This is a genomic window from Aeromonas sp. BIGb0405, from assembly GCF_024807335.1.
Lineage (GTDB): Bacteria > Pseudomonadota > Gammaproteobacteria > Enterobacterales > Aeromonadaceae > Aeromonas > Aeromonas rivuli.
This window is the reverse complement of sequence record NZ_JANUEP010000014.1, coordinates 1-57,671: the sequence shown is the minus strand read 5'-3', so window position 1 is coordinate 57,671 and position 57,671 is coordinate 1. Positions and strand designations below refer to the sequence as shown.

The following is a 57,671-nucleotide window of genomic DNA, read 5'->3' as shown; positions in this document are numbered from 1 at the left end:
TCTTCGTAATCCCCGGAATAGGCACGCAGCCCCGCCTCATAGGCCTTGAGAAACGGGGTGTCGGTCAGCCTGTCATTCCAGATGAGGGCGACCCGGCCACCTGGCTTCAACACTCGGCGACACTCGGCCTTGAAGGCGGCTCGGTCAAACCAGTGGAAGGCCTGAGCGACCGTCACCAGATCCAGACTGGCATCGGCCAGACCGGTTGCCTCCGCGCTCCCCGCCTGCCAGCGGATATTGCTGGCCCCGGCCAGCAGCGCCTCGGCGGCGGCGCGCATCTCCGCATTGGGTTCCAGGGCCCAGACCCGGCTCACCCGAGGCGCGAGCTGCGCCGTCAATATGCCGGTACCCGCCCCGATATCGGCCACCACGGCATCTGGCCCCATGGCAAGCTCCTGGATGAGAAAATCCAGCATGGCCGCCGGGTAGCCGGGGCGGTATTTCACATAGGCCTCAACCCGGACCGAAAATCGTTGGGTACTGTCCATTGCATGCTCCTCTTGGGGGATGGCCTCTGGATAAGGGCGATAACGCGGCATTGGCCGCCGTAACAAGATGATCCCGTGGGTTTGAGCCTATCATGCCCAGTCCCATTCCTGGCATCATGCCCGGCAAGAGAGCCACCCTGCGTAACGCTGTCACTCGGTCAACCAATCGATGGCCGCAGCTTCATCATCGAACGCCTTCACCTCCCCCGAGAGAAACCAGTTGCCGACCCTGGCAGCGAGGGTCTGCCAACCCTGCTGACCATAGAGGGCTATCTTGCCAAACTCGCTGCCATGCTTGAGCCCGAGGGTGAGATCGTCCCAAGCGGCGCGCAGCTCCCAGCCTTCCAGCTCGCGGGCATCGAGCAGCACCCTCACCCCCCGGCCCTCGACCCGGCTCAGCGCCGCCTCCAGCATGGGAGTGATGGCCAGATAGTCCTCATGGCTGAGCTTGCCGACCGCCTTGATTGAAATAAAAGAGACATCATTCACCCGGGCCAGCCCCAGGGTCAGGCCATGTTGTTGCATCGTCATCTCGCGTCTCCTGTGACGGCTGAATGCCAGCTCATTCTGGCGTCCTATCAATTGAGTCTATCCCTGACAGGGAGAGGCAGCCCCCCGGCCTGATCCTCAAGCCAAGGGATCTAAAAAGGCGTGGGAAATGTGACTACCTATATCAGCCCTGCCCCTCAACCAGCATGGGCAACAGCAAGGCCATGGCTATCACATCTTGCCTGAATGCCAAGTAGCCAACCCGACACTCACCATGGTTGGTATTGAAGGGGTGCAAACCGCAAGTAGCCCGTATTCTTCTGCCGTTTCCGTTCGCGCTATGGCATCACCGTCAGACAGATCAACAAAAAAGGCCTTGCGCGATGCAAGGCCTTCTCACTTTTCAACTTAGCTACCCGAGCTCATCTTGCTGAGCACTGTGCCCCGCTTGATGGCACCGATCATGTGCCTCACTCCCCGATGTAATCCTCGGTCGGGATGCAGGAGCAGAACAGGTTGCGATCGCCGTAGACGTCATCGATGCGGTTGACCGAGGGCCACAGCTTGGCGGCGCGCACCGCGCTGGACGGGAATACCGCCTCGGCGCGGGTATAAGCCCGCTCCCAGCGCTCGTCCATGACATCATCCTGGGTGTGGGGGGCATTGACCAATGGGTTGTCGGTCAGGCTCCAGTGGCCATCCTTCACCTTCTCCATCTCGGCGCGAATGGCGGTCATGGCTTCGATGAAGCGATCCAGCTCGGCCTTGGACTCGGATTCGGTCGGTTCGACCATCAGGGTTCCCGCCACCGGGAAGCTCATGGTCGGCGCGTGGAAACCGTAGTCCATCAGACGCTTGGCCACATCCATCTCGCTGATGCCACAGGCCTCCTTGAGGGGACGAATATCCAGGATGCACTCGTGGGCGACGCGGTTGTTGCGGCCGGTGTAGAGCACAGGGAAGGCTTCCCCCAGTTTCTTGGCCAGGTAGTTGGCGTTGAGGATGGCGACCTGAGTCGATTTCTTCAGCCCCTCGTCACCCAGCATGGCGATATACATCCAGCTGATGGGCAGGATGCTGGCCGAGCCAAAGGGCGCGGCAGAGACGGCGCCATTGTCGCGGCTACTCTTGTCGGTCTTGATGACGGCGTGGCCGGCCACGAAGGGGGCCAGGTGCTGCTTGACGCCGATGGGGCCCATGCCTGGACCGCCACCGCCATGGGGAATGGCAAAGGTCTTGTGCAAGTTGAGGTGGGACACATCGGCACCGATAAAGCCTGGCGCCGTCACGCCGACCTGGGCGTTCATGTTGGCGCCATCCAGGTAGACCTGACCACCGTACTGGTGAACGATGTCGCACACCTCCTTGATGGTCTCCTCATACACCCCGTGGGTGGAGGGATAGGTGACCATCAGGCAGGAGAGTCTGTCTCCCACTTCCGCGGCCTTGGCGCGCAAGTCGTCAAGATCGACGTTACCGGACTTGTCACAGGCGGTGACGATCACCTTGAGGCTCGCCATCTGGGCGGAGGCCGGGTTGGTGCCGTGGGCCGACGCCGGAATGAGGCAGACATCGCGATGCCCTTCGCCGCGGGACTCGTGGTACTTCTTGATGGCCAACAGACCGGCGTATTCGCCCTGAGCGCCGGAGTTGGGCTGCATGCAGACCGCATCATAGCCGGTGATCTTGACCAGCCACTCTTCGAGGTCTGCCAGCAGCAGCTGGTAACCTTTAGCCTGCGCCAGCGGGGCGAAGGGGTGCAGCTTGCCAAACTCGGGCCAGGTCACCGGGATCATCTCGGCGGTGGCGTTGAGCTTCATGGTGCAGGAGCCGAGCGAAATCATGGCGTAGTTCAGGGCCAGATCCTTGGCTTCGAGACGGTGGATATAGCGCAGCATCTCGGTTTCGGAGTGGTACTTGTTGAACACCTCGTGGGTCAGCACGGCATCGCTGCGCAGCAGCTCGGCGGGGATGGCCTGATGAGCCTGCGCCTTGGCATCCAGGGTCTCGATATCCAGACCGTGACCCTGGCCGAGGAAGAGCTCGAACAGCTCGGCCACGTCTTCGCGGGTGCTGGTCTCGGACAGGGAGACACCGACCGCGCCATCCAGGTCGGCACGCAGGTTGATGTTCATGGCATCGCCACGGGCTACCAGGGCGGCCTTGTCGGCGGTCAGGACTGTGATGGTGTCGAACCAGCTGTCGTGCTTGAGGGTCAGCCCCTTGGCGGTGAGTCCCAATGCCAGGATGCTGGTCAGACGGTGCACGCGGTTGGCGATGGTTTTGAGGCCAACCGGGCCGTGATAGACGGCATAGAAGCTCGCCATGTTGGCCAGCAGCACCTGGGCGGTACAGATGTTGGAGTTGGCCTTCTCGCGGCGGATATGTTGCTCGCGGGTCTGCATGGCCATGCGCAGGGCAGACTTGCCACGGCTGTCTTTGGAGACGCCAATGATGCGGCCCGGCATGGAGCGCTTGTAGGCATCACGGGTGGCGAAAAATGCCGCGTGAGGACCACCGTAGCCCATGGGCACACCGAAGCGCTGGGCGCTGCCCAGCACCACGTCGGCACCCAGTTCGCCCGGAGACTTGAGCAGCAGCAGGGAGAGCATGTCGGCACTGACACAAGCCAGACCCTTCTGGGCCTGTACGGCCTTGATCAGCGCCCCTAGATCGGTCACTTCACCCGTGGTCGAGGGGTACTGGAACAGGGCACCAAACACCTCCTCGTTCACCGCGTCGGCGGCCGGGGCCACCACCAGCTCGAAGCCGAAATGGACGGCACGCTCGCGCACCACGTCGATCACCTGGGGGTGAACGTCATCGGCGACGAAGAAGAGGTTGGACTTGGATTTGGCCATGCGCTTGGCCAGGGCCATGGCCTCGGCGGCGGCAGTTGCTTCATCGAGCAGAGAGGCGCTCGCCAGATCCATGCCGGTCAAATCCAGGGTCAGCTGCTGGAAGTTGAGCAGGGCTTCAAGGCGGCCCTGGGCCAGCTCGGGCTGATAAGGGGTATAGGCGGTGTACCAACCCGGATTTTCCAGCACGTTGCGCAAGATGACGTGGGGCACATGGGTGTCGTGATAACCCATGCCGATGTAGCTCTTGGCGATACGGTTCTGAGCGGCGTAGCCCTTGAGCTTGGCCAGGGCCTCTACTTCCGTCATGGGCGCGCCTATGCCAAGCGGCGCCTCGCGACGAATGGCGGCGGGCACGGTCTGGCTGATGAGGTCATCCAGACTCTCGGCACCGACAGTGGCCAGCAGGGCGCGCAGTTCGCTCTCGCCCGGGCCTATGTGGCGACGCAGAAAATTGGTTTTTTGCTCGAGTTCAAACAGTGACTGGGTCATTTCCCTATTTCCTAGTAGATATGCCTGATAGAAGATCTTGCCAAGGGATGAGATCTCGCTCGGCGGCTCGCGGGCACTTGCCCACGGCGGATAAAACAGGCGCCCGCACAGGATAATCCCGCGGTGCGGGCCTGGGATGCGCGCCAGTTGGCAAGGTGCACTCCCATGGCAAAGCCCGCGTTGTGCAGGGGCTCATAGCAAAAGGCCCTGCACGCGTGCAGGGCCTGGGCGACATTACTCTTCGTCGACGACGTTCTGGTAGCCGTCGGCATCCAGCAGATTTGCCAGCTCTTCGGCGTCGTCCAGCTTGATACGGAACAACCAGCCAGCGCCGTAAGGATCGGAGTTGACCAGCTCGGGACTCCCTTCCAGCTCTTCGTTGACGGCGATGATTTCACCGCTCACCGGGCTGTAAATGTCGGAGGCCGCCTTGACGGACTCGGCCACGGCGCAGTCGTCACCGGCACCAACCTGCTTGCCCACTTCCGGCAAGTCAACGAACACCATGTCACCCAGCAGCTCCTGGGCGTGCTCGGAGATACCGACCACGGCCTCACCGTTGGCTTCGACACGGATCCACTCGTGGGAAGTGGCATATTTCAGTTCGCTCGGGATATGGCTCATGTGTGCTTCCTTTATTCACTTGCATCATTGAACAGGGGTGACCCGGGGTGGACCCCGAGCCTGAAACGATAAACGTTATACCAATTTCTGGCCGTTGCGTACAAAGGCGGGCTTGGTCACCTTCACGGTCACCAGCTTCTTGCGAAGCTCGACTTCGGCCACGTCACCGATGTCGCGAGGCACCCGGGCCAGGGCAATGGAGAGTCCCAGGGTCGGCGAGAAGGAGCCTGAGGTGATCACCCCGGTGCGTGACTCGCCCTGGGCATTGGTGAAGCTGACCGGCATGCCGGTGCGCAGCACCCCTTTCTCTTCCATCAACAGCCCGACCAGCTTGGGCTGATCCCCGGCGGCCTTCTGGGCTTCCAGGGCAGCGCGGCCGATGAAGTCACGGCTGCTCGGCTCCCAGGCGATGGTCCAGGCCATGTTGGCGGCCAGGGGGCTGATGCTCTCGTCCATGTCCTGGCCGTAGAGGTTCATGCCCGCCTCAAGACGCAGAGTGTCCCGGGCGCCCAGACCGCAGGGCGCCACGCCCGCGTCGAGCAGGGCTTGCCACAGGTCGCAGGCCTGATGCTCCGGCACCACGATTTCGTAACCCTCTTCGCCGGTATAGCCGGTGGTGGCGATGAACAGATCCCCGGCTTGTACCCCGAAGAAGGGCTTCATGCCCGCGACGGCGGCGTTCTGCTCGGCATTGAATACCTTGGCGGCCAGCGCCTTGGCCTCTGGCCCCTGCACGGCGATCATCGCCAGGGAGGGTTGTTCGGTGACGGTCACCGCGAAGGCGGCGGCGTGCTGGCGGATCCAGGCCAGATCCTTGTCGCGGGTGGCGGAGTTGACCACCATGCGATAGAAGCTGTCGTCCAGATAATAGGTAATGAGGTCATCGATGACCCCACCCTCAGGGGTCAGCATGCCGCTGTAGAGCGCCTTGCCCGGGGTGGTGAGTTTGGCCACGTCATTGGCCAGCAGATGTTGCAGGAAGGCTTTCACCCGCTCGCCGGTCAAGTCGACGATGGTCATGTGAGAGACATCGAACATGCCCGCCTGGGTGCGCACCACATGGTGCTCTTCCAGTTGAGAGCCGTAGTTGATGGGCATCTCCCAGCCGTGAAAATCGACCATCTTGGCGCCGGCTTCCAGGTGCTTGGGGTGCAATACGGTAGTCTGGGTCATCGCTGTTTTTCCTTAAAACCTGGGCCTGCCTCATCCCGGTTCCCGGGTGGAGCAGGAGGCCACAGGGCCTGGGCTCGCTCCCGACATCGCCATGGGCGCTGCGGGACTGGTTCCTTCAATGGCGCGGATTATAAGACAAGCGGGATGGAGCACCGCTTAAAAAAAACTAATCCACAACATGCTGATAGCGGCCAAACACTATGATAAAAACAGAGGAAAAAACAGTATTGACCGGTAGTTTTTAGGGTTAAATTTTGATTTTTACCGTCTCGTCACAATTTATAGGAAAACGTTTCGCCAGCTTTCCATATTAAAGGCTGATGCCATAAACGAGCACATCAGCCTCTCGGATTACTTTTATTGTAAAAAATGGCGCCTGGGATTAGTTTTTTTCACCCGGCATACCCCAAAATGCCTCGCCACGCTGCTCGGTGCGGGCCAGGAGGGGCAGCTCCCCCTCCAGTCCCATGGCGCTGCGGATCAGGCGCTGCTTGACAGGGATCATGGCATCGACGGCGCTTAAGCCCACGCCTCGCACCAGCTTTTTAAGGGGATGAGCGCCACCAAACAGCCGCTTCAACCCCTCCATGGCGGCCAACATCCGGCTCGCCTCCGTCTTGCGCCAGCGCTCATAACTGCGCAGCCCGGCCAGGGCACCGATGTCCCGTCCCTTGGCGACATGGGTCAGCAGCGTCTGCGCCAGGGCGGCGGCATCCATCAGCCCCAGATTGACCCCCTGCCCCGCCAGCGGATGTATGGTGTGAGCCGCATCGCCGACCAGCACCAGCCGCTCCCGGGCAAAGTCGCGGGCGTAACGGGCGGTGAGCGGTATGGCACTGCGGGCTCCCTCCACCCGGCACAGGCCGAGACGCGCATCGAAGGCGGCGGTGAGCGCGCGGTTGAAGTGCTCTTCATCGCACCCTTGCAGCCGCAGCGCCTCATCGGCGGGCAGCGACCAGACGATGGAGCTGAGAGTGGGCTGCCAGAGCGGCAGGAAGGCGAGCGGTCCGGCGGGGCTGAAGATCTGGCGGGCCACGGCCCCATGCTCCTCGGTGGTACGCACTGTGGCGACCAGGGCATGGTGGCCATAATCCCAGCTGGTCAGGGGAATATCGGCCTGTTTTCGCACCCAGGAGTGAGCGCCATCGGCGGCCACCACCAGCTTGGCCGACAGCACTCGGCCATCTTCCAGCGTCAGCAGGGCATGCTCTTGCCCCTGTTGCAGGCTTGTGGCCCGGGCCGGCGCCAGCAGGTCGATATGAGCAGCCCCCGAGATGGCCTCTTGCAGTGCCAATTGAACAACCCTGTTCTCGACGATGTGACCAAGCCAGGGCAACCCCAGGCTGGCGGCATCGAACTCGATGCGGGCGAAGCTGTCGCGCTCCCACACCTGCATCTGCTGGTAACCTTGCAAACGGCGTGCGGTGATGCCCTGCCAGGCGCCGACCCCACGCAGGATCTGCTGACTGGCGAGGCTCAGGGCGCTGACCCTGTTATCCGGCGTCGCCGCCAGCGCGGGATCCGGCAATTGCCCCTCGATGATGGCTATCTTGAGTGCGCTCTGTTTGAGCGCCGCGGCGAGCGCCAGACCCACCATGCCGCCCCCCACGATGACCAGATCGTATTGCGCCATGCTCGGTTGCACCCTGTTCCGTTGCACCATGTCATGCTGCTCCATGGCTTACTCCTTAGTGACTGGGCTGATAAAGCCCAGGGTCTGGCGAGCCAGAGGGCCCTTGAGGCAGCTGGCGCGCGCCATCAGAGAGAGCGCCAGATTACGACCGGCCACCAGGGGGCCATGGTCGTTGGAAAAGAGCTGGGCCAGGGCCGAGGTGAGCCAGATGGTGGCCTCTTGATCTCCCTTTCGCCCTTGCCAGTAACGGCTCAGCACCGGGTAACCGCCAATGTCCTCCCCCTGTGCCAGGGCGCTGGCCACGATGGCGCAGAGGGCATCGAGATCGCGCATGCCGAGGTTGAACCCCTGCCCCGCGATAGGGTGCAACAGATGGGCGGCGTTGCCCACCAGCACGGTCCTTTGCCCCAGAGGGTAATCGGCTGCCGTGAGTGCCAGCGGGTAGCAGTGACGTACCCCGGTGCGCAGGAAGCGGCCAAGCCGCCAGCCAAATGCCTGCTGCAATTGGGCCAGGAAGGCCTCGTCATTCAGGGCCATGATGCTGTCAGCCTCCTCCCCCGGCATGCTCCAGACCAGAGAGCTGAGCCCTTGCTGCATCGGCAGCAGCGCCAGGGGGCCGCCGTCGGTGAAGCGTTCGAAGGCGCGCCCGGCCGGATGCTCGGCGGTTTGCACCGTGGCTATCACGGCGCTCTGACCGTAGTCATGGCGGCGTACCGGGATATTGAGGGCCTGGCGCACGAAAGAGTGGCCGCCATCGGCCGCGACCAGCAAGGAGGTGATGATCTGCTCCCCCGTGGCCAGAGCCAGCTCGACGGTGTGTTCCCTTGGGGTGACCCCCGTCAACTGCACCGGGCAGAGCATGCGAATATTGGCCGTCTGCGCGATGGCTTCTTGCAGGACCTGACCGGCGGCGCCGAGCTCAATCACCTGACCCAGGGCGGGCAAATCATATTCAGCGGCCGTCATGCGGGTCTGGCCGAGATAGCCTCGGTCCGAGACATGGATGTGGGTGATGGGGGTGGCATGGGGGGCCAGCCCCGCCCAGAGGCCATGGCGGGCCAGCGCCTCGCAGGTACCGGCGGCCAGCGCAATGGCGCGCGCATCGAAGCCGGGATGCGCGCCCTGTGCGAGGGCCGCCTCCAGCAGCACTATCTGCAAGGGCCTGCCATCCGGGCGGCGCAGTGCGGCGAGGGAGAGGGCCAGCACGGCGCCACTCATGCCGCCGCCAACCAGGGTGATATCGGCCTGCAGGACAGGTGAATGGGCGGGTGCGGTCGGATCAGTGTGAGTCATGGGATGAAGAGAATCCGATAAAACGTGGGGCCATGCTATCACAGTTGCCCCTGCTGGGATGGGAGGTGGCGGGCAAAAATGGTGCCCGCCCCGCAAACCCGCAAACCCGCAAACAGACGAGGCAGCCATGGCTGCCTCGTCGAGTGGGTGCTGTCTACCCCGGATCAATGCAGCGTCGGCGGCGCATCCGGCGTGTCGGGACGCTTGCCGAACTCTTCGAAGGTCATCATGACCCCCAGTTTGACATGCTCATAGAGCACCAGGAAGGCGACCTCGTTCTCCTCGTCCTCCTGATCGAACTCCTCCGAGACCTGGGTGATGTTGGCGATGTCCTGGATCATCTCCTGCAGCTCCTCGGACGCCTTGGAGAGCTCTTGCTGCACCACGCCAAAGCCTGCCAGGAAGGCCTGGGACCAATCCACCAGCCCATCGATACGCTCATCCAGGGGGGCATCATCACTGGGCAGCAACAGCTCTACCCCTTTCTGGGCCATCAGCCCCTCGATGGCGTCCTGGTAGAGCTCCGTCATCACCTGGCGCACCTGGGCCGGCAGACCGAAACCGTCGTTCACCAGATCGTTGAAAGGGGCTAACCAGCTCTTGTCATCAAGAGGAACGCCACCGCAGATCAGGCCACAGATAACGCCGTGGGCCTCCACTGCCGTGGCCATCAGCTCGTGCTGGTCCATGAGGTCGGCCAGGGCCGCATAATTGGGGGGGGTTGTCTTGCTCATCGGGGATCCGCTCAAAGTTCAGTCAAATAGCCGGAATTGATGGTCAAGATCCTAGCATTCTCACCCGCCCAGAGCCAGCAAGGCCTTGAAACTTCTGCATCTGCGCTATATAGTCCCGCCCAGTTGTCCACATGGATAAAGGCGGAAATCACCCCCGCCGTATTGAGGAAGGCATGAGCACAGAGGCCGTAGAAATCGTCGTTTTGGGACGTCCCTACAAGGTATCCTGTCCCCCAGGACAGCAGGATGCCCTGCGCCAGGCCGCCGATCAGTTATCCAGCAAGCTTGTCGAGCTGCGTCAACGCTCCAAGGTCTCCAGCAATGAACAGCTGGCCATCATGGCGGCGCTCAATTTCTGTCATGAGCTCTGCCTTGAAAAAGAGAAGAACCACCAATACTCTGAGACCATGGACAAGCGGATCAAGATGCTGCAACGCACCATAGAAGCAGCCCTGATCGAGCATGGACAGTATGGTGACAATGGCGAAGAGGCCAAAAAGCCTTAACGCGCGACCCGTTTTAAAATTCCCTGGAGTGTTTGTCAGCCGGTTCAAGTCCCCGAGCCGATAATCAAACCAAACAGGGGATCGGCCTTCTGGCTATTGTGCATGCTCGGCTCGACCGAGAAGCCTGCGGTCAGACTCGATCTCCGCCTTGAACCTACGGTTCAAGGGCCCAAACCGGCAACGGCATCTCCGGGGTACCAACAGCAAAAGGCCCGTCATCTTGATGACGGGCCTTTTCTTTTGTCTCTTTTGCGCAGCCTGTCGCTGCGAACACGCCCCTCCAGATCAGCGGGCCCCATTGAGGGGCTTGTCACCTGTCGGCACCCGGAGGGGGCCGTCTCGCCCCCCTGCCTCCATCACCATCCAATCCGAGCTGGCGGTGCGGGCACACCATGCCCAGCGGCTCGCTTTGGCGATAACGCCGCACAGGCATGGCAGGCTTAGGTGAGCCGAAGCAGATTCTCCGCTTGCTGGGAGGGGGTCACCAGCACGGGAATGGATTTGGAAGTGGGCGTAAAGGAGCCCTCCCCCACGCTGTCGATGGGCACCAGCGGGTTGGTTTCCGGGTAGTAAGCGGCAATGTTGCCCTGGGGAATGTCATAGAGCGCCACGCTAAAACCCGTGACGATGCGCTCCCGGCCATCGTTGCAGATGGCGGCCATATCCACCCTGCTGCCCTCCTCCAGACCGAGGCGATGGGCATCCGTCTGGTTCATGAACACCACCTTGCGCTGGCCCTTGATGCCGCGATAGCGATCATCCATGCCGTAGATGGTGGTGTTGTACTGATCGTGGGAGCGCAGGCTCTGCAGCAGCAACACAGGTTGATCCGTCATCTGCTCGGCATGGCGAGTGCATTCGGGCAGCACAGAGCGTGGCAAACGGCTTGCCCGAAACTCGGCGCTGCCGCTGCTGGTTTTCCACAGCAACTGGGCCGCCGAGTTATCCAGATGGAAGCCACAAGGCTGCTGGATGCGGGCATTGAAGTCACTGAAGCCGGCAATGGTCTGCTCGATGAGGCAGCGAATGCGGCCGTAGTCATCCCGCAGCGCCAACCAGTCGACGCGCTCACTCCCCAAAGTGGCATGGGCCATGCGCGCTACGATGTCGGTCTCCGACAGGCAGAGCGCGGACAGGGGTTCCGCGGCCCCGGTCGAGGCGTGCACCATGCTGAAGGTATCCTCCACCGTGATTTTCTGGTTGCCGGTGCACTGAATATCGAGCTCGGTGCGGCCGAGGCAGGGCAGGATCAACGCCTCTTTTCCCACCTGCAAGTGACTGCGATTGAGTTTGGTGCTGATCTGCACATTGAGTTCGGTGGCCCCCATGGCGGCATAGGTGAACGCCGTATCGGGCGCGGCCGCCGCCAGGTTGCCCCCCAGGCAGATGAGCACCTTGCTCCTGCCCTCGTGCAGCGCCTTGAGCGCCTCATAGACATTGTGGCCAGGGGCCCTGGGCAGACTCACCTGCAGATGGCGTTCGATGCGCTCGATGAAGGCTGCTGTCGGTTTCTCATTGATGCCCATGGTGCGGTTGCCCTGCACGTTGCTGTGGCCACGCACCGGACAGAGCCCCGCCCCCGGCTTGCCCAACTGGCCGCGCAGCAGGTGCAGGTTGACGATCTCACGTATGGTATCGACCGAATGCAGGTGCTGGGTGATCCCCATGGCCCAGCAGCTGATGACGCTGCTGCTGGCGGCAAAGACCCGGGCGGCCTGTACTATCTCGGCCTGGGTCAATCCGGACTGCTGTACTATCTCGGCCCAGTCGGTGGCGCGCACCTGCTGTTCATACTCGTCGAAATGCCGGGTATGGCGGGTGATAAAGTCGCGATCCACCGCCTCTGGCAGCTCTTCCAGGATGTACTTGGCCATGCCACGCATGGCCGCCATGTCACCGCCCAACCTGGGGGTCAGATACTGGTGGCTGATGGTGGTGGCCGCCGGGGTCAGCAGTTCGAGCGGGCTCTGGGGGCTGGCGAATCGCTCCAGGGCCACCTCTTTGAGATTGTTGAAGCTGACAATCTTGCACCCCTGGCGCGCCGCCTGGCGCAGGGCATTCATCATGCGCGGGTGGTTGGTGCCCGGGTTCTGGCCATAGACGAAGATGGCGCCGGCGCGGTCAAAGTCATCCAGCACCACTGTCCCCTTGCCAATGCCCACCGCCTGAGTCAGCGCCACCCCGCTCGCCTCGTGACACATGTTGGAGCAGTCGGGGAAGTTGTTGGTGCCAAACAGGCGGCCAAACAGCTGATAGAGGTAGGAGGCTTCGTTGCTGGCACGGCCCGAGGTATAGAACTCGACCCGATCCGGGCTATCCAGGCCTGTCAGTTTCTCGGCAATCAATGCAAACGCATCATCCCAACTGACCGGCTCGTAGTGATCGGTTGCGGGGTTGTAGCGCATCGGCTCGGTCAGACGCCCCTGATACTCCAGCCAGTAGTCGCTCTGATTGGCGAGCTGGCGCACCGAATGGCTGGCAAAAAAGTCCGCGCCCACCGTCTTGCCCGTCGACTCCCAGGCCACCGCCTTGGCGCCGTTCTCGCAGAACTGGAAGGCACCATGGTCGTTGTCCCCCCAGGCGCAGCCCGGGCAGTCGAAGCCATCGGTCTGGTTGACCCGCAGCAGATTCTTGATGTTCTGCTTGGTTTTCTGGCTGCGTAACACCTGCTTCATGGTGGATTGCAGGGACGAAAATCCGCCGGCTTTGGCAGGCTTTTCAATATGGCTCATGAGACTCTCCGATGGGACTCGACGGGTGATGGCTGGAATAGCACACAGGCGCATCGAACTTGGGAATATGGACGACATTGAGGTTGTATTTGAGGGCCAGCCTCACCGCCAGTTGACTGGGGGACGCGAGGCAGACGAGATGGCGAGCGCCAAACAGCACGGCTTTTTGAATAAGCTCGCTGCCACAGCGACTGGTCACCACCAGGGTGTCGCAGGCAAGCTGCTGGCGCAGCAACAGGCCGATCAGCTTGTCGAGGGCATTGTGCCGACCGATATCCTCCCGGCAATGGAGGATCTGGCCCTGCTCGTCCAGCGCCAGGGCCGCATGGATGGCCCCATACTGCTGCGCCTTGAGCTGCCACTGGGCAATCTGTGGTCTCAACCCGGCCAATAATCCCGCATCAAGGGGAGGCGTGAGTGGCAAGGGGCGCAGCTCGGGGAATGCCTGCTCGACCGCCTCCACCCCGCAGATGCCACAGCCGGTTGCCCCGGTCAGCCTGCGCCGACGCTGCTGCAGCCGCGCCAGGCAACGATTGGCGATGGTCACATCCAGCACGAAGCCCAGCTCAGCAGGGGTCACCCGGATATCATGCACATCGTGGTTGTGCGCGATGATCGACTCGCAGAACAGGAAACCAATGGCGAAATCGTCGAGATCGTCCGGGGTCGCCATCATGACCGCATGGTTGATGCCATTGATGTTGATGGAGATGGCCACCTCCTCCACCAGATGATCCAGCGCAGGCAGGGGGTGCGAATTGACAGCGGCGGCAACGGGACGGTGCGCAGGCATGAATGAGTGGCCTAAAAATACAAACTGCATTCAAGTTTAGAGAGGCAACTGCTGTAAAACCAATGAATTAAATCTATATGTTGATAGAACTATTCTATTGAAGAGTGATTTTCAATTGATTAGTGTTGGCACTCACCTCCCCCAGCCCCTGCAAGAGCATGATGAACATCAAGCAGCTGCACTACTTTCATGAGCTGGCCCATCACCAGCACTTCGCCAAGGCAGCCAAGGCGTGCCACATCACCCAGCCCACCCTGTCGGCCAGCATCACGGCGCTGGAAAAGAGCGTTGGCACCGATCTCGTGGTGCGCACCAGTCAGTTTGTCGCCCTCACCGAGGCCGGGGAACTGGTGCGCCAGTATGCCGAGCGGATGTTGCTGGAACAGGAGGCGCTCAAGCAGGAGCTAGGGCGCTTTCACGGCGAGCTGTCAGGCACCCTGCGCATCGGCATAGTCCCGCAGTCCAATGTCGACATCATGCCGCTCATCGCCAGTTACCAGGCACGCTATCCCGATATCGCCATCCGCCTGTCGGTGCTGAGCAACGAGGCCCTGCTGTCGCAACTGGAACTGCACCAGTGCGACATTGGCCTGGGCTTTGACGAGTCGCTGAGCGCCCCGAACCGGCGCGCCTTTCACCTATACCCCCAGGGCCACAACCGCATGGCGCTGTTGATGAGCCGCAGTGATGCCATCACCTTGCAGAGTGCGGCCCCCATCCCCCTCGCCAGCCTGCAAGGCAAGCCGCTGGTACTGCCCAGCCGGAACATGCAATTTCGCCACTATCTGGATCTCGCCGCCGAGCACGCAGGCATCTGCCTGAAGATAGTGCTAGAAACCGACTCCCTCTTCCATCTGACCAGCGCCGTCCACCACCAGCTGGGCTGGGCCATCGTCAGCGCCGGTCTCGCCCACTCGGCCAGTCAGCTTTCCGACCTGGACTACCGGCTGCTCGAGCCACTCGATGTCGGGCGCACCCTCTTCATGACCCGTCAGCACAGCATCACCCCCGCCATGCGCGCCTTTCTCGCCCTGGTCACGGAGACGACGGATCCCACCCCATAACCGCAGCCCCGGGATGCCGCCTGCTGGCGAGGTGTGCTACCTCCATCCCCCTGCCCCCGTTAAACAAAAAGCCCGCCAAAGGAGGCGGGCTTGATGATGGGATGCAGGTGACCGACATCAGGTGGCCAGCTGTTCCCGGGGCAAATCATGGTGACGCAGCCAGGCAAAGCTCAGGGCGACCAGCACGACCATCGCCGTCATGATGGCCCCCAGTCCCAGCTGTCCCTCCATGGGAAAGGTTGCTGCCAGCAGGGTGACCAGCCCGGCACCCAGGTTCTGCATGCCCCCCAGAATGGCGCCAGCCGTCCCTGCCTGACCCGGGAAGGGCTCGATGGCGCAGGAGGTCGCCGTCGGATAGAGGATGCCGCTGCCGATGAAGTAGACAGCCGCGCCCCCCACCAGGGACGCCGCGCTGACGATGCCAAACAGACCCGGCAGCAGGATGATCAGGGCCCCCACCCCCAGGAAGACAATGCCCAGACGCATCAGCCTGCCCTGACTCAGCCGAAAGCTCAGGCGAGCCGAGAGCCAGGCGCCGAACAGGTAACCCGGCAGGGGCAGCACGAACAGCACGCTCACCGTCTTGGCATTGAGGCCGAGCACATCACCGAGCAATACCCCCGCCGCCGCCTCGAACACCGCAAGGCCTGCGAAGGTCGCCATCAGGCAGAGCAGATTGCCCTGGAACCTGGGATTGCCCAGCACATGGCGGTAGGCGGCACGCACCCGCAGCGGCTGGCGACGCGCTGGTGGCAGCGTCTCGGCAAACCAGATCAAAATGGCGAGAGTACTGATGGCGCCAAAACCGAACAGGAACCAGTAACCGGCCCGCCAGTTCAACCATTCGGTCAGCCAGCCCCCCAGCACGGGGGCCAGCAGGGGGGAGAAGATCACCCCCATGCTCACCAGGCTGTTGGCGCGGTTGAGCTCGGCGCCGCTGTAGCGATCCCGCATCACTGTCCGGCTCATGGCGCCCGCCGCCCCCGTTCCCAGCCCCTGAATGAAGCTGCCCACCAGCAGGGCGCCGGCACTCGGGATCAGCTGGATCACCAGGGTGCCAAGCAGAAACACCATCATGCCCGTCAGCAACACGGGGCGACGGCCCCACTTGTCCGACAGGGGGCCATAAATAAACTGGGACAAGCCATAGGGGATCAGATAACAGGCCATCACCGCCTGCAACGACGCCGAACTCACCCCCAGATCCGCCGCCATCACCGGGATGGAGGGCACATAGAGGGTCTGGGTCATCTGGCCCACGGCGACCATGAGAATGGTCAGGAAAAACAAGGGATAAAAGCTGTGCCGATTCATAACTGCTCCACGACATCAAAAGCATGGCGCTCCTCACCGCGAGGGAGGAGTCACTGTCAGATCTGGATGAGTAATCACTGCGCGGAGGACCCGCGTTGATCGGGAGCAGATCAGCTCCCTTTAATGGCCGCCATGGTAGTGATTCGGATCACAAAATACGAACGAATCTTTGTAATCGGCTTGGCTTAGTTTTTCTAATAATACGGGGCCCAGAGGCCCCGTCCATCGTTCAGGATAATCCCCCCGACGCCCTCATCCGGCCCGCGACACCCGCGCAGGTTCCAGCGCAGCCTTGGCGGCGCCCTCCTCACCACTCCCCAACAGCAGGCAGCGCCCGGCGACCTTGCCTGCCAGCACCTCGTCATGGGTCACCAACAGCAAAGCGCAGCCTATCTCCCCCAGCTCCTCCAGCAGGCAGGCGATGGTCTGCTGCTGGCTCAAGGGATCGAGCCGGGAGCTGGATTCATCGGCAAACAGCAGCACGGGGCGCAGCAACAGGGCCCGGATCAGCGACAGCCGTTGCAGCTCCCCCCCCGACACCTGGCTCGGCAGCCGGCTCAGCAGGCTCTCGTCGAGGCCAAGCCGCGCCAGATAGTCGGTGAGAGGCTGGCGGGGCAGCCTGTGCAGGCGCAGCAGATCGTCAAACTGGGTAGCGAGGCGCACCCGGCTGGCGAAGGCCTGCACCGGATCCTGATAGAGCTTCTGCCAGCGGTGCGGGGCTATGCCCGTCTGGCGCAGCACTCTCCCCCGCAGCGGGCGCTGCAACCCCAGCAGCACATTGCCGAGGGTGCTCTTGCCCGCACCGCTCGGCGCCATAATGGCGAGCCGCTCCCCTCGGGCCAGTGGCAGATCCAGCCCCTCGAACAGGGTCTGCTCCCCGTAACCCATGGCGAGCCCCTCCCCCCTGAGCAGCCAGTCGCCGGTCGGGGGATGCACGGCCTCGGGCCAGGCGGACGGCTCTGCCGCCAGCAGGGCGCGGCTGTAGGCATGGGAAGGTGTCTGCAGCACCTGCTCGGCGGGCCCCTGCTCCACTATCTCACCCCCCTTGATCACCAGCACCCAGCCTCCCAGCGCCCGGGCCAGGGAGAGATCGTGGGTGATGGTCAGCAGGTGGCGCCCCTCGGCCAGATAACCGAGCAGCAGTTCCTGCAGCCTGACACTGGCCCGACTGTCGAGCCCCTTGGTGGGTTCGTCGGCGATGAGCAGGCGGGCCTGCCCCAGGGTGGCGGCGGCAAAGGCCGCGCGTTGGGCCATGCCCCCGGAGAGCTGGTGCGGGAAGTGACGCTCCCGCCCGGCGAGCCCCAGCCGCGCCAGGGAGGCCCGCGCCCGCGAGCGCGCCTCCTTGCCCCCCGCCAGCCAGCCCTCCTCCACCTGGGGCAGCAGCCCCATGGTGGGGTCCAGCGCCAGCACCGGCTCCTGGGGCAGCATGGCCAGCTCCCGCCCCCAGAGGGTGCGCAGGGCCTGGGGATCCGCCAGGCTGTGGCACAGGCCGCCCATCACCATCTCACCCCGGCCGCGCAGGGGAGCGGGCAGGGTCCCCATCAGGGCGTGGGCCAACAGGGATTTGCCCGAGCCGCTCTCCCCTATCAGGGTCAAGGCGCTGCCGGGGAGCAGGGTGAGATCCAGCGCCTGCAACAGAGTTTGCCGGCCGTCATCCACCTGCAGGCCCTTGATATGAATAGTCGTCATGGGGTGACTCCTTGTGGGGATGGGGTGTGAAGAGTGCCCTGCTGATTGAGCAGCACCAGGGCCAGCAGCATCATTCCCATCACCAGGATGGGGGCCAGCAACAGACGGGGCGCCTCCTGATAGTGGGGCAGCGCCTCCGTCATCATCAGGCCGAGCTCCGGGGTGGGCGGCTGAATGCCCACCCCGACGAAGCCCAGGGTGGAGAGGGTCAGGATGGCCCCGGCGAGGCCAAAGGCCATCATGGTCAGCAGCTGGGGGGCCAGCTCGGGCCAGAGGTGGCGCCGCACTATGTGGCCGTTGCCAAAGCCCAGCAGCCGGGACGCCTCCACCTGGGGCGAGGCGAGCAGCGCCCGGCTGCGGGCCCGCACCACCCGGTAGTACTCCACCCACTGGGCCATGGCCAGCCCGAGATAGAGGATGGCGAAGCCCCCCTGGGCCATGGCGGAGAAGAGCAGCACCAGCAGCAGGCTCGGCAGGGCCAGCACGCCGTCGGCCAGGCTGCGCAGCAGGCCGTCGACCCAGCCACCGCGCCAGGCTGAGAGCCAGCCCAGCAAGGATCCCAGCAGGGCCGCCGTCAGGACGCACAGCATCCCCAGCAACAGGGAGAGCCGGGTCGCCGCCGCTAGCCGCGCCATCAGGCTGCGGCCCATCTGATCGCGCCCGAGCGGCTCCTGCCAGGAGGGATCGGCCAGGAACTGCACCAGATCCTGGGCGGCGGGATCGGGCCAGACGAGGGGGCCCAACAGGGCGAACAGCACCACCAGCAGGAGCAGGCTTGCTCCCGCCTTGACAGAGAAAGACATGATCAGGACTCCTTGGGACCGCGGGGATCGATGACGAGGCAGAGCAGATCCGTCAGGGTATTGAGCAGCACGAAGAGCGCCGCCAGCACCAGCACGGTGCCCTGCACCATGGGGATGTCGCGCCAGAAGATGGCGTGCACCAGGGCATGGCCGATGCCGGGCCAGGCGAACAAGCTCTCCACCACAACTACCCCTTCGATAAGCAGCACCAGCTGCACGCCGGTATAGGCGATGACGCTGACCCCGCTGTTGCGCAGGCCGTGACGCCTGAAGACCCGGGCGGGCGAGAGCCCCTTGGTCAGGGCGAAGCGGTAATAGCCGGACTGCACCACGGTGAGCACGCTCTCGCGCACCACCCGGGAGAGTACCCCCGAGAGCCCCAGCCCCAGGGTGAGGGCGGGCAACAGCAGGTTGCTCCCCTCCCCGTGGCCGGCGGCGCTGACCCAGCCCAGCTCCACCGAGAGCAGCACCATGAGCACCAGGCCGAGCAGGAAGGGAGGCAGCGCACGCATCAGCACGCTCCAGCCCAGGGTCAGGCGATCACACCATCCTCCGGGGCGCAGGGCGCTCAGGCTGCCGAGCGGCAGCGCCAGCACCAGGGCCAGGGCCACGGCGGCCACCGCCAGGGACAGGGTGGCCCCCAGGTGGTGAGCCACTTCCCTTGCCACCGGTGTCCCCGTCACCAGGGAGCTGCCGAGATCCCCCTGCAGCAGGGCCCCCAACCAGTCACCGAAGCGAGAGAGGGCCGAACCGGCCAGCCCCAGCTCGCTGCGCACCACATTGGCGGCCTCGGCGGTGACATAGTCATAGCCGTAGCGGCCCGCGGCGATGCGAAAGGCGAGGTCCCCGGGCAGGGATTGCACCATCAGAAAGCAGAGCCCGGCCACCAGCAGGGCCACCATCAGCGCCTGCACCAGCCGCTGACCCAGGATCCCCATGACGGCAGAGAAGGGAATCGCTGTCATTGGGCGCTCCATGTCAGTGTGTCCAGACGGTAGCTGCGCTCCTGGGGATCCAGCTCAAAGCCCTTCAGCGCACGGCTGACTGCCGCGCTCTGGCGGTACCAGGCGATGGGCAGCAGCGGCAACTCCTGCTGCAGGGTGGTGGCGATGTCACGGCGCAGTGCCGCGGCCTCCCCGGCGGGCAGGGTCTCCTTGCCAAGGCGGGCCAGTGTTTGCTCCATGGCCGGGGAGTGCCAGTTCATCACCCCCCAGTCGGCACCGGCGGGGGCCAGGTCCCCCAGCAGGGTGACCAGGGGATCCGGCACCAGGGCATAGTTGCGGGCATAGAGGCCGAGATGGAGCGAGCCATCCTGATGACCGGCCGGGATCTCGCTCGAGTTGCCCACCGCCACCTTGAGATCCACCCCCACCGCCTTCCACTGCGCCTGCAGTGCCGTGGCCAGCAGGGGCAATTCCGGGCGATCCGGGAAGGTGCGCAGAGTCAGGGCGAAGCGCTCCTCCCCCTTGTGCAGCACACCATCCGCCCCCAACAGCCAGCCTGCCGCCGCCAAGGCCGCCTGAGCCGCCTTGACGTCATAGGCGAGCGGGGTCAGCCCGGGTTGATGCCACTCCCCCAGGGTGGGAGGGAAGAGCTGGGTCGCCGCCATCTCGGGATCCCGCAGCAGGGCCGCCGCCATGCCACGGCGATCGATGGCGAGACTGAGGGCGCGGCGCACCGCTGGATCCTTCAGAAGGGGATCGGCCCCATTGAGCTTGAGCTGTATGGTGCGCGGCAGGGTGACGGAGGCGATGGCGACCCGGGGCGCCTGCTGCAAGCGGCGGATGCTGACCGGATCCAGCCCCCAGGCGATGTCTGCCTGACCGCTCTCGGCCATCAGGGTACGGCTCTCGGCACGGCCCACCGTCAGGTAGCTCACCTGCGAGATGGCAGGCTGGAGGCCCTGCCAGCCATCGAAGCGCTCGGTTTCGATCCGCTGAGGTTGCTGCAACCGGGTGATGCGATAGGGGCCTGAGCCGATGACCTGAGTCACCTCCCCCCTGGCATCATAGGCCCCCTTCGCCAGGATCTGGGTGCTGGGGTGAGCCAGCACGGCGGCCAGGGGGGCGAAGGGGCCGGTGAGGGTGACCAGCAGAGCCCCCTCGCGGGCCTCAATGGACGCTATGGGGGCACTGGTCATGACGCCGGGCTTGCGCCTGGCCTGCTGCAGGGCAAAGGCGGCCTGCTCGGCGCTCACCTCGCTGCCATCGTGAAAGCGGGCCCCGGGGCGCAGGGTGAATCGCCATTGCAAACCATCCCCGGAGCTTGACCACTGGCTGGCGAGCCCGGGTTGCAGATTGCCCTGGCTGTCGACCTCGACCAGGGTCTCCGCCACCTGCATGCGGGTAAAGAAGACCCCGTTGCTGGCAGGGTCGACACTGTGGATCTCCCAGGGCCCGACCATGGTCAGCGGCTTGCCGTGAGCGGCATTCATCCCCACCAGCAGTGCCAGCGCGCACCATCCCGAACAGGCGTGTATTTTTGTCATCCATTCCATCCAAACGATAATGATTACCAACCAACTACAGGTGTTATAACATAACAATAGATCGGAATGAATGACTTTTCATTTTTGATAAATGGCTTATTTAAAAGAAGAAAGGAGAGAGCAGGTGAGAGGCACAGCAGGCGTGAAGGGCAGGCAATGGGGCGGCGATCATAAAAAGAGATGGCCCGTCATCGGGCCATCGTCATCATGCTAGCGGGTCACCATCTGCTGCGCCCGCTTGACCTGATCCTCGGGACTTTCGTTGCGCGGCGGTATGGTGATGCCCTTCTGGCAGGCGGGTTTGGCCTCCATGCGCGCCATCCAGGCCTGCAGATGCGGCAGACCCTCGATGGAGATGCCGCTCCAGTCATAGATCCGCACCCAGGGCCAGGTGGCGATGTCGGCGATGCTGTACTCGTCGGCCAGGTACTCATGGTGAGCAAGATGGCCGTCGAGCACTTCGAACAGACGGCGCCCCTCCTTCTGGTAACGCTCTATGGCCGCCGGGATCTTCTCTGGGAAGTAGCGATAGAAGACGTTGGCCTGCCCCATCATGGGGCCGACGCCGCCCATCTGGAACATCAGCCACTGGATAGCCTGGGAGCGACGCTTGGGCTCTTGCGGCAGCAGCTTGCCGGTTTTTTCCGCCAGATAGAGCAGGATGGCGCCGGATTCGAACACGGCGAAGTCACCGTTATCCCGATCGACGATGGCAGGGATGCGGCCATTGGGGTTGATGGCCAGAAACTCAGGCTTCTTCTGCTCCTGGGTCGAAAAATCGAGCGGGATCACGTTATAAGGCAGACCCAACTCTTCGAGGGCGATGGCGACCTTGAAGCCGTTTGGCGTCGCGGCCGTGTAGAAATCAATCATCATCTTCTCCTTGGTTGCCCAACACACAGGGTGCTGGGCGTCTCTGATGGTAGAGTGACTCAGGCCTGGGCACTGGGTCTGCTTGAGACCGCATCATACCAACGCTTGAGGGATGTCTGCTCATCGGCTATGTGCAGTTCCAGCGTCCTGGCGGCAAAGTCTATGGCGCATATGGCAAGAATGTCGGCGATAGTGAAACGATCACCGGCAATATAGGCAGACTCTTGCAGCCTTGCCTCCAACTTGCCGAACCACTGACTCGTCAATAATTTGCACTCCTGCCCCCACTCGGGGAAACAAGTCTCCCTGTCCTGATAAAAGCCGGTGATGTGGCGAAAGGCCATGCCCGCTGGCAGCCAGAGGTTGAACTCGATGAAGCGGCTCCACATCTCTATCTGGGCCCGCTCCAGCGCCGTGGTGCCAAACAGATTGTTATCGGGGTAGAGCTCCTCGAAGTAACGGCAGATAGCGACCGATTCGCTCAGATAGCTACCGTCATCCAGCGCCAGTACCGGAATGCGCCCGGCCGGATTCTTGGCCAGAAAGTCCGGACTCAGGTTCTCACCGCCGCTCAGGTCGACCTGTTCATAGGCCATGTCGACCCCTTTCTCGGCCAGAAACATCCGCACCCGGCGCGCATTGGGGGCTCGCCGCAATTCATAGACTTTCATCCTGCTCTCCATTTCTAAACGAACAGTTAGAAACTAGTCTTATCTAAACGAACGGTCAAGAATTTGTTATAGTGGCAACAGGAGACACTATGGCCCGAAAAACTGCATTCGATCCAGCCGAAAAGCTGGAACAAGCCATGACACTGTTCTGGCAAAAAGGCTTTGAGGCAACCTCGATCCAGGATCTGGTCGATGCCTTGGGCATCAATCGTTTCAGCCTCTACAACAGCTTCGGCGACAAGCACACCCTGTTTCAACTGGCGCTGGATCACTACATCGACAAGGTCTCACGCCAGCGCCTCACCCCTCTGCTCTGCGAGCGCGGCGGGCTTGCGGCCATCCATGGCTGGCTAGATGCTCTGGCACTGCGCCTGACTCAACCCGGCAACCTGGGTTGTTTCTTGCAAAATGCCCAGATAGGCACAGCCATGGATGAACCCAGGGTGCATGAGTGCATTGCGGCCATGCATCAGGAATTGCAGCAGGCGCTGACCCATGCGCTCAGGGTCGCGATTCGAGATGGGGAATTGGCAGGCAATACAGATGTGGAAGCACTGGCGCGCTTTTTGTTTGTGCATGTGCAGGGCTGTATCTTGCTCGGGAAGGGAGGAGGCAATGGCGACACCTTGCGCGCCGACATTGCCACCCTCAAACGACAGCTCACCCTGTGGCAGGGCGACCAACTGACGGCCTAGTTAACAGTCCCCGGCTGACTGCGCTGACGCAGCAGGCTCAGCCGTGACAACAGTGGGAGGTACGAGGCGAGTTTGTCCAGCAGCAGCTGGCTGCTGGTCGGGCTCTCCCACTCGTGACCATCCATCACAATGCCGTTGGAGACGAAGTAGTAGCGGGGATCCCGTACATCAGGCCCACGGCGCGAGTTCGCCCCTCCCGAATCCTCCGCCGTACACACCCAGAGCGGCAGCACGGGCAATCCAATCGAGGTCTCGGTCTCCCCCGCCGCAGATTCCGGCCAGTGGGCTTCATCATCGAGTAACAAGATGGCGGCCTCATCTCGAGTCGGATTCCATTGACTCGGACTGGTCACCACGATGCGGTTAAAATAGGTGCCGACGTCGGCGGACGTCTGTAACGCCTGCAGCAACCCATTGACCGCCATGGACGACGGTTTATGACTGACTAATGACAAGTTCATACGACACATCCCTATGAGTGATGGAGCTTGTTATTACACGTGCCAGGGGTCTGGCAAGACAAGACTAGATCAAAATGTTATGTAAAGTCAGCCATTGATGGATGCTATATTTTAGCGCTTCCGATAGGGGATAAAGCTTGCTGTTCAAAAGTATGCTGCTATAATTTCGCGTCCTTTTATCCCCGTTCTTTAACATCCAGTGGTGAACCTATGCATCCGATGCTGAATATCGCCGTGCGCGCTGCGCGCAACGCCGGTCAAGTAGTAGTAAAAGCCTTCTCCCAGCCCGAAAACATCGAGGCCACTCAGAAAGGCAGCAATGACTTCGTGACCAACGTTGACCGTGAAGCCGAAGCGGCCATCATTCATACCATCAAAAAATCTTACCCGGAACACAGCATCATCGCTGAAGAGTCTGGTGAGATTGCCGGTACCAATCCGGACTACCAATGGATCATTGACCCACTGGATGGCACGACCAACCTGGTCAAGGGCATTCCGCACTTTGCCGTCTCCATCGCCCTGCGCGTCAAGGGCAAGACCGAACAGGCCGTCGTCTACGATCCCATCCGTGACGAACTCTTTACCGCTACCCGTGGTAATGGCGCCCAGCTGAACGGCTACCGCATCCGTGTCGGCAAAGCCAAAGACCTGTCCGGCACCGTGCTGGCCACCGGCTTCCCGTTCAAGCAAAAACACCACATCGAGCCTTACCTGAAGATGTTCCAGAGCATGTTCATCGAGTGTGCTGACATCCGTCGCGCCGCCGCGCCTTCCCTGGATCTGGCCTATGTCGCCGCTGGCCGCATCGACGGTTACTGGGAAATCGGCCTCAAGCCTTGGGAAAGTGCCGCCGGTGAACTGCTGGCCAAAGAGTCTGGCGCCATCGTCACCGATTTCGTGGGTGGTCATAACTACGAAAACTCCGGCAACATGGTGGTTGCCAACCCGCGCGTCCTCAAGGTGATGCTCGGCAAGATCCGCGAGAATCTGCCGGAATCCCTGGCCAAATAAGCCAGTTCCGACTCTTGCACCTTAAACCCGGCTCAGGCCGGGTTTTTTTATATCTGCTACTTATCAAGGCAACCAGGGATCCCGGCGTAGTACCGCTCTCCAGCACAGCCATCCCCAAGCCCTTGATACAGGCCTCCCAGCCCTGACGTCCCGGATGACTCGATGTGCCATGCTGCCGCCTGCTCACATTGCCCCGCGACCGCCTCCCTGGCAGCCCGCCAAAAACAAACACCCGGCGCCAGGCCGGGTGTTGACATTAACGCGCAGCTACCGGGCCAATCTGAGCCAACCCGATACTGACCTCATCAGACCAGGCGGAAGCGGCCTATGGTCTGCTTGAGCCCGGCCGCCAACTGGCTCAGCTCCAGGCAGGCTTGGGCCGTGTGCTCGGCACCGGTTGCAACCTCGCGAGAAGACTCATTTATCCGCTCGACATTGCGCCCCAGCTCGTCGGAGACCGCATCCTGCTCGCTGCAGGCACTGGCGATCTGGATGGCCATGTCGGCTATCTGGGCCACCGCCTCTTCAATCTGTTGAATACCCACCCCGGTCTGTTCGCTCTGGCCGACACACTGGCGGATCATGTCACAGCTCTGCCCCGTCACCTTGCGCGCCTGGTTCGCCCGGGCCTGCAACGTCTCTATGATGGCAATGATCTCCCCGGTGGAGGCCTGAGTGCGACCAGCCAGGGTGCGTACCTCATCGGCCACCACGGCGAAGCCACGACCCTGCTCACCCGCCCGCGCCGCCTCGATGGCAGCATTGAGCGCCAGCAAGTTGGTCTGATCGGCGATGCCACGGATCACATCGACCACCAGATTGATCTGGGCCGACTCCCGCTCCAGCTCGGTTACCAGGATGCCGGCCTGCTCCATCTCGGCGGCCACCTGATTGATGGCGACCAGGGAGCCCTGCACATCCTGGTTGCCGCGACGAGCCAGCCGGTTGGCGGCGCTCGCAGAATCAGAGGCCATCTCGGTATTGCCAGCCACATCCGCCACCGTCGCCTTCATCTGCGCCATGGCGGTCGCCACTTGCGTGATCTCCTGCTGTTGATGGGCGATCCCCCGTGAAGATTGCTCGGAGACGGCGCTCACCTCCTCGATGGCCGTACCCAGCTGGGTGACGGCGGCCACCACCTCTTCAATGAGCCGGCGCAGGTTGTCCTGCATCTGCAACGTGGCCTTGGCAAGCATGCCCAGCTCATCCTTGCCGATGTGCTGACGATCCAGTCTGTGGGTCAAGTCTCCGGCGGCGATGGCATTGGCCTGACTCACCACGGCCTGCAGGGGTCGGCAGATCTGGCGCGTCAGGAACCAGGTCATGGCGATCATGAACAGCACCAGGGCCCCGATGCTCACGCTGGAGAGGGTGAGCAGCGTGCTGATACTGCCGAGCAACCCCCCCCGGTTTTCCTGCACAAAGCCCAGGTTGACGCTGATCAGGTTGTTCACCTCCTGCTCCAGGCGGCTATAACCCTCATTGGTCTGGAACAGCTGGACGCGGGCCTGTTCCCGGTTGCCCTGGGTGAGCTGGCGCTCAAAATCGCCCACACTCTGTCGATAGTCGAGCCAGGCCTGCTTGGTACGATTGAATACTTGGCGTTCGTTATCGCTACCGACCGTGGCTTCATAGCCGCGCATAGCCCCATCCACCTTGCCGATATTGGCCTGGATCCGGCCAAGCCGCGCCTGCAGATCGGCCGCATCATCCACCATCAGCACGGCAAACTGGGCACGGCGCACATAAGAGACGTCATACATGAGGTTTTCAACCGAGATGACACTCGGCAGGGTTGAGTCGGTAAAATTCAATACGCGTTCCCGCACCGTTCTTAATTCACTGGCGAGGAAGAGACCGAATATCATATTGACGATGGCGATCACGAAAAACACCAGGGCAATTTTCTTGCCGATGGAGAGGTCTTTATAAAACATGTTTACCCATATTCCTCAACTGCCGAATGGCAGAGGCTGTTGGTCATCATGTCCTTATGGCATGCGCCGCCCGGGGGTCCTGCAGGGAGGTGTCGATAGGCCGAGAAGGGAAACTCCCGGCAGCTGCCGACTATATCATACCCCCTTGCCAACCCCGACTATTCGCGCCATGAATATTGGCAAGATTATTAACAGCACTGTATTTAACGGACCATCTATTAGTCTCAATAAATTAGTTAGTGCACTTTTTGATCTATTAAATCCATATATCACCGCTCATCCTGGCGGTTATCGTTTCGCCTGATAAAGATGCCCGGATAATAACAACGTCCCTTTTTTATCTGCGGCATGATGGGATCCCCCTCTCCCGCGACTCGGTATCAGACCAACATTGAGCGACTTATCATCAGTGACGAATTTTTCCTGCAGAAGGCCAACTGCCATGGTGGGGCCAGAGGGCGAGTTAGGCTATGATGAGCGCCGACCCTGCCCCTCTTGCTACCTGCATGTTGTTACAAGGAGCTAACCCATGATCAGACTCGCGGTGATCGGAACCAACTGGATCACAGAAAAATTCATCGAAGCGGCACTGCTGAGCAAGGCTTTTCAGCTGACTGCCGTCTACTCCCGCCAGCGCGCCACCGCAGAAGCCTTTGCCGCCCAGTATGATGATCCGGCCTGCTTCGACGATCTGGCCGAGTTTGCCGCCAGCCCCTGCTTCGATGCCGTCTACGTGGCGAGCCCCAACTCCCTGCACTGCCCCCATACACTGCAACTGCTGGCGGCGGGCAAACATGTGATCTGCGAGAAGCCACTCGGCTCAAACCTGGCCGAGGTCGAAGCCATGTACCAGTGCGCCCGTGAGCGGGGCGTCGTCTTGTTCGAAGCCTTCAAGACCGCCTACCTGCCAAACTTCCGCCTGCTGGCCGAGCAACTGCCTCGTCTGGGCCAGGCGCGACGCGCCAGCTTCAGCTATTGCCAGTTCTCCTCCCGTTGGCCCAAGTACCTGGCCGGTGAACAGCCCAATACCTTCAACCCGGCCTTCTCCAATGGCTCCATCATGGACATTGGCTACTACTGCGTGGCCAGTGCCATCGCCCTGTTTGGTGCGCCAGAGCGGGTCACCGCCAGCGGCCAGTTGCTGGAGACAGGGGTCGACATTCAAGGCACAGTGCTGCTGCACTACCCGGATTTCGAGATGGTGATCAGCCACTCCAAGGTGTCTGACTCCTTCATCCCAAGCGAGATCCAGGGCAGCGAAGGCGCCTTCATCATAGAGCACCTCTCCGAGAGCACCGGGCTGACCTGGATAGGCCGCGACGGCCAGCAGGAAGTCCTGACCCTGCCCCAGTCTGACAACAGCATGATCTATGAGGCCACGGCCTTCGCCGCCCAGATAACCGCAGGCCAAATGGATGAAGCTGCGGTGACGCGCTCCATCGACACGGCGCGGGTCATCACCCAGGTACGCCATCAGGTTGGTGTGCGCTTCCCGGCCGATCAAGCCTGATTGGCCAGCCACTAGCCGATAGAAAGAGGCCCCGCACTGCGGGGCCTCTTGTTTTACCGCTGTCCTATCACATGGCCCCTAGAGCGTTGCGGCCAGCTCCGCCAGCTGATCCGTGCATTGGCCCCAACCACGGTGAAAACCCATCGCCTCATGCTCCTTGCGATCCGCCTCGCGCCAATGGCGTACCCATGCCCGATAACGGGTGCCCTCCCCCTCGGGGGTAAAACTCAAGATCAGCGTCATGAAGGGACGGGCCGTCGGTTGCCAGGCTCGCTCATAGGCATCGGTCGAGACGATACGCCGCCCCGGCTCCAGTGCCAGGTAGATGCCGGGACAGGGGATCTGTTCACCATTGGGTCCCCCCATCACCACCAGACTGGCCCCGCCAACCCGCACATCCAGCTCGGCGCTCAGGGTGCGCCAGGGCTGGGGAGCGAACCAGCGCATCAGCAACTCAGACTCGGTCCAGCAGCGATAAAGCGCCTCCGGCGAGGCCGCTATCCATCGCTCCAGCACCAGATCACGAGCCTCATCCAGCTGTTCTGTCATCATGGCATTGCTTCCTGTGTCAGTGAGATAACATCCGATTAATCAGAGAGGGGGTGAAGGCTCACCGCCGCCTTGCTAACTGGGCCGAGTGAATGGGCCCCCCGGCAAGCGAGCCTCACGCTTTTCCCTCATAGGCCCGCTGCAAGGTTGCGATGTCGAGTCGCCCCATTCTCATCAGGGCGCCAAATACCCGGGCACTGGCGGCGGGATCCCCTGAGAGCCACTGGGGCAGTTGCCGTGGCACCAGTTGCCAGGAGAGCCCGAACCTGTCTTGCAACCAGCCGCACTGATCCGCGCGCCCCCCTTCGCTCAAGGCCTGCCAGCGCTTATCCAGCTCCAGTTGATTGTCACAGTACCCCACCAGCGAGCAGGCCGGCGTGTGGGGAAATTGCGGCCCACCATTGAGGGCCAGGTAGTGGCTCCCCTCGAGGCGGAAATGCACCGTCAGCACGCTGGCCGCCGGGCGATGCGTACCGGGCAGAGGCGGATCAGCCTCTTGCCCGGGATAGTGGTTGATGGCCAGGATCCCGGACTCGGGAAACAGGCTGGTGTAGAGTTCGGCGGCGGCCTGGGCCTGGCCGTCGAACCAGAGGCAGAGAATGACGCCCATGGGATGACTCCTGTTGAACCAGCAATGAGTATAAATGCCCTTCCGGGGAGGGCCAGTTCACCCCGTTCGACGCTGCGCGCTTGCTAACCGGCACCCATCCTGACATCACGGGTTCTTGACCAGCAGCCACTCCCCCTTGCCAATGGGCAGCAACAGTTGCTGAAATCCGGGATCCTGTGCCACCTCCGTCATCCAACCCTCAAGTTCATGGTGATGGGAGATGGCGTTGTCGACGACGAGCAGGCCACGGGTGGACAGTAGCGCCCTGATGCTCGGCCACCAGCTGGTGGTACTGGCTGCGATCCGCATCGAGGAAAACAAGATCGAATGCCCCCTTGACCAGGCATGGCAGTATGGCCTCCGCTTTCCCCGCCAACTGGATAATGACGCTCTCCAGCCCCGCACGGTGAAAATTCGCCTGCGCCATCGTCCGTTTCAGCGGCGTCATTATTGGTCATCTATATCGGGGGGAAAATCCCCCATCAGGTAACGAGCTCCGGCACCATGACGAGCGGCCTGATCTTGCGGGTTGTAGAGGGCGCAGTGACGCAGGGAGAGACAACCGCAGCCCACACAGGCGCTAAGCTTGCGCTGCATCAGTTGCAGCGCCGCGATGCGGGCATCGAGCAGCAACTGCCAGTCACGGGCAAGGGCGGCCCAATCCTCCGGGGTCGGTGTGCGCCCCTCGGGCAGCCCGGCCAGGGCATGCCCTATCTCTTCCAGACTAAGACCCACTCCTTGTGCGGCGCGGATGAAGGCGACACGGCGCAGCACATGCTGGGGATAGACTCGTTGCCCCCCCCGGCTGCGAGCACTGCTGATCAGCCCTTTCTGCTCGTAGAAGCGCAAGGCACTGGCCTTGACCCCGGCGCGCTTGGCGAGTTGGCCGATGGCAAGCCAGCCATGGCCAAGCTCGCCATTCGTCATGCTCTGTTCGGGGGCTGAAGGGATTGGCCCCTGCCCGCGTTCAATATCGCCCTTGCTCATGGATACCTCCCTGCTTCACCAATACATGTCCGCTCTGGGACAAAACGCGCTCCCTGTGGCTGTCGCTTGCCCTCATCTCTCATCCCTCATCTCTCATCTCTCATGCTCCAGCATCCCTCATGTTCCAGCATCCAAGTCAGCGCCCCCTGGACAAGAGGCTGCACCGGGCCCCTTGACTTAAAGTTAACTTTAACTTGCATGATTCGAACTCTCACCGTCAAGGAGTCACCGCATATGATGTCACTGCACAACCTGCTCGATGCCAACCAGCAGTTCGCCCTCAATGGCCGAGGCACCACCAATCACTGTCCCATGGCGCTCCATGCCCTGGCTGAAATGGGAGCAGATGAGGCGCGCCTTAACGACTTCTTCGCATACTGGCAGCGCGACAAGGCCCTGCCCGCGAGCCCTGGGAGCGGGCTCACGGATGAGGGGCAGGATCCGGAGGCTCGCTTCAGCCAGCTTAGGGCCGACTTTTCAAGCAAGGTTGCCAGAGAGGGCTGGCAGCCCCTGTTTACCCAGATAGTGGCTCAGGGGATATCTCCGGCCAGTGGCGCCTTTCATCCTGTGATCCGCCTCGCCTGTGCCATCGAAAACGGCCATCAGGGCGAACAGGCTGCGGCACTGGCAGCCTGGCATTGCAAACCGCTGCACCTGGCTCAAGGGTTGGGAGCCCCATGCCCGGATCTCCCCGCTCTGCTGGCGCGTCTCCATGAGGCATTGGGCGGCTGGCACAGTGATCAGAGCTGGATCACCGCCCGCCTTCGCCAACTAGCCGAGAGCCCCGCCTTTGTGCAGACCTTGCCCCGCGACCTGACGGGTGTCCCGCCACTGACCGAGGGAAAGTGCGGCCCCGGGAACCTACTGCGCATCCTGGCCGAGCTGGCCCTGGCGCTCTACTGGCAGACCCGGGATTTTACCGTATTGCATCTGGTGACCGGCACCCGGGCGGCCACCATCATCAGTGCGCAGCTCGGTGAGCCGCTGCGCGGTGAGTTTATCCGGCTCCTCTGGCAAGGAGTGGCCGCCGCCTATGTGACGGTCGGCGCCCCTTCGCTCAACGGGCCTCACTGGCCTGCGCCGGGGGATATTCACTGGCAGCAGGTGGTGGCTCTGGCCATCAATAGCAATGACGATCACTGCATCAAGCTGGTTCACGCCTGCTGGCGCGAACGGGCTGTCTCTCGCCACTACCTGGCGGTGGCGGCCCGGGAAGTTGGCTTGCTGGGCAATGGCTGATGCGATGAGAAAATAGGGGGACGGGAGCTGGCCTTTGAGGTGAGCCAACCAAACGGAAGTCGGGGCCAATCTGGCCCCGACTTTATGCAATGAAGAGCGTCATACCGCGTCAGTCGACGATAAACAGCGTGGCACCAAGGGGGCTGGTAGAGCGATGCGGTTCGGCCCCGTCGGCCACCTGATAGCTGACCCCCGGGGTCAGCACGAAGTTGCGGCCGTCGGCCAGCTCGGTATGCAGTTCACCCTCCAGGCAGAGCAGGATATGGCCCTTGCTACACCAGTGATCGGCGACATAGCCGGGGCTGTACTCCACCATGCGCACCCGCAGCGGCCCGAATTGGCGGGTGCGCCAGCGGGCTTCGCCCTGCTCCCCGGGATGAAGGGTCTCTGGCACTTGATGCCAATCGGTCAGGCCGAATGGCAGATTGTCTATCTGCACTGATGCACTCCTTGCGGCTTGTTTACTTCACGTCGGGAAGAGGGATGGTCTGTTCACAGCCCCCATCACTGGGTCTGGGCAGCTGGCGGGTTGTCTACTGGCAGGCGCTCGAAGCTGACTGGCGGGCACTCAGGCGTGACTCCCTGCTCATCTCGCACCGGCGCGGGGCGATAACTGAGTCGATAGTGGCCGGGTTGGCTCAAGTCATAGACCTGAGTCAATTCTGCCTCGGCCTTGATGCGCTGTTTGGGGCCCACTATCAGGCGATCATCAGCCCCGGGGGCACCCCGTTTGGCGAGTGGTCCCTGATAGGGAATGGGCTGCTCGTTCAGGGTCAGGTCGATGGCATCGGCAAACCAGCCTTCGAAGGGGGTAAACCAGCTCAACACCTCCAGGGTATCCTCCCCCTGGTTGCTGAGCGCCATGGCCAGGCTTAAGGGTTCGTCGACCCGGCTCTGGGCCTTGACGTTAAGCTCGCACTGCAAGGCGCTCAGGCCAAGGACGCTGCCGAGCAAGAGTGACATCATGTTGCCTCCATCAAAAAGGGGGCCAAGGCCCCCTGTCGACTCAGTTTTCGCTCGGGGTGTTCTCGGCAAAGTATTCGTGGTTGTCGGCGTTGTTGAGCGCCTTCACCGGATCCGTGCTCGCCAGGTTGCGGGCATTGCCTTGACCGTAACCCAGATCGTCCGTGCCTGCCACCACATTGAAGTGGGTCAGCTCATGGATGATGGTGCCGCCACGGGAATCCGTGCCCGTGTTGGCCGCGGTCCAGAAACTCTTGCACAGATAGATCTTGTAGGGCTGATCTGCATAGACATAAGCAAAATAGCTCTCCTTGCAGCCGCAATCGAAGGTCAGCGGTTTCTCTTCGATGGCTTCCCTCACCTTGCTGAAGTGACCCTCGGCCTGGTTCCAGCGGCTCGCGTCATAGGCGCCGAACCAGCTGCGATAGCGTTGACCACTGGGCTTGTCCACCGCCAGATAGCTGAGAGAATCCCCCGCCATGACTCCGGCGGCATCCAGGGCCGAGACTATCTGGCTCTTCTGGCTGTTGGTGCAGCGACCGGTGAAACTCACCGATCCCCCGGCGGCGGCCGGTTCAACCGCGGCGGTCTTGGCCAATACGCGATCATCAGTCGCGACCCCATCTAGCCAGAGGCTGACGGTGTTGGATTCGCTGGCCTGGGGAGGGGCCTTGGCACTGGGCTGGGCGTTCCGCTTGGCGCCTTCTTTATCAGATACCTTGGGCAGGCGGTAGCTGATGCTGTACTCCCCCTGGGCACTCATGTCATAGAGACCGGACACTTCCGCCTCCAGGGTCAGGCTCTCCCCGGCGCTCAGGCGCTGATAGTCCCGATGACTCGGCAGACCGCGCTTGATCAGGGCCCCCTGATAGGCCACGGACTGGCCATCCCGCTCGACCACGAACAAGGGAGCATCCCCTGCGCCCGGCAGTTGCCACTTGAGCAAATCAATCGGCTTGTTGCCGTTGTTGGTCAGGGTCACTTGCACCCGCACATCCTCACTCGCGCCCTCTTGCAGGGTCAGTCTGGCATCCAGACCCGCGGCGCAGAGGGGGGAACCCAGCAGGCCTGCCAGTAACAGGGCTATCGGTGTTGCTTTCATCGTCTCTCCTTAGAATATGTGGTTTGCATCCATGCCCTCGAAGGGGCTCAGCCACCCTAAAACAGATGAAAAGCAGGCACCTACCGCCATATGGGGGCAGCCCCTCCGTATGGGGGGCGCCAGCGACTCCCCCCAGATGGAGGGCCGAAGGAGGCTTGGTTGATGACCCAGGATATCCGGCGAAGAGCGCCTGGGTAGCGGTCAAAGGCCCGCGAGCAGCAGGCTGGCGATCGTCACGAGGGGGGGATGAACCTTGCCACCCCAGTGGCAAACGTCACGCCAGGGGGGCAATGGGGAAAGCGGGCATTGCAGCCATGAAAAACCCCGATGCAAGATCGGGGTTCGGTCACAGGACAGGCGGCAGACTCTGCGCCTCGGAACATCCCGCGCTCAGCCGTCTATCTCCAGCGCCAGCAGCGCGAGGGCAGGCAGGGCATTGCCCGGCATCAGCAGATGGGCCTTGTGGTGCTTCACCCTGACCTGCTTCTTGTTGCCCTGGCCAATGAGCAGGCCGTGCCGATAGGCGAAACGGGCCAGCACTTGCTCGTCACCGCGCACATAGAGGGTGAGCGGCTTGACCAGCTCGCCGTCGGCGCAGGCAGCGGCCAGCTCGGCAGAGCAGATAACAATTGAAGACTGCCCCTGGTTGGCGAGTCTCGCCCGGCCATCGATCACGCTCTGGGTGACCCGCAGCCAACCCGCCTCTTCACAGTCGTCCAGCAGCGCCATGAGCCGCGCTTCCAGCCCCTGCGTCGCCGCCTGGCTGTAATGACGCACGATGCGCTCGAGCAATCCCTTGAGATCGGCCCCCGCCCCTTGGGTGCGCGCCTGCTGCACCCACCCCTTGAGATCCTCCATCACCAGACGGGAGAAGCGTTTCTCCTTGAGGGAGTCCACCAGCCAGAGGCTCAGGAAATGGCTCTCCTGGGCGGGAGTACGGGCGGCGCGGCCGGCGCCGGTGCGCACGAGTTCAGCCAGACTGGCACCGGCCATCTCGAGCAGGGCCTGGTTATAGGTTTGCACTTTCAGATCGCTCATCACGACTCCTGGGCAGATTGGGGAAGGCGCTGCAGCGCTGCAGCCCCGCCACCATCATCAAAAAGGCGCCGAGGCGCCTTTGAAAACAAGATTGCCGGGCTCACAACAAGCCCGGTTTAGCCGCCGACTTGGCCGCTTATTTGTCTTTGCGGGCCGTCTTGCGCAGGCGAGTGCGCTGGCTCTGCAGCTTGGCTTCGGCCATCACCTGGGCGGCGGCATTGTCATCACGCTGGGGCTTCTTGCCAAAGCGGCGACGCTCCTGCAACTGCTTGATCAGCATGTCACGGTTGCTCACCTCGTAACCCGGCACCATGACGCGACGGATCTTCTGGCCGATCAGCGCCTCGATGTCGAGCAGGGTACGCTCCTCCTCGCGACTGACGAAGGAGATGGCCATGCCGCTCTTGCCGGCGCGGCCGGTACGACCGATACGGTGGACATAGTCCTCGGCCAGGAAGGGCAGGTCATAGTTGACCACGTATTCCAGGTTCGGGATATCCAGACCACGGGCCGCCACTTCGGTGGAAACCAGTACCCGTACCTTGCCTTCGATGAATTCGCGCAAGGCGCGACGACGGCTGCCCTGGGCCTTCTCGCCATGGACCACGGCCGACTTGATCCCATCCAGATTCAGCTCGGCCACCAGCTCGTCGCAGCTCTCGCGGGTACTGGCAAACACCAGCACCTGTGGCCAGTTCTGCTTGCCGATAAGCTCGGAGAGCAGCTCGCGTTTGCGCTTCTGCTCGACCGGATAGACGGTATGGGTCACGGTATCGGCGGTGGAGTTCTGCTTGTTGACGCTGACTATCTGCGGCTTGTTGAGCATCACATTGGCCAGCTTCTTGACGCCATCGGAGAAGGTCGCGGAGAAGAGCAGGCCCTGGCGATCCTTGTTGACCGCCAGCAGAATTTTTTGCACCTCGGCACTGAAGCCCATGTCGAGGATGCGATCCGCTTCGTCCAGCACCAGGCACTCAACGTTGGAGAGGCTGAGGTTGCACGCGTTCAGGTGCTCGAGCAGGCGGCCCGGGGTCGCCACTATGATGTGGGCGCCGGCCTTGAGGCGACGCGCCTGTACGTCCTGCTTGCCGCCGCCGCAGATCACCTGCACGCTCAGCTCCAGATACTTGCCAAACTCCTTGATGTTGTCAGCCACCTGAGCCGCCAGTTCGCGGGTCGGGGTCAGGATCAACACACGGGCGTTGGAAGGTGCGAGCGGCGCCGGGTTATCAATGAGGCGCTGCAAGATAGGCAGTGCGAAGGCGGCGGTCTTGCCGGTGCCGGTCTGGGCACTGGCCAGTACATCCTGGCCACGGCGGATCGTCGGGATCGCCTGTTGCTGCACAGGGGTCATCTCCTGATAACCGCACTCCGAGACGGCGCGCAAAATCTCGGGGGCAAAATCGAATGATTCAAATTTCATCATGGGTTTCCTGTGTTCCAGCAAAGCTGTGATTGGCTGCGACCCGACCGGGGTGACAACGGATGCCAGGGATCGGCCTGGCCTGGCAGGGTCTGCAGGCGAGCCGGAAAATGGCGGGCGCGGAGTGTAACAAATTTTCGGCGCCAATGCGTCTCAAATAATCTCTCCGACCTAAAAGTCCCTCATGTCGCGCCATGATAAGGGGCAAGCCAGGGGGTCAGAGAGGAGCCATGGCAGGCAGCACCGCCTGCGTCCCCCTGGTGATGCGCTTGCCCGATGCGAGAAGCCTGGCTCAGGGCAATGGACGCCGCGCCATCCTCAGGTAGAATCATCTCTAGTGCTCACATGGGCATGAGGCCACAGGGAGTTGCCATGGAGATAACAGCGATGCACAGCGCGCACAAACCGTTGCTTGGCCAGGGCAAGCCAACACGGTCTCCCGCTCCCGCCGCGAGCGCTGCATCGAGGCAGCAACCCTTGTTGCTGTTGGCCTGCCTTGCGACCGCCTCTCCGGCCATGGCCGCCGACGGCGCCGTCGATGCCCGCGTGCAGGAGCGGGCCAACGCCGTGGTCTCGTTGATGACCTTCAACGTGATACCCGATATTACCTCCAGCAACCTGGATATCTCGGGGGGCAGCGGTCAACAGGCGGCATTGACCATGAGCCAGGTTGGCGGCGGCGCCACCATGAGCAAGGAGGTCCCCATCTATCTGGAGGGCAACCTGGGCTATAGCCGCTACGATCCCAAATTTGTGATAAGCCAGGGCGAAGAGAGCCGAACCATCCCCGCCAAATGGAACAGCCTGACCGCCACCGGCGGCATCGGCTGGGACTTCGCCGTCGCCCCGAATTGGGTACTGCGTCCCATCGCCAACTTTTCCCTTGGCACTGTGGCCAGCGATATCCAGATAGGTAACTGGTATCTCGATCGCAAGACCGGCAAGAGCCTCGATTTCCTCGATAACGGCCAGCTCAATGTGTTCGGACTCGGCGGCTCCCTCATGCTCGATTACGAGCTGTTCTCCGATACCCAGGACATAGACGCCGAATTTCGCTACTCCTACCTCCATCTGCAGAGCACCATTGGCACCAGTCCCAGTGTGAAGGGCGAGGCGAATGCCGAGAACTTTGGCATCTATTTGCGCCGCCGCGCGCCCCTGCTCGATTGGACCCTGCTCGATCGGCCGCTGCGCTACGTGCTGGAAGGGGCCCGAACCGAATACCTGGGGGATCAACGGGGCCTGCTCGGTTTCAACGCCCTCAACTCCGTCGGGGTTGGCCTCGAGCTCGATTCGAGCAAATACCCGGTGTGGGTCACCCGTACCCGCCTCATGTACCGCTTGATGTTCGGCAACAACACCAATGGTTATGCCATTGGCCTGGCGATGAGTTTCTAACGGCGCAAATCCAAACGAGAACGAGGTTGTATGATGACAGTGACGAACCTGCAGATTGATGACTTGCTCGCCACCTTGCAAGCCCGCTTCGAACAGTACAGGCAGCGCCACGAGGGGATAACCTGGTCACAGGTGCGCGCCAGGCTCGATGCCCATCCCCAGTCATTGCGCTCGCTCCACGAGATGGAGAGCAGCGGCGGTGAGCCCGATGTCATCGGCCAGGATAGGCAGACCGGGCAGCTGCTGTTCTGTGACTGCAGCGCCGAGAGCCCAAGTGGACGCAGGAGCCTCTGCTATGACGGCGCGGCTCTGGCGTCGAGAAAAGAGAACAAGCCAGCAGGCAGCGCGACCGAGCTGGCCGCCATGATGGGCATCACACTGCTGACGGAGGCCGAATATCGGGCGCTGCAGACCCTAGGTTGCTTCGATGCCAAGACATCGAGCTGGATACAGACCCCCGAGGAAATCAGGACGCTCGGCGGCGCCCTGTTCTGCGATCGCCGCTACGACAGCGTGTTCCTGTACCACAACGGCGCCCAGTCCTACTACGCCGCCAGGGGCTTTCGCGGTCTGTTGCGGGTCTAAACCGGCCAGGACTCAGTCCCCCCAGTTGCAGCAACCTGCACCCTGTCGAGGCCTACACCTTAAGAAAGACTCCATAGAGGCTCAGTGAAATGGACTTCACCACCCTTATTGCTCCTTTGCTATCTCCGCTCGGCTATCTGCTACCCCTGCTGCTGATTGCCATTCTGATCAACACCCCCTGGTTCAAGGGCATGATCGGGGAGTGGTTTATCAATGTCAGCATCCGGCTCTTTCTCGACCAGCGGGAATATCACCTGCTCAAGGATGTGACCCTGCCCATTCCGCAGGGCAGCACCCAGATCGATCATGTGATCGTCTCCCGCTTCGGGATATTCGTGATTGAGACCAAGAACATGAAGGGCTGGATATTCGGCAACCCGGCTCATAAAAGCTGGACCCAGCAGATCTATCGCCGCAAGCACAGCTTCCAAAATCCCCTGCACCAGAACCACCTGCACATGATGACCCTTAAATCCCTGCTCGGAGTGTCAGACCATCAGCTTCATTCTGTTATCTGCTTTATTGGCGATTGCACCTTCAAGACCCCCATGCCGGACAACGTCATGAACCGTGGATTGGTTCGTTATATCAAGGGAAAAACCACCCAGGTATTGACCCCGGCCCAGATCACCCGAGTAGTCGAGACCATCCAGCAGGGACGGCTGGCCCCCAACTGGCAGACCCACAGACAACACGTGGCCCAGCTGAAGGCACGCCACGGCGGAGCGCCACGCAAGCCGTTATCCGCAGCTGCCGTGCCTGATGAACAGGGGATCCCCTCCCCTGTCAGCGCCCAACCGCTCAGTGATCAGCCTCCGACTTGCCCCAGATGTGGCAATGCCATGGTCTTGCGTACCGCCAGCCGGGGAGAAAACAGAGGCAATCAGTTCTGGGGATGCAGCGAATACCCAACATGCAGGGGGATGCTGACCCTTGGGAAGACACGCCATGGGGCGACGACTCAGGACACCAGGGCCTGACCCCAGAACATCCAGTTGGAACTGAAACAAGGGCGGCCACTTGGCCGCCCTGGTTGTCTCTGACTGTCAGCGAATGCTCGCCATCTTCCTCACGCAGGCCTGCTCCCTGTCATCCACACGCTTGGCAAACCAGGCGGTGGTGAGGTTGCGGGTGATCTTGGGGCTTTTCAGCTGAATGCCGGGCAGCACGGCGCGGGGTTGGCGCTTGCCCGCCTGCTTGTCGGCCAGGGTAAAGACCCGATGGTAGAGGTCGGTCTGGGCAAAGTCGGCACTGTCCCCCTTGAGCAGGCTCTGGTGGATGGCCTGCTTGCTCATGTTGACCCGGCTGGCGATGCTGTGCACCGCGAGCTCCGTCTTGCCGGGCTGGTCGGAATCATAACGGACCAGATCCCCGTCCAGGGCCAGGGTCTTGCCGCTGACCCGGCTCACCGCGGCCTGGAAGGCGGCGTTGCGGCTGGCATACCAACCCGCATTGAAGTCGGCGAAGCGATAAAGGGTGTCCGGGTAGTCGGCGGGATAACCGAAGATATGCCTGGTGCCAAACCAGATGCCGCCCCGGCGGCTGAACACCTCATGGCGGATGGACTCCTTGATGGGATAGGGGTAGCCACGGGCATTCTGCTCGGCAAAGGCGATGCTCACCTGCATGGGACCTGCGGTATGCACCGGGTTGAGGTTGCCAAAGAGTCGCTTGCCCATGGGGACCATGTCGATCATGTCCTCGAAGATGAGGCTCAGCTCCTGCTCGGTACGCGCCTTGTCGAGGCGATCGGCATAGGATTTGCCGTTGGGTGACTTGATACCCAGCGCGGTGCGCACCACGAAATCGGGAATATGCAGGCGGCCAGAGCGGGCGTAGATCTCCTTCCAGGCAATCTTGCCAAGACCGGGCACCACGGGATCGGCCTGATAGGTGGCCTCCTGCTCCGCCACCGCCAGCACGGTGCAGACATTGTGATCGCTCACCGTCAGTCCCTGGCTGCTGAGCGCCGTCACCACGTCATTGGCCCAGCCCTGCTTGTCTTTCACCTGGTTGGGCAAGAAGCGGACGATGCGGGTTTTCATGTCGGCAGGCTGCTTGGGCTGCATGGACGAAGGCAGCTTGGCAATCGCCGCGCCATCTTGCGCAGGCGCCGTTGGCTCGCTGGCGCAGCCCGCCAGCAGCAGGGCCGCCACCAGTGGCAGGGTGCGAAACCGCACGGGAAAGAGAGAACAGATCGAGGAGGATATCATCAAGGCTTCCGATGCTGGGGCAAGGCGCCGGGCGCCCGGCCAGAGAGAGTCGCGCGCCCGGGCCTGACTCCCGAACGCAAACAGACGCCCATTGTAGAGGATTGATCCGCCTGGCTAAAGCCTTGCCCCTTGTGCCTTTATCGACACTGCGACAGCACAGGCTTTTGGATGCGAGACAAGCCAACCGACCGCTCCTCTACCAAGGCGTCTCTTCACAAGGAGGGCCTTTCAATGGAAAACGCCACCCAAAGGTGGCGTATCAGGGTGACAAGCGCTCGACATCAGGCCCGTTGACGCTCGGCCTGAACCTCGACATTGGCCTGGGCGGCGCCGTTGATCACCGCCTGCAAGGAGGCATGCACCACGTCGCGGCCGATGGCGACCCCACACATGCGCACTCCATCGACGCTGAGCAACACATAGGCGACGGCGCGGGATTCGGTACCGGCAGAGAGGGCATGCTCCGAATAATCGAGCACGTCGATGTGCATGCCAGTCTGGCGCTCCCAGCCATTGACCAGCGCCGTGATGGCGCCCTCCCCCTCACCGTTCAGTTGCATGGCACCACCCGGGATCTGCACCTCCAGGTGCAGGCTCTCCTGGCTGTCGCGACCGAGCTGGAAGCGGCCGACGCGATAACCGTGCCCGGGCTCGAGATAATGGCGCTCGAACAGGGTGCGGATCTGCTCGGGACTGATCTCGCTGCTGCTCGCCTCGGCCTGGGCCTGAACCCGGCGGCTGAAGTCGATCTGCAGCCAGCGCGGCAGTTGCAGGCCAAGATCACGCTCGAGCAGATAGGTGACACCGCCCTTGCCGGACTGGCTGTTGATGCGGATCACCGCCTCATAGCTGCGGCCAAGGTCTGCGGGATCTATGGGCAGGTAGGCCACATCCCAATAGGCATCGGGTTTGGGGGCCGCCAGGGACTTGCGAATGGCGTCCTGGTGGCTGCCGGAGAACGCGGTGTAGACCAGCTCGCCGGCGTAGGGGTGACGCGGGTGCAGGGCAATCTGAGTGCAGGCGCCGACGGTCGCGACTATGGCATCCATGTCAGACAAGTCCAGCTCGGGATCTATGCCCTGGCTGTAGAGGTTCATGGCCATGGTGACGATATCCATGTTGCCGGTACGCTCGCCGTTGCCAAGCAGGGTGCCCTCGATGCGATCGGCCCCCGCCAGCACCGCCAGCTCGGCGGCGGCCACGCCGCAGCCCCTGTCGTTGTGGGTGTGAATGGAGACACTCACCTCGGGGCGCGCCTTGAGGTGGCGACAGAACCACTCCACCTGATCCGCAAAGACATTGGGGGTGCTCACCTCGACGGTGGCGGGCAGGTTCAAAATCATCGGGCGAGCGGCGGGACGCCATTCGTCGATCACCGCGTCACACACCTCCACCGCGAACTCCACCTCTGTGCTGCTGAAACTCTCGGGGGAATATTGGAAACTCCACTCGGTGCCGGGGTTGCGCGCCGCATGCTCGCGTACCCAGCGCGCCCCCTGCACGGCGATGGCCTTGACCCCCTCGCGCCCGCTGTTGAATACATAGTTGCGCTGGGTCGGGTTGACCGAGTTGTAGACGTGGACGATGGCGCGCTTGGCCCCCTTGAGGGATTCGAAAGTGCGAATGATCAAGTCTTCCCGGGCCTGCACCAGCACCTGGATGGTGACGTCGTCGGGGATGAGGTTGCGCTCGATGAGTTCGCGCACGAAATCAAAGTCCGGCTGGGAGGCGGCGGGGAAGCCCACCTCGATGTGCTTGAAGCCGACATGGACCATCAGCGCCCACATCTGCAGCTTCTGGGCCACCGTCATGGGTTCGACCAGCGCCTGGTTGCCGTCGCGCAAGTCCACGGCGCACCAGAGCGGCGCCTTCGTCATCACCTGGTTGGGCCATTGGCGATCGGCCAGGGCGATGGTGGGGGCCGGGCGGTATTTGCGATGATCGAAGCTCATATTCAGATTCCCTTGGCAGATGTCCTTGAGGCGCAGCGCCGTTGCGGGCGATGACGGTGCGCAACGACGCGACTGGGCAGGCAAACTGGCGGGGCAAGGAGGGGGAACGGGTTAGCGCGGTAACGCTGGCCCTGACGGTTGCGCGGGTGGTAACCCCACAACCGGTTTCCTGTGGCGCCTCCTGATAAGAGGGGCCGACCTGCGCTGCCGGGTTGGCAGCGGGCCCTGATCCTCTCGCACCCCGCTGTTGCAGGCGCAGACGACCTTATGTGATGAGGGACCAGTATATAGAGGCAATCGGGGTGAGTGATTGCGAAGATGCGGCCCTTTTGCCAAAAATGCGCAATCATTGTCTACTTAAAGAGAAGTTAAGGGTGTATTTGATCCACGCTCTACTGAGATGTGTCTTTTTTCTCCTCGTCGATATCGTGTCTGGACTCACCGAGCACTCCGGCCCGCCATCAAAACAAAAACCCCGCCATCACTGGCGGGGTTTGTCATTACTCATTCGCACTGACCCTCAACTGGCCGGGGAGTCGCCCCCTCGACCATTAGCGGTTTTTAACTCTCTCGTGCAGCTCCTGCACCGAGTTCACGTTGGCAGTGGCATCGACGCTGATGGCCATGCAGGTCGCGAAACCGGCGTTCAGGGTAGTGGTGTACGCCACCTTGTGCTGCAGGGCGCCACGGCGCAGCTGCTTGGAGTCCTGGATCGCCACCCGCCCTTCGGCGGTGTTGACGATATAGGTGTACTCACCGTTCTTGATGCGGTCCAGGATGTGCGGGCGACCCTCGTGCACCTTGTTGACCAGACGCGGGTTGATGCTCGCCTCGCCCAGGGCCACGGCGGTGCCGTGGGTGGCATCGAGCTCATAACCCAGCTCCAGCAGCTTGGCGGCGAGATCGACGACCCGCTCCTTGTCACTGTGACGCACGGACAACAGGGCGCGGCCCTCTTTGGGCACTGCATGGCTGGCACCCAGCTGGGCCTTGGCATAGGCCTCGGCGAAGCTGTTGCCCACCCCCATCACCTCGCCGGTGGAGCGCATTTCAGGCCCCAGCAGCGGATCCACCCCCGGGAACTTGGCGAAGGGCAGCACCACCTCTTTCACCGAGTAGTAGGGCGGGATGATTTCGGTGGTGAAACCTTGCGCCTGCAGAGACTGACCGGCCATGACACGGGCGGCAATCTTGGCCAGGGGCGCGCCGGTCGCCTTGGAGACGAAGGGCACGGTACGGGCGGCACGGGGATTCACCTCGATGAGGTAGATCTCGTCATCTTTCACCGCGAACTGCACGTTCATCAGGCCGACCACGCCGAGCTCCAGCGCCAGCTTGCGTACCTGCTCGCGCATCTCGTCCTGAATTTTCTTGGACAAGGTGTAGGGCGGCAGGGAGCAACCGGAGTCGCCGGAGTGGATACCGGCCTGCTCGATGTGCTCCATGATGCCGCCGATGACCACATCCACGCCGTCACAGATGGCGTCCACGTCCACCTCGGTGGCGTCGTCGAGGAAACGGTCCAGCAGTACCGGTGATTCGTTGGAGACGCTCACCGCCTCGGCGAAGTAGCGGCGCAGGTCGATTTCGTCATAGACGATCTCCATGGCGCGGCCACCCAGCACATAGGAGGGGCGCACTACCAGGGGGTAACCGATCCGCTCGGCGGTCAGTACCGCCTGCTCCAGGGCAGTGACGGTGCCGTTTTCCGGCTGCTTGAGGCCCAGACGCTCGACGGCAGTCTGGAAACGCTCGCGGTCTTCGGCACGGTCGATGGCGTCCGGGCTGGTGCCGATGATGGGCACGCCGTTCGCTTCCAATGCTCGCGCCAGCTTGAGCGGCGTCTGGCCGCCGTACTGGACGATGACGCCCTTGGGCTGCTCGACCCGCACAATTTCCAGCACGTCTTCCAGGGTCACCGGCTCGAAGTAGAGGCGGTCGGAGGTGTCGTAATCGGTGGAGACGGTCTCGGGGTTGCAGTTGACCATGATGGTCTCGTAACCGTCTTCGCGCAGGGCCAGGGCCGCGTGCACGCAGCAGTAGTCAAACTCGATGCCCTGACCGATACGGTTCGGGCCACCGCCGATGATCATGATCTTGTCACGATTGCTCGGGGCCGCCTCGCACTCCTCGTCATAGCTCGAATACATGTAGGCGGTGTCGGTGGCGAACTCGGCGGCGCAGGTATCGACCCGCTTGTAGACCGGGAAGATGTTGTGACGGGCGCGCAATTTGCGCACCTCGCCCTCGGCCACTCCCAGCAACTTGGCCAGGCGCGCATCGGCGAAGCCCTTGCGCTTCAAGGCGCGCAGGAAGTCGGCGTCCAGGCCAGCCATGCCGCGCTCTTTCACCTCTTCTTCCAGCTTGACCAGATCTTCAATCTGCACCAGGAACCAGGGGTCAATCTTGGTCAGCTTGAAGATGCCATCCATGGAGAGACCGGCGCGGAACGCATCGGCGATGTACCAGATCCGGTCGCAGCCCGCTTCTTGCAGCTCGTGACGGATGCGGGTCAGGGAGTCAGGGGCATTGAGGTCAACCATGGGATCGAAGCCGGTCTTGCCGGTTTCGAGGCTGCGCAGCGCCTTGTGCAGTGACTCCTGGAAGTTGCGACCTATGGCCATCACTTCACCGACCGATTTCATCTGGGTGGTGAGACGGTCGTTGGCGCCGGCAAATTTTTCGAAGTTGAAGCGCGGTATCTTGGTGACCACGTAGTCGATGGCCGGCTCGAAGGAGGCCGGAGTGCGACCACCGGTGATGTCGTTCATCAGCTCGTCCAGGGTGTAACCGATGGCGAGCTTGGCGGCGATCTTGGCAATGGGGAAACCGGTCGCCTTGGAGGCCAGCGCGGAGGAGCGGGATACCCGCGGGTTCATCTCGATGATGACCATGCGGCCATCTTTCGGGTTGATGCCGAACTGGACGTTGGAGCCACCGGTCTCGACACCGATCTCGCGCAGCACCGCCATGGAGGCATTGCGCATCAGTTGATACTCCTTGTCGGTCAGCGTCTGGGCTGGCGCGACCGTGATGGAGTCACCGGTGTGGATACCCATGGGGTCGAAGTTTTCGATGGCGCAGACGATGATGCAGTTGTCGTTGCGATCCCGCACCACTTCCATCTCGTACTCTTTCCAGCCAATCAGCGACTCATCGATGAGCAGCTCCTTGGTCGGCGACAAGTCCAGACCGCGCTCGCAGATCTCGACGAACTCTTCGGTGTTGTAGGCGATGCCGCCACCGGAGCCACCCATGGTGAAGGAGGGACGGATGATGCAGGGGAAGCCGACCATCTGCTGCACGCCCCAGGCCTCTTCCATGTTGTGGGCGATGCCCGCACGGGGACATTCGAGACCAATGCTCTTCATGGCGATGTCGAAGCGGCGGCGATCTTCGGCCTTGTCGATGGCATCGGCGGTGGCACCGATCATCTCGACCCCGAACTCGGCCAGCACGCCGTGCTTCTCCAGATCCAGCGCACAGTTCAGTGCAGTCTGGCCGCCCATGGTGGGCAGGATGGCGTCCGGGCGCTCTTTCTTGATGATTTCGCGCACCACTTCCCAGGTGATGGGTTCGATGTAGGTGGCATCGGCCATCTCGGGGTCGGTCATGATGGTGGCCGGGTTGGAGTTCACCAGGATGACGCGGTATCCCTCCTCGCGCAGGGCTTTGCAAGCCTGGGCGCCGGAGTAGTCAAATTCGCAGGCCTGACCGATGACGATGGGGCCGGCGCCGAGGATCAGGATGCTCTGTAGGTCGTTACGTTTTGGCATGGCTTCTCTTTTCCTCTTAAGCGCGATACTGCTTGATCAATTCAATAAAGTGGTCGAACAGACCGGCACAGTCGTGGGGACCCGGGCTCGCCTCGGGGTGACCCTGGAAGCTGAAGGCCGGACGGTCGGTGCGATGGATGCCTTGCAAGGAGCCGTCGAACAGGGAGACGTGGGTGGCACGCAGGCAATCGGGCAGCGAGGTCTCATCCACCGCAAAACCGTGGTTCTGGGCGGTGATCATCACGGTATTGTCATCCAGACTCTTGACCGGGTGGTTGGCACCGTGGTGGCCGAACTTCATCTTCGCCGTCTTGGCACCGGAAGCCAGGCCCAGCAACTGGTGACCCAGGCAGATGCCGAACACAGGGGTGTTGGTCTCGAGGAAGGCCTTGATGGCCGCGATGGCGTAGTCGCACGGCTCGGGGTCACCGGGGCCGTTGGAGAGGAAGATGCCATCGGGGTTCATGGCCAGCACCTCGGCGGCCGGGGTCTTGGCCGGTACCACGGTCAGGCGGCAGCCACGGTCCACCAACATGCGCAAGATGTTGCGCTTGACGCCAAAATCGTAGGCGACCACGTGATATTTGAAGTCGCTTTCGCTCGGGGTGACATGACCCTTGCCCAGCTGCCAGCTCCCTTCGGTCCAAGTGTAAGACTCGTTCACGGTCACTTCTTTGGCCAAATCCATGCCCTTGAGGCCTGGGAAGGCGCGGGCCTGGCTCAGGGCATATGCCTCATCAACCTGCTTGCCGGCCAGGATGCAACCGGCCTGGGCACCTTTCTCGCGCAGGATGCGGGTCAGTTTGCGGGTGTCGATCTCGGCGATGCCAACGATGTTTTGAGACTTGAGGTAATCGGAGAGAGATTGCTGATTGCGGAAATTGGAGGCAAGGATCGGAAGGTCACGGATGATCAGGCCCTGAGCATGGATCCGATCGGACTCTTCATCTTCGTTGTTGGTGCCGGTGTTGCCTATGTGTGGATATGTGAGGGTGACTATCTGACGGGAATATGAGGGGTCGGTAAGGATTTCCTGGTAACCCGTCATCGACGTGTTAAAAACAACCTCACCAACAGAACATCCCTCGGCGCCTATCGACACGCCTTTGAACACAGTTCCATCTTCCAGCACTAGCAATGCAGTGTGATTCAAGACAACCTCCAGTTATTTAGCTTTAAATTCAGCAATTTACCTGGGTGTCGCGGCTCAGAACCTTGTTTGAAACAGGGGGCTGAACCGGCAGATTTCTGGCAAATTGGGCGCATTCTACTCAAAAATGATGTCATTTCAATGTCTTTCAACAAAATAAATGCATCTAAATTCAATAAAAAAGCAATATTACCCATTATCTATGCAGTTTTACTATTTACAACCCCCGCCGACAAAAGAAAATCCCGATACGAGTTCAAAACTGCCCACCTGAGTCACCCTGGCGACACAATTCAGTATTTAACCAAACAAAAACAGATAGTTGAGAAATTAAAAAAAATATCTCAATCACGATAAAAGCATATTTGTCAGTACTTGTTTTTATGAAATGAAAGGAAAACGTTTTTCTTTGGTTGAATTTTTACGCTTTTTAGAGTCGTGTGAAAAAATCGTAGCAAGGGCCAAAAACAGGGGCTTGCCGTTCACCCTCCGGTGACAACTCATGCCCCCATCATCGGGGGCATTGGGGAAGAGTGAGTGTTATGGACGCTTGGTTGAAAAAAAAGAGCATAAGCCCTATTTAACACACATAAAAAACCCCGGTCGCCCGGGGTCATCTGCTTCACTTCAGGTTGAGTACGTCCTGCATGTCATACAGGCCCACTGGCTGCCTGCTTAGCCAGGCGGCGGCGCGTACCGCACCGTTGGCGAAGGTGAGTCGGCTCGACGCCTTGTGGCTGATCTCGACCCGCTCGCCAATGTCGGCGAACATGACGGTGTGCTCCCCGACCAGATCCCCGGCACGAATGGTGGCAAAGCCGATGGTGTTGCGATCCCGCTCACCGGTGATCCCTTCGCGGCCATAGACGGCGCACTCTTTCAAGTCACGTCCGAGGGTCTTGGCCACCACTTCCCCCATGGAGAGCGCGGTACCGGACGGCGCGTCCACCTTGTGTCTGTGATGCCCTTCGATGATCTCGATGTCGGTGTAGTCTCCCATCACCTTGGCGGCCTGCTCCAGCAGCTTGAACACCAGATTGACACCGACCGAATAGTTGGAAGCGAAGACGATGCCTATGTGCTGGGCCGCCTCATGCAGAGCCTGCTTGCCTGCCTCATCAAAGCCGGTGGTGCCTATCACCATGGCCTTGCCATGGGCGCGGGCGAAGGCCAGATTGGCCAGGGTCACCTCGGGGCGAGTGAAATCGATGATGAGATCGAACTCATCCCGTACCTTGTCCAGGCTGTCGCTGATAGCCACCCCCAGGTGGCCCAGCCCATTGAGTTCGCCCGCGTCCAGACCGACCACGACAGAGCCCGGTCGCTCCAGTGCGGCGCCAACGACCACCCCCTCAGCATTGGCGATGGCCTCCAGCAGCACCTTGCCCATACGACCATTACAGCCCATCACGGCCACACGGATCGGATTGTCCATCTCCACCCTCTCATCTGTTGTCATGTTTTTTGGAAAGGGACAGTTCTACCAGCCCTGACGTCCTTTGAAAAGCCCCGTGAGCCTCCCGGCTTGGCACCGCCATATAAACGGATAATTTTCAAATATCAGAATATAAGACGACATATTTCGATATATCAGAATCGAGATGCATTAATATTTATCCATCTGGACGGCTATCTTGACCCGTGAGAGGCAAATCACTAGGGTATGGGCCCAGAGTGGCAGGATGCCAGCCGCCCAATGCGGTTCATATGACAGGAGTCATGTTCCACGCATCCGAGGCCCTCATGCACCAACGAGTCCCTAATCCCACCGCCCTGCTTCCTCTACTGTTGTTCCTGGCCATCTTCATTGGCACCGGCACCTGGCTCACTCTGCAAGGGGTCGAGTTCGCCTTCTATCAGCTGCCTGCCCCTGTTGCCGTGCTACCTGCGGTGATCCTGGCCCTGCTGCTCGGCAAGGAGAGCTTCAACCAGAATCTTGAAACCTTCTTCAAGGGAATTGGTGACAGCAACATCATGGCGATGTGCCTGATTTATCTGCTGGCGGGGGCCTTTGCCACCGTGGCCAAGGCCACAGGGGGAGTGGACGCCACCGTCTCCCTCGGCCTGTCGCTGATCCCCGGCTGGTGCCTGCTGCCGGGTCTGTTTCTCATCTGCGCCTTTATTGCCACCGCCATGGGTACCTCCATGGGCACCATAGGGGCAGTCGCACCTGTGGCCCTCGGCGTCGCCCAGGCCGCCGGCATCGATCCCGTGCTGATGGCGGGTACCATACTCTCGGGGGCCATGTTCGGCGATAACCTCTCCATCATCTCGGACACCACCATAGCCGCGACCCGCAGCCAGGGCTGCGAGATGAAAGACAAGTTTCGCGAGAATTTCAAGATTGCCGCCCCCGCCGCCGTGCTGGTGATCCTGATCTACCTCACCCTGGGCAATGTGGGCGACGCACCGGCCCCCCATGGCAGCCCGGACTTGTTCAAGGTGATGCCTTATCTGCTGATCCTGGGGCTGGCACTGGCCGGGGTGAATGTGTTCGTGGTGCTTGGCCTGGGCATATTGGCCGCCGGTATGGTGGGGCTGTTCGGGGGTTACTCCCTCGGCCAATTTAGCAAGGATATCTATCAGGGCTTCACCGGCATGCAGGAGATCTTCCTGCTCTCCATGCTGATCGGTGGTCTCGGCGCCCTGATGGAGCGCCAGGGAGGATTGGCCTGGGTTGGCGATCGCATCGGCGCCCTCATCCGTCGTTTCACCCGCCAGCATGATGGCGAGCAGAACGAGAAAGCCGCCGAGCTCGGCATCGCCGGGGTGGTGGGCCTCACGAACCTGTGCACCGCCAACAACACCGTCGCCATCATAGTGGCCGCCAAGGTCTCCCGGGACCTGGCCGAACAGCATGGGGTCACCCCACGTCGGGCCGCCTCCATGCTGGATATCTTCTCCTGCGTGGTGCAGGGTCTCATCCCCTGGGGAGCCCAGGCCCTGCTGCTCGGCTCAGTGTTCGCCCTCTCTCCTCTCTCGGTGGTGAGCATGAGTTTTTATCCCATGGCGCTGGCGCTCTCGGCCCTGGCCGCCATCGTTATCAAGCATCAACTGCGCCGGGATTGAGATCCGACAATCCCTGCCAAGCCGGGCCCAGTGCCCGGCTTTTTTATCCCAGGCCGTTTGCCCTGTGCGCTCCCCTTGTTAAGGTAGAGGCACGCAATCCAACCCGGAGCCTCCCATGTCGGACAGACAATCCCTGCGCCAACTCATCCGCCAGCGCAGGCGCGCCCTGAGCCAGACCGAGCAACAGGTCGCGGCGCAGCAGTTGCTGGCTCAGTGCCAGCAGCATCCGGACATGCTGACCGCCAAGCGCATCGCCCTCTACCTGGCCAACGACGGCGAGCTCAGTACCCTGCCGCTCATTCACTGGCTCTGGGCACAGCACAAGGAGGTCTATCTGCCGGTGCTGCACCCCTTCAACCCGGGCCATCTCCTGTTCTTGCGCTATACGGCGACCAGCCCCATGACCCAGAACCGTTTTGGCATCGCCGAGCCCGAGCTCGATGTGTTGCAGGTCTTGCCCCACACCAATCTGGACCTTATCTGCACGCCGCTGGTTGCCTTCGACGAGACTGGCAACCGGCTCGGTATGGGGGGCGGGTATTACGATCGCACCCTGACCGCCTGGCAGCAGCACCGACTGGGGCCCAAGCCGCTGGGTATTGCCCATGACTGCCAGCGAGTCGACACCATTCCCTGCGAGAGTTGGGACGTGCCGCTGCCGGAGATCCTGACCCCAAGCAGGCGCTGGTGCTTCGCGCGAAGCTGAGAATGCCTGCTGCAATGATGCCATCGGGCGCCACTCGACATGAGTCTGGCGAGTCGGTTGAGTGACAAACGACTCGCCACTCCGCCTTTGTCGGTGGCATCGGTGGCCGTCTGCCCAACAAACAAGCAAACGATTTACATCTTGGGCTTTTTATCCTCATAACGTGAGCGCCACGGTCGCCCCCGAGAGTACTCTTGGCTATAATGCGCCCGCTTTTTCCCCTAAGGATCTACCATGACTCAAGATGACATGAAGAAGGCGGCCGGCTGGGCTGCGCTCAAATACGTAGTGCCCGGCACCATAGTCGGCGTAGGCACCGGCTCCACCGTCAATCACTTTATCGACGCCCTGGCGACAATGAAGGGTGAGATCAAGGGGGCCGTATCCAGCTCCGTGGCCTCCACCGAGCGCCTCAAGGGTTTCGGCATCCCGGTGTTTGACCTCAATGACATCGATGCCCTCTCCGTCTATGTGGATGGCGCCGACGAGATCAATGGCAGCCGCGACATGATCAAGGGCGGTGGCGCCGCCCTCACCCGGGAAAAGATCGTCGCCGCCGTGGCGGACAAGTTCATCTGCATCATCGACAACACCAAGACAGTGGATGTGCTGGGGCAATTCCCGCTGCCGGTCGAGGTGATCCCCATGGCGCGCGAGTACGTGGCCCGCGAGATCCGCAAACTCGGTGGCAACCCTGTCTGGCGTGAAGGTGTCATCACCGACAACGGCAATGACATACTGGACGTCAAGGGTATGGCCATCACGGATGCCAAGGGGCTGGAAAACCAGCTCAATGCCATCGTCGGCGTCGTCACCAACGGACTGTTCGCGCACCGTGGGGCGGACGTAGTACTGATAGGTACACCGGACGGCGTCATCACCCAATAATCGGGTAGTGACATTGATAGCGGCGCCTGATGGCGCCGTTTTTTATTATCTGTCAGTCCCTTGCCGCCAACCGTTTGCAACTATCGTTGATAACTTCAAAGAATTTGACTTTCGTCACAAATATTCCCTCTGCCTGTTGTTTTTGCTACTTTACGGTTTTCTTCACACACCATAGCTGCACTGATTTAGAGGGATCGCCATGACCGTCAAGTTTTCGCTCGACAAGGATAAGATCAAGGTACTGCTGCTGGAGGGGGTACATCCCAACACGGTAGAAACCTTCCGGGCCGCCGGTTACACCAATGTGGATTACCTGAAAACCTCCCTGAGCGAAGAGGATCTGATCGAACGGATCCGTGATGTCCACTTCGTCGGTCTGCGCTCACGTACCCAACTCACCGACAAGGTGCTGGACGCGGCCCAGAAGCTGTTTGCCATCGGCTGCTTCTGCATCGGCACCAACCAGGTGGATCTGAAAGCCGCCGAGCTACGCGGCATTCCCGTCTTCAACGCGCCTTTCTCCAACACCCGTTCGGTCGCCGAGCTGGTATTGGGTGAGATACTGCTGTTGTTGCGCGGTATTCCCGAGAAAAATGCCAAATGCCATCGGGGTGTGTGGGAAAAGCTGGCCAACCGCTCGGTAGAAGCGCGTGGCAAGAAACTCGGTATCATAGGTTATGGCCACATCGGCACCCAGCTTGGCATCATCGCCGAGAGTATTGGCCTCAAGGTCTATTACTACGACATCGAGAACAAACTCTCCCTGGGTAACGCCATCCAGGTACCGAGCATGGCCGAGTTGCTCAACATGTCCGATGTCATCAGCCTGCATGTGCCAGAGACGGCCTCCACTCAGGATCTGATCGGCGCCGAGCAACTGCGCATGATGAAACCAGGCGCCATCCTGATCAACGCATCCCGTGGCACTGTGGTCGATATCGATGCCCTGGCCGACGTGATCAAGAGCGGTCACCTGAGTGGCGCCGCCATCGACGTCTTCCCAAGCGAACCCAAGTCCAACGATGAAGAGTTCCTCACTCCGCTGCGCGGCCTGGACAATGTGCTGCTCACCCCGCACATCGGTGGCTCGACCCAGGAAGCCCAGGAGAACATCGGCCTGGAAGTAGCCAGCAAGCTGGTCAAGTACTCGGACAATGGCTCCACCCTGTCCGCGGTCAACTTCCCGGAAGTCTCCCTGCCTGGTCACAAGGGCTCCAGCCGCTTGTTGCATATTCACCGCAACCAGCCTGGTGTCATGAACCAGATCAACCAGATCTTCGCCGAAGAGGGGATCAACATCGCCGGTCAGTACCTGCAAACCAGCAGCGAGATCGGTTATGTGGTGATCGACGTAGAGACTGAGCACAGTGAGAAAGCCCTCGCCAAGCTCAAAGAGATCAACGGCACGTTGCGGGCCCGGATCCTGCACTGATCGCACATCGTCATCATCAAAAAGGGCTCCTATAGGAGCCCTTTTTATATGCTGTGCGAGATGATCCGACTCAATCGATCAGGAACACCGCCTCGACATTGTCCGTGATGCTGATCTCCTGCTGCTCATAGCTGGCATCCGCCTCGGGCGCCGCCGCCATGGCGGCCATCTTCATCCCTCGGCCATAGACCGGCATGGGCGCGGCATTGCGATACTCGATGCTGTATACCTTGCCCAGGGTCACCCCAAATGCCTTGGCCAGGGATTGCGCCTTGGCTCTGGCATCTTGTACCGCACTCACTCTGGCCTGCTCGCGAGCAGCCTGGGGATCTTTCAAACCAAACTCAATCTGGGAAACGGACTCGAGCCCGGATTTGAGGGCGGTGTCCATCAGCTGGCTGAGCTTGTCGAGTTGATAGAGTTTGACTGCCAGCTGGCGCTGAGCACGATAACCGGTCAATTCGGGTTTACGGTTTTGCGGATACTGATATTCGGGGGAGATCACCAGATTGCCCGCCTCCACATCGCTGCGTTTGATGCCCAACCCCTCGAGTTGACCAAAGAAGGCCGCAACCCGTTTGTCGACCTGCTGCTTGGCATCAATGCCCTTCTTCTCCAACGCCGTCACGGCCACACGCAGGGTCAGCATGTCGGGCTCCACCTTCTGCTCGGCATTGCCGCTCACCAACAGATGCGGGGCTTGAGGCACCTCGATAGCCATGGTGGTTGCACTGGTGCAAATCAGACACAGGGAAAGGATGGAACGCCACATAGATAACACCTCAATCAGAATGATGGCGGCATTATGCACGGGCCAGATGCAGATTCATATATCGTGACTGGGGGGGATAAAGTCCAGCACGTGATTGCTCATGTCCAGACTAATGCTGATCTCGTTGATCGCCTGTGCTGGCGGTTGAGAGAGATTCGGTGTGGCGGCCAGTTCCGGCAGCCTGTCGGCCTCATCGAAGTGGAATGAGTCCCACGACAGAATGTGTCCCTCAACAGGTGACGTCACCTCCACAGCGGCAATGGGAGCACTCCAAGCGTCCCATCCTTGCGTATCGGGACTGGCCAATAAATCATGCAGGGGAGCCGTGATACTCTGCAACGAGCACTCTTGCTGACTCTGCCCATCGCCGCAGAGCAGCACCATGTGGGGGGATTCAACACCGACATAGGGGACGAAGGAGAGTTGCATAGCGGCAAAGTCGACGTTCAATACCCCGGCGGCCTCACCATCTTCGTTCTCTATTTCAAGCCCGGTCAGGCTGCTGCCATCGAGCTGGGTCTGATAGGCAAAGCGGCCGGAGCAGACAATATTGTCCTGCCCGTCCCAGCTATAGCGAATGCCATCAATGTCAATCCAGTTAAAGGGCCCCATATCTTCCTCACTACGTCAATGTTGCCTATCTTAACGTCCTTCCCGTGTCAGCAACAGAGGGCTGGCAAGCCCGCCCTCTGTACATGCTGTCTACGGATGCGGATCCACCTTGAGGTTACCATCATCGAGCAGTTGCTTGATGATGTCCTGGTTGGAACCAGAAGAGAAGCTAGGTGCATTCTGGAAGAGCACAGTCAACTGATCCCCGCCTGCAGTACCACCATTGGTGTCTATGGTCAGCGTGTTATTGGCCGTATCAAAGGTCAGATAACTGTTGAGCGTACCGGCCAAGACACTGTTGTTGGCGCTGGCAGGCACATCGACCAGCAACTGGGACAAGTCCAGCACATCGCTGTTGGCATTGCTGCCACTCAACCCTAGGGTGAAGTCGGCTATCTTGTCGATGCTGCCATCGCCCTCGCCAGCCAGCCACTTGAAGGTATCGTGCCCGGCGCCACCGGTCAGGGTATCTGCACCCAGGCCACCGATCAGCGTATCGTTGCCGATGCCGCCATCCAGGATATCGGTACCCCCCCCTCCCAACAGGGCATCATTGCCTGCATCACCATACAGGGTATCGTTCCCAGCGCCCCCTTCTATGTGGTCATGACCCCCATTGCCATGAATGGTGTCATTACCGCCATAACCCAACAGCACATCATCGCCTGCCGTTCCGTTAAGGTTGTTATCAGCACCGGTGCCTTCTATCGGAGTCGGCACAGCGGCAGCTGTGGCTCCAATGTTGATGGTCAACTGGGCGGTGTCCTGATCCCCGTCGTTCTGCATCACCTGATAGGTGAAGACTTCAGATTGGCCGACATTACTCAGGTTCGAGTTGGGAGTGTAGGTGTAGGCACCATCACTGTGGATCTCGAGGGAACCATAGAGCCCGGCAACCGTCTGACTGGTGGTAACAGAGGTATAACTGCTGCCATTCCAGATCTTGAGCACAGCGTGCTCGCTGCCCAGCGCATCTACCGCCCCCCAGGGATCGCTGCTGTACGGGTTGTGGTTGGGATCGGTCAGCACATTGCCCTGAGCAGCCATGATGGCAATGGCGGCGGTGGCAGCGGCTGTAATGTTGAGTCTGATATTGTCCAGTTGCAAGGTGGAGTCACTGTTACCCGCACCATCATTGACCGAGAAATAGACCCGATAACGAGTGTTTGTATCCAATGTGGTCGTCGTGATCGTGGTCATTGCACCAGGATCGCTGGACAGAGTACCACTCAAGCCAGTCCCGGAGAGCTGAATCCAGTTAGCACCATCAAACTTATAGAGGTTCCAAGTCACTGTATCGCTATTATTCACATTGCCTCTGTCATACTGGAAGCTCAGCGTTGTCGCCAGTGTCGAACTCGTGACAAACTCGGGGGTAATAAGCTGCGCAGCCCCCACACCATCATCATTCGTGTCGACCAGTTGCAATACGCCACTGCTCACGCTGCCATCCAGTGTTGTGTTGTTCAAGGTGCTGACGACCCACTTGTCTACATTACCTGCAACCGCCGTAGCGATAGTGCTTGACCCCAAATCGATCACGCTGGTACCGGCGCCAGACGTGGCATATATCCAGGGGTTATATCCTGTACCGCTCCCATTGGTCGTCGTCTGGAAATCCGCCAAGGTTGTAGGGGTCGTCACCCCTGGCACCATGATCTGATACACCAGCGCCTCATTGCTGTTGTCATAGACGGTGACCTCACTGGAATCCGTGGTGATCATATTCAACACCCCTGTCTTCACATCCCCATCGGCATCACTGATGGTGTAACGGAAGGTTTCGGTGTAGTCATTGGCCACATCCAGCGACAGGCTGTAACTGTAAGCCCCGGTCAACAAATTGACCGAGAGAGTGCCCCCCCCATGAGTCGGAATAGTCAGCACATGGGTAGTAGCGTTATAGCCGGAATAAGCCGTGGTGTAGATAACGTCCGGTGTCGCCGGGTTACCATCGGCATCGTGGGAAATACTGGTAATGGGCAAGGCGGCAGGACCGTCCGCACCAAAGGCCACCCCAGCATCGATCAGCAGGTTGCCCGTAGTCGGCACTTGCACAGTCCCCGAGAGGGTGCTGGCCAACTGACTCAGGTCCGTCACTATGATGGCAGGCTGATCTGTTCCCGTAGCGCCGTTGTAAGAGATAGGCTCCAATGCTGGCGCCGTCGCCCCGCCCCCCATCCCCAAGGCATAGGCCTTGACATCATTATTGGTCAGGAAATTCTGCCAAGCAGTCTGTTCAGCCGCATTGATACCGTTGTTTCCCGTACCGACCACACCGGGCCAGCTGGTGCTTTCGGTAGGCTCACCATCGGAGAGGAAATAGAGCACGCTCTGTCCGCCGATGATCTTCCCTGCCGAATCATATGCCGCCATCGCCTTGATCAAAGCATCGTCATAATCAGTGCCGCCGTTACCCAAGGTATCGGTAATGTCATCGATAACATCCAGTGCCTGAGCTGCCGTCAACCAGATATCCCCCGAGCCGAGGAAGTTGGTGGTCGCCGTGCTGGCAAACCCCACCAGACGCACCATCACATTGCCCAGATCGTCATAGTCGCTGATCAGTTGCAGGATGGAAGCCCTGGCAACGGCCATCCGGGTAGCAAATCCAGGTGCCTCTGCATCGAAGTCCATACTGCCCGAGGTATCCAATATGATCATCAGATTGGTACCAGGGTTAGAAAACTCTTCTACCCGGGTATTCAGCTCTACCGGTTGAACCGGCACATCATCCACGATGCGCACGATGAGCTGGTCGCTGCCACTGGTGCCAGTCACCCCGTTCACCGCGATGGTCACGCTGTCATCAAACTCGGTCAGCGTAGCCCCCGCCTTATTGTCGTTGTCGATGGTCGCGCTCAGGGTGTAGC

General features: G+C 61.2%; 49 protein-coding genes, 1 other RNA gene and 1 pseudogene (1 of these 51 running past the window's edge). 14 read left to right on the top strand and 37 right to left on the bottom strand.

Annotated elements, in window-relative coordinates; translation table 11 throughout:
* The 8 genes from M2366_RS18620 to M2366_RS18585 all read right to left on the bottom strand — a co-directional run.
* Positions 1 to 488, bottom strand: the 5' portion of a protein-coding gene (locus M2366_RS18620; protein ID WP_259270385.1) for a class I SAM-dependent methyltransferase. 262 nt of this gene lie to the left of the window's left edge; the window shows 488 of its 750 coding nt (coding positions 1-488); it begins with the start codon at positions 486 to 488; its stop codon lies off the left edge, out of view.
* A 150-nt stretch (positions 489 to 638) separates the two neighbouring features.
* The gene (locus tag M2366_RS18615; protein ID WP_259270384.1) at positions 639 to 1,019 is read right to left on the bottom strand and encodes an STAS/SEC14 domain-containing protein; all 381 of its coding nucleotides are present in this window, start codon (positions 1,017 to 1,019) and stop codon (positions 639 to 641) included.
* Positions 1,020 to 1,447: 428 nt separating this feature from the next.
* A complete protein-coding gene (gcvP, locus tag M2366_RS18610; RefSeq protein ID WP_259270383.1) occupies positions 1,448 to 4,327 on the bottom strand; it encodes an aminomethyl-transferring glycine dehydrogenase in 2,880 nt (959 codons plus the stop codon).
* A 234-nt stretch (positions 4,328 to 4,561) separates the two neighbouring features.
* Complete coding sequence (gene gcvH, locus M2366_RS18605; protein ID WP_042042245.1) at positions 4,562 to 4,951, bottom strand: glycine cleavage system protein GcvH; 390 nt, start codon at positions 4,949 to 4,951, stop codon at positions 4,562 to 4,564.
* 75 nt (positions 4,952 to 5,026) lie between these two features.
* Positions 5,027 to 6,124, bottom strand: a complete 1,098-nt coding sequence (gene gcvT, locus M2366_RS18600) for a glycine cleavage system aminomethyltransferase GcvT (protein WP_042042246.1) — start codon at positions 6,122 to 6,124, stop codon at positions 5,027 to 5,029.
* 382 nt (positions 6,125 to 6,506) lie between these two features.
* On the bottom strand, positions 6,507 to 7,802 hold the full coding sequence (locus M2366_RS18595; protein WP_404972811.1) for an FAD-dependent 2-octaprenylphenol hydroxylase: 1,296 nt from the start codon (positions 7,800 to 7,802) through the stop codon (positions 6,507 to 6,509).
* A gap of 3 nt (positions 7,803 to 7,805) precedes the next feature.
* Positions 7,806 to 9,050, bottom strand: a complete 1,245-nt coding sequence (ubiH, locus tag M2366_RS18590; RefSeq protein ID WP_259270382.1) for a 2-octaprenyl-6-methoxyphenyl hydroxylase — start codon at positions 9,048 to 9,050, stop codon at positions 7,806 to 7,808.
* A gap of 164 nt (positions 9,051 to 9,214) precedes the next feature.
* On the bottom strand, positions 9,215 to 9,784 hold the full coding sequence (locus M2366_RS18585) for a UPF0149 family protein (RefSeq protein ID WP_042042248.1): 570 nt from the start codon (positions 9,782 to 9,784) through the stop codon (positions 9,215 to 9,217).
* Between the two features lie 173 nt (positions 9,785 to 9,957).
* Here M2366_RS18585 and zapA point away from each other — a divergent pair, with 173 nt between their 5' ends.
* Together zapA and ssrS are read left to right on the top strand one after the other, a co-directional pair.
* A complete protein-coding gene (gene zapA, locus M2366_RS18580) occupies positions 9,958 to 10,290 on the top strand; it encodes a cell division protein ZapA (RefSeq protein WP_042042249.1) in 333 nt (110 codons plus the stop codon).
* 17 nt (positions 10,291 to 10,307) lie between these two features.
* Positions 10,308 to 10,490, top strand: a non-coding RNA gene (gene ssrS, locus M2366_RS18575) — 6S RNA.
* Between the two features lie 240 nt (positions 10,491 to 10,730).
* On the opposite strand, the gene M2366_RS18570 is transcribed toward ssrS, so the two are convergent.
* Entirely contained in the window at positions 10,731 to 13,022 is a 2,292-nt protein-coding gene (locus tag M2366_RS18570) for an FdhF/YdeP family oxidoreductase (RefSeq protein WP_259270381.1), read from the bottom strand.
* Positions 13,009 to 13,815 (bottom strand): formate dehydrogenase accessory sulfurtransferase FdhD, encoded by an 807-nt coding sequence (locus M2366_RS18565; protein ID WP_259270380.1) that lies wholly within the window; start codon positions 13,813 to 13,815, stop codon positions 13,009 to 13,011. The genes M2366_RS18570 and M2366_RS18565 overlap by 14 nt, the downstream gene beginning before the upstream one ends.
* A 161-nt stretch (positions 13,816 to 13,976) precedes the next feature.
* Between M2366_RS18565 and M2366_RS18560 the strand changes: the two genes are divergently transcribed.
* Positions 13,977 to 14,879 (top strand): LysR family transcriptional regulator, encoded by a 903-nt coding sequence (locus M2366_RS18560; RefSeq protein ID WP_259270379.1) that lies wholly within the window; start codon positions 13,977 to 13,979, stop codon positions 14,877 to 14,879.
* A gap of 117 nt (positions 14,880 to 14,996) precedes the next feature.
* On the opposite strand, the gene emrD is transcribed toward M2366_RS18560, so the two are convergent.
* The 7 genes from emrD to M2366_RS18525 all read right to left on the bottom strand — a co-directional run bounded on the left by emrD (position 14,997) and on the right by M2366_RS18525 (position 22,717).
* Entirely contained in the window at positions 14,997 to 16,193 is a 1,197-nt protein-coding gene (gene emrD / locus M2366_RS18555; RefSeq protein ID WP_224430684.1) for a multidrug efflux MFS transporter EmrD, read from the bottom strand.
* A gap of 252 nt (positions 16,194 to 16,445) precedes the next feature.
* A complete protein-coding gene (locus M2366_RS18550; RefSeq protein WP_259270378.1) occupies positions 16,446 to 17,882 on the bottom strand; it encodes an ABC transporter ATP-binding protein in 1,437 nt (478 codons plus the stop codon).
* Complete coding sequence (locus M2366_RS18545; protein WP_259270377.1) at positions 17,879 to 18,685, bottom strand: ABC transporter permease; 807 nt, start codon at positions 18,683 to 18,685, stop codon at positions 17,879 to 17,881. Before M2366_RS18545 ends, M2366_RS18550 begins: the two co-directional genes overlap by 4 nt.
* A gap of 2 nt (positions 18,686 to 18,687) precedes the next feature.
* Positions 18,688 to 19,650, bottom strand: coding sequence for an ABC transporter permease (locus M2366_RS18540; protein WP_259270376.1), 963 nt, complete (start codon positions 19,648 to 19,650; stop codon positions 18,688 to 18,690).
* Entirely contained in the window at positions 19,647 to 21,173 is a 1,527-nt protein-coding gene (locus M2366_RS18535; protein ID WP_259270375.1) for an ABC transporter substrate-binding protein, read from the bottom strand. Before M2366_RS18535 ends, M2366_RS18540 begins: the two co-directional genes overlap by 4 nt.
* Before the next feature lie 210 nt (positions 21,174 to 21,383).
* A complete protein-coding gene (locus M2366_RS18530; RefSeq protein WP_042042258.1) occupies positions 21,384 to 22,046 on the bottom strand; it encodes a glutathione S-transferase family protein in 663 nt (220 codons plus the stop codon).
* A gap of 59 nt (positions 22,047 to 22,105) precedes the next feature.
* A complete protein-coding gene (locus tag M2366_RS18525; RefSeq protein ID WP_259270374.1) occupies positions 22,106 to 22,717 on the bottom strand; it encodes a glutathione S-transferase family protein in 612 nt (203 codons plus the stop codon).
* An 89-nt stretch (positions 22,718 to 22,806) separates the two neighbouring features.
* On the opposite strand from M2366_RS18525, the gene M2366_RS18520 reads away from it, so the two are divergent.
* On the top strand, positions 22,807 to 23,412 hold the full coding sequence (locus M2366_RS18520; protein ID WP_259270373.1) for a TetR/AcrR family transcriptional regulator: 606 nt from the start codon (positions 22,807 to 22,809) through the stop codon (positions 23,410 to 23,412).
* Here M2366_RS18520 and M2366_RS18515 read toward each other — a convergent pair.
* Complete coding sequence (locus M2366_RS18515; RefSeq protein WP_259270372.1) at positions 23,409 to 23,873, bottom strand: hypothetical protein; 465 nt, start codon at positions 23,871 to 23,873, stop codon at positions 23,409 to 23,411. The two genes, M2366_RS18520 and M2366_RS18515, sit on opposite strands and share 4 nt — an antisense overlap.
* Positions 23,874 to 24,083: 210 nt before the next feature.
* On the opposite strand from M2366_RS18515, the gene suhB reads away from it, so the two are divergent.
* On the top strand, positions 24,084 to 24,887 hold the full coding sequence (suhB, locus tag M2366_RS18510; protein ID WP_042042263.1) for an inositol-1-monophosphatase: 804 nt from the start codon (positions 24,084 to 24,086) through the stop codon (positions 24,885 to 24,887).
* A 305-nt stretch (positions 24,888 to 25,192) separates the two neighbouring features.
* Here the strand turns inward: suhB and M2366_RS18505 are convergent, their stop codons facing one another.
* Positions 25,193 to 26,824, bottom strand: coding sequence for a methyl-accepting chemotaxis protein (locus M2366_RS18505; protein WP_224430692.1), 1,632 nt, complete (start codon positions 26,822 to 26,824; stop codon positions 25,193 to 25,195).
* Positions 26,825 to 27,353: 529 nt separating this feature from the next.
* On the opposite strand from M2366_RS18505, the gene M2366_RS18500 reads away from it, so the two are divergent.
* A complete protein-coding gene (locus M2366_RS18500) occupies positions 27,354 to 28,334 on the top strand; it encodes a Gfo/Idh/MocA family protein (RefSeq protein ID WP_259270371.1) in 981 nt (326 codons plus the stop codon).
* Between the two features lie 78 nt (positions 28,335 to 28,412).
* Here the strand turns inward: M2366_RS18500 and M2366_RS18495 are convergent, their stop codons facing one another.
* From M2366_RS18495 to soxR, 5 genes and pseudogenes are all read right to left on the bottom strand, one after another.
* Positions 28,413 to 28,886, bottom strand: coding sequence for an SRPBCC family protein (locus tag M2366_RS18495; protein WP_259235867.1), 474 nt, complete (start codon positions 28,884 to 28,886; stop codon positions 28,413 to 28,415).
* 112 nt (positions 28,887 to 28,998) lie between these two features.
* Positions 28,999 to 29,493 carry a VOC family protein gene (locus M2366_RS18490; RefSeq protein ID WP_259270370.1) on the bottom strand — a complete coding sequence of 165 codons (495 nt, stop codon included), beginning with the start codon at positions 29,491 to 29,493 and terminating at the stop codon, positions 28,999 to 29,001.
* A gap of 105 nt (positions 29,494 to 29,598) precedes the next feature.
* Entirely contained in the window at positions 29,599 to 29,814 is a 216-nt protein-coding gene (locus M2366_RS18485; protein WP_259270369.1) for a hypothetical protein, read from the bottom strand.
* Between the two features lie 22 nt (positions 29,815 to 29,836).
* A pseudogene (locus M2366_RS19940) lies at positions 29,837 to 29,920 on the bottom strand (hypothetical protein); the annotation flags it as partial.
* Between the two features lie 20 nt (positions 29,921 to 29,940).
* Positions 29,941 to 30,420 (bottom strand): redox-sensitive transcriptional activator SoxR, encoded by a 480-nt coding sequence (gene soxR, locus M2366_RS18480; protein ID WP_259270389.1) that lies wholly within the window; start codon positions 30,418 to 30,420, stop codon positions 29,941 to 29,943.
* 294 nt (positions 30,421 to 30,714) lie between these two features.
* On the opposite strand from soxR, the gene M2366_RS18475 reads away from it, so the two are divergent.
* On the top strand, positions 30,715 to 31,719 hold the full coding sequence (locus M2366_RS18475) for a questin oxidase family protein (RefSeq protein ID WP_259270368.1): 1,005 nt from the start codon (positions 30,715 to 30,717) through the stop codon (positions 31,717 to 31,719).
* A 109-nt stretch (positions 31,720 to 31,828) separates the two neighbouring features.
* Here the strand turns inward: M2366_RS18475 and M2366_RS18470 are convergent, their stop codons facing one another.
* From M2366_RS18470 to M2366_RS18450, 5 genes are all read right to left on the bottom strand, one after another.
* Complete coding sequence (locus M2366_RS18470; protein WP_259235863.1) at positions 31,829 to 32,158, bottom strand: DHCW motif cupin fold protein; 330 nt, start codon at positions 32,156 to 32,158, stop codon at positions 31,829 to 31,831.
* A 65-nt stretch (positions 32,159 to 32,223) separates the two neighbouring features.
* Positions 32,224 to 32,685, bottom strand: coding sequence for a hypothetical protein (locus M2366_RS18465; protein ID WP_042042269.1), 462 nt, complete (start codon positions 32,683 to 32,685; stop codon positions 32,224 to 32,226).
* A 40-nt stretch (positions 32,686 to 32,725) separates the two neighbouring features.
* Complete coding sequence (locus M2366_RS18460; protein ID WP_259270367.1) at positions 32,726 to 33,784, bottom strand: M35 family metallo-endopeptidase; 1,059 nt, start codon at positions 33,782 to 33,784, stop codon at positions 32,726 to 32,728.
* Positions 33,785 to 34,174: 390 nt separating this feature from the next.
* Entirely contained in the window at positions 34,175 to 34,813 is a 639-nt protein-coding gene (locus M2366_RS18455; protein WP_198135274.1) for a DUF2913 family protein, read from the bottom strand.
* A gap of 145 nt (positions 34,814 to 34,958) precedes the next feature.
* Positions 34,959 to 36,245 (bottom strand): DEAD/DEAH box helicase, encoded by a 1,287-nt coding sequence (locus tag M2366_RS18450; RefSeq protein WP_224430701.1) that lies wholly within the window; start codon positions 36,243 to 36,245, stop codon positions 34,959 to 34,961.
* 516 nt (positions 36,246 to 36,761) lie between these two features.
* Between M2366_RS18450 and M2366_RS18445 the strand changes: the two genes are divergently transcribed.
* The 3 genes from M2366_RS18445 (at position 36,762) to M2366_RS18435 (ending at position 39,208) form a co-directional block, all read left to right on the top strand.
* Positions 36,762 to 37,643 (top strand): autotransporter domain-containing protein, encoded by an 882-nt coding sequence (locus M2366_RS18445; RefSeq protein ID WP_224433009.1) that lies wholly within the window; start codon positions 36,762 to 36,764, stop codon positions 37,641 to 37,643.
* A gap of 30 nt (positions 37,644 to 37,673) precedes the next feature.
* Entirely contained in the window at positions 37,674 to 38,228 is a 555-nt protein-coding gene (locus M2366_RS18440; protein WP_259270366.1) for a DUF4256 domain-containing protein, read from the top strand.
* 89 nt (positions 38,229 to 38,317) lie between these two features.
* A complete protein-coding gene (locus M2366_RS18435) occupies positions 38,318 to 39,208 on the top strand; it encodes a nuclease-related domain-containing protein (RefSeq protein WP_259270365.1) in 891 nt (296 codons plus the stop codon).
* 66 nt (positions 39,209 to 39,274) lie between these two features.
* On the opposite strand, the gene M2366_RS18430 is transcribed toward M2366_RS18435, so the two are convergent.
* The 5 genes from M2366_RS18430 to dapB form a co-directional block, all read right to left on the bottom strand.
* Positions 39,275 to 40,441, bottom strand: a complete 1,167-nt coding sequence (locus M2366_RS18430; RefSeq protein WP_259270364.1) for a DUF1615 domain-containing protein — start codon at positions 40,439 to 40,441, stop codon at positions 39,275 to 39,277.
* A 281-nt stretch (positions 40,442 to 40,722) separates the two neighbouring features.
* Positions 40,723 to 42,393 (bottom strand): 2-isopropylmalate synthase, encoded by a 1,671-nt coding sequence (leuA, locus tag M2366_RS18425; RefSeq protein WP_259270363.1) that lies wholly within the window; start codon positions 42,391 to 42,393, stop codon positions 40,723 to 40,725.
* A gap of 551 nt (positions 42,394 to 42,944) precedes the next feature.
* Positions 42,945 to 46,169 (bottom strand): carbamoyl-phosphate synthase large subunit, encoded by a 3,225-nt coding sequence (gene carB / locus M2366_RS18420; RefSeq protein ID WP_042042276.1) that lies wholly within the window; start codon positions 46,167 to 46,169, stop codon positions 42,945 to 42,947.
* Positions 46,170 to 46,185: 16 nt separating this feature from the next.
* Complete coding sequence (carA, locus tag M2366_RS18415; protein WP_224430705.1) at positions 46,186 to 47,322, bottom strand: glutamine-hydrolyzing carbamoyl-phosphate synthase small subunit; 1,137 nt, start codon at positions 47,320 to 47,322, stop codon at positions 46,186 to 46,188.
* Between the two features lie 619 nt (positions 47,323 to 47,941).
* Positions 47,942 to 48,754, bottom strand: a complete 813-nt coding sequence (gene dapB / locus M2366_RS18410; RefSeq protein ID WP_042042278.1) for a 4-hydroxy-tetrahydrodipicolinate reductase — start codon at positions 48,752 to 48,754, stop codon at positions 47,942 to 47,944.
* A 284-nt stretch (positions 48,755 to 49,038) separates the two neighbouring features.
* Here dapB and M2366_RS18405 point away from each other — a divergent pair, with 284 nt between their 5' ends.
* The 4 genes from M2366_RS18405 (at position 49,039) to serA (ending at position 53,414) form a co-directional block, all read left to right on the top strand.
* Complete coding sequence (locus tag M2366_RS18405) at positions 49,039 to 50,388, top strand: Na+/H+ antiporter NhaC family protein (RefSeq protein ID WP_259270362.1); 1,350 nt, start codon at positions 49,039 to 49,041, stop codon at positions 50,386 to 50,388.
* Positions 50,389 to 50,503: 115 nt separating this feature from the next.
* Positions 50,504 to 51,094 (top strand): 5-formyltetrahydrofolate cyclo-ligase, encoded by a 591-nt coding sequence (locus M2366_RS18400; RefSeq protein WP_259235854.1) that lies wholly within the window; start codon positions 50,504 to 50,506, stop codon positions 51,092 to 51,094.
* Positions 51,095 to 51,328: 234 nt separating this feature from the next.
* Positions 51,329 to 51,982: a ribose-5-phosphate isomerase RpiA gene (gene rpiA / locus M2366_RS18395; RefSeq protein WP_259270361.1), complete on the top strand. Its 654-nt coding sequence runs from the start codon at positions 51,329 to 51,331 to the stop codon at positions 51,980 to 51,982.
* Positions 51,983 to 52,181: 199 nt separating this feature from the next.
* Positions 52,182 to 53,414 (top strand): phosphoglycerate dehydrogenase, encoded by a 1,233-nt coding sequence (gene serA, locus M2366_RS18390; RefSeq protein ID WP_042042282.1) that lies wholly within the window; start codon positions 52,182 to 52,184, stop codon positions 53,412 to 53,414.
* 70 nt (positions 53,415 to 53,484) lie between these two features.
* Here serA and M2366_RS18385 read toward each other — a convergent pair whose 3' ends face one another.
* From M2366_RS18385 to M2366_RS18375, 3 genes are all read right to left on the bottom strand, one after another.
* Positions 53,485 to 54,186, bottom strand: a complete 702-nt coding sequence (locus tag M2366_RS18385) for an SIMPL domain-containing protein (RefSeq protein WP_042042283.1) — start codon at positions 54,184 to 54,186, stop codon at positions 53,485 to 53,487.
* 54 nt (positions 54,187 to 54,240) lie between these two features.
* Positions 54,241 to 54,798, bottom strand: a complete 558-nt coding sequence (locus tag M2366_RS18380) for a hypothetical protein (RefSeq protein ID WP_224430710.1) — start codon at positions 54,796 to 54,798, stop codon at positions 54,241 to 54,243.
* 90 nt (positions 54,799 to 54,888) lie between these two features.
* Positions 54,889 to 57,671 (bottom strand): VWA domain-containing protein (locus tag M2366_RS18375; protein ID WP_259270360.1); only part of this gene is annotated, 2,783 nt, incomplete at its 5' end.

Coding starts and splice junctions, on each gene's coding strand:
- M2366_RS18615 (WP_259270384.1), bottom strand. CDS start 1,019: ATGACGATGCAACAACATGGCCTGACCCTGGGGCTGGCCCGGGTGAAT.
- gcvP (WP_259270383.1), bottom strand. CDS start 4,327: ATGACCCAGTCACTGTTTGAACTCGAGCAAAAAACCAATTTTCTGCGT.
- gcvH (WP_042042245.1), bottom strand. CDS start 4,951: ATGAGCCATATCCCGAGCGAACTGAAATATGCCACTTCCCACGAGTGG.
- gcvT (WP_042042246.1), bottom strand. CDS start 6,124: ATGACCCAGACTACCGTATTGCACCCCAAGCACCTGGAAGCCGGCGCC.
- M2366_RS18595 (WP_404972811.1), bottom strand. CDS start 7,802: ATGGAGCAGCATGACATGGTGCAACGGAACAGGGTGCAACCGAGCATG.
- ubiH (WP_259270382.1), bottom strand. CDS start 9,050: ATGACTCACACTGATCCGACCGCACCCGCCCATTCACCTGTCCTGCAG.
- M2366_RS18585 (WP_042042248.1), bottom strand. CDS start 9,784: ATGAGCAAGACAACCCCCCCCAATTATGCGGCCCTGGCCGACCTCATG.
- zapA (WP_042042249.1), top strand. CDS start 9,958: ATGAGCACAGAGGCCGTAGAAATCGTCGTTTTGGGACGTCCCTACAAG.
- M2366_RS18570 (WP_259270381.1), bottom strand. CDS start 13,022: ATGAGCCATATTGAAAAGCCTGCCAAAGCCGGCGGATTTTCGTCCCTG.
- M2366_RS18565 (WP_259270380.1), bottom strand. CDS start 13,815: ATGCCTGCGCACCGTCCCGTTGCCGCCGCTGTCAATTCGCACCCCCTG.
- M2366_RS18560 (WP_259270379.1), top strand. CDS start 13,977: ATGAACATCAAGCAGCTGCACTACTTTCATGAGCTGGCCCATCACCAG.
- emrD (WP_224430684.1), bottom strand. CDS start 16,193: ATGAATCGGCACAGCTTTTATCCCTTGTTTTTCCTGACCATTCTCATG.
- M2366_RS18550 (WP_259270378.1), bottom strand. CDS start 17,882: ATGACGACTATTCATATCAAGGGCCTGCAGGTGGATGACGGCCGGCAA.
- M2366_RS18545 (WP_259270377.1), bottom strand. CDS start 18,685: ATGTCTTTCTCTGTCAAGGCGGGAGCAAGCCTGCTCCTGCTGGTGGTG.
- M2366_RS18540 (WP_259270376.1), bottom strand. CDS start 19,650: ATGACAGCGATTCCCTTCTCTGCCGTCATGGGGATCCTGGGTCAGCGG.
- M2366_RS18535 (WP_259270375.1), bottom strand. CDS start 21,173: ATGACAAAAATACACGCCTGTTCGGGATGGTGCGCGCTGGCACTGCTG.
- M2366_RS18530 (WP_042042258.1), bottom strand. CDS start 22,046: ATGATTGATTTCTACACGGCCGCGACGCCAAACGGCTTCAAGGTCGCC.
- M2366_RS18525 (WP_259270374.1), bottom strand. CDS start 22,717: ATGAAAGTCTATGAATTGCGGCGAGCCCCCAATGCGCGCCGGGTGCGG.
- M2366_RS18520 (WP_259270373.1), top strand. CDS start 22,807: ATGGCCCGAAAAACTGCATTCGATCCAGCCGAAAAGCTGGAACAAGCC.
- M2366_RS18515 (WP_259270372.1), bottom strand. CDS start 23,873: ATGAACTTGTCATTAGTCAGTCATAAACCGTCGTCCATGGCGGTCAAT.
- suhB (WP_042042263.1), top strand. CDS start 24,084: ATGCATCCGATGCTGAATATCGCCGTGCGCGCTGCGCGCAACGCCGGT.
- M2366_RS18505 (WP_224430692.1), bottom strand. CDS start 26,824: ATGTTTTATAAAGACCTCTCCATCGGCAAGAAAATTGCCCTGGTGTTT.
- M2366_RS18500 (WP_259270371.1), top strand. CDS start 27,354: ATGATCAGACTCGCGGTGATCGGAACCAACTGGATCACAGAAAAATTC.
- M2366_RS18495 (WP_259235867.1), bottom strand. CDS start 28,886: ATGATGACAGAACAGCTGGATGAGGCTCGTGATCTGGTGCTGGAGCGA.
- M2366_RS18490 (WP_259270370.1), bottom strand. CDS start 29,493: ATGGGCGTCATTCTCTGCCTCTGGTTCGACGGCCAGGCCCAGGCCGCC.
- soxR (WP_259270389.1), bottom strand. CDS start 30,420: ATGACGAATGGCGAGCTTGGCCATGGCTGGCTTGCCATCGGCCAACTC.
- M2366_RS18475 (WP_259270368.1), top strand. CDS start 30,715: ATGATGTCACTGCACAACCTGCTCGATGCCAACCAGCAGTTCGCCCTC.
- M2366_RS18465 (WP_042042269.1), bottom strand. CDS start 32,685: ATGATGTCACTCTTGCTCGGCAGCGTCCTTGGCCTGAGCGCCTTGCAG.
- M2366_RS18460 (WP_259270367.1), bottom strand. CDS start 33,784: ATGAAAGCAACACCGATAGCCCTGTTACTGGCAGGCCTGCTGGGTTCC.
- M2366_RS18450 (WP_224430701.1), bottom strand. CDS start 36,245: ATGAAATTTGAATCATTCGATTTTGCCCCCGAGATTTTGCGCGCCGTC.
- M2366_RS18445 (WP_224433009.1), top strand. CDS start 36,762: ATGGCCGCCGACGGCGCCGTCGATGCCCGCGTGCAGGAGCGGGCCAAC.
- M2366_RS18440 (WP_259270366.1), top strand. CDS start 37,674: ATGATGACAGTGACGAACCTGCAGATTGATGACTTGCTCGCCACCTTG.
- M2366_RS18435 (WP_259270365.1), top strand. CDS start 38,318: ATGGACTTCACCACCCTTATTGCTCCTTTGCTATCTCCGCTCGGCTAT.
- M2366_RS18430 (WP_259270364.1), bottom strand. CDS start 40,441: ATGATATCCTCCTCGATCTGTTCTCTCTTTCCCGTGCGGTTTCGCACC.
- leuA (WP_259270363.1), bottom strand. CDS start 42,393: ATGAGCTTCGATCATCGCAAATACCGCCCGGCCCCCACCATCGCCCTG.
- carB (WP_042042276.1), bottom strand. CDS start 46,169: ATGCCAAAACGTAACGACCTACAGAGCATCCTGATCCTCGGCGCCGGC.
- dapB (WP_042042278.1), bottom strand. CDS start 48,754: ATGGACAATCCGATCCGTGTGGCCGTGATGGGCTGTAATGGTCGTATG.
- M2366_RS18405 (WP_259270362.1), top strand. CDS start 49,039: ATGTTCCACGCATCCGAGGCCCTCATGCACCAACGAGTCCCTAATCCC.
- M2366_RS18400 (WP_259235854.1), top strand. CDS start 50,504: ATGTCGGACAGACAATCCCTGCGCCAACTCATCCGCCAGCGCAGGCGC.
- rpiA (WP_259270361.1), top strand. CDS start 51,329: ATGACTCAAGATGACATGAAGAAGGCGGCCGGCTGGGCTGCGCTCAAA.
- serA (WP_042042282.1), top strand. CDS start 52,182: ATGACCGTCAAGTTTTCGCTCGACAAGGATAAGATCAAGGTACTGCTG.
- M2366_RS18385 (WP_042042283.1), bottom strand. CDS start 54,186: ATGTGGCGTTCCATCCTTTCCCTGTGTCTGATTTGCACCAGTGCAACC.
- M2366_RS18380 (WP_224430710.1), bottom strand. CDS start 54,798: ATGGGGCCCTTTAACTGGATTGACATTGATGGCATTCGCTATAGCTGG.